Below are 55,383 nucleotides of genomic sequence, written 5' to 3' on the forward strand. Positions count from 1 at the left end.
CGCTCACTCACCGTAGCGTGCTGGGGTTCCTGTTGCAGTTGGGGCAGTTGGCCGATGCGGATGTTGGCTGTTTCCGCGCCGTAACTGACACCCGCCCACAGCAGCCCTGCAATCGCTGTTAATCTGACGAATTTGTTCATGCCTGGGTTGGCCTCCGTATCAGAACTGCAAGTGTTCTGCGCGCACAATCATCGCCAGACCGGAAGAGAGCTGCACACGTACGCCATCTTTAGCGATTTCGAGTACGGTAGCATCCATCGCGCTCTTGCCTGCTCTGACTTTGATTTCCTGGCCAATTTGCAGTTTAGAGATATCCGTGACTGGCGCATAACGCGGCTGGCTTTCCTCTTTGGCTGCACGAGGTTGGCGAGCGGGCTGTGGGCGAGTTTGTGGGCGCGGCTTGCGGTTTTCCGGCGCGGCTCCGCCTTCGCGACGTGCAGCGGGCTTTTTACCGGCTGGACGCGGACGGCGTGGCGCAGCATCGGCGGATTCGCCGGCGGCTTCACGTTTTTTGGCGTTTTGTTCGGCACGCTGTGCCTGAACGCGCGCTTTGGCTTCTTCAAGCTGCTGGCGAGCATGATCGACATGCTGCTGTTCCAGTTCACCGCACGGATTGCCGTCCAGATCGACGCGCTGCGCGCCGACTTTAACGCCGTACAGGTAACGCCAGCTTGAGGTGTACAGGCGCAGGGCAGAACGCAATTGCGTTTTGCTGAGATTATCTTCCCCCTGCACGCGCTCTACCAAATCCTGAAAAATACCGATTTTCAGCGGACGAGCTTCGCCTTCGGCGCTAAAGCAGAGCGGAAAACGCTCGGCAAGAAAAGCAATGACTTCTTTACTAGAGTTCAACTTAGGTTGATTTTCCATGAAATTTCCTGATTACAACGGTATTGCCAACAAGCCACAGGCATGAACAGGCGTCATTATAATGACGCCATCGGTAATTGCCACGTTAACCGTCGATCAACTTGCCGCCACAGTCACATATTTCGCACTGTCGCACTGTTCCAGTTGCTCACAAAGCCCCGCCACCACTGCTTTCAGGCCCGCTTCGTCCCGTTCGTCGAAGCGTTGATAAACCGTGCTATCGATATCCAAAACGCCGATCGTCCGGCCGCCAACCGCCAGCGGCAGCACGATTTCCGCGTTGCTGGCCGCGTCGCAGGCGATATGGCCCGGGAACGCATGCACGTCGCCGACGCGCTGCACGCGATTTTCCGCCACCGCCGTGCCGCACACGCCCTTGCCCACCGGGATGCGCACGCAGGCGATCTTGCCCTGGAACGGCCCCAGCACCAGCTGTTCGCCCTCCATCAGATAGAAACCGACCCAGTTCACGTCATCCAGACGCTCGTTGAGCAAGGCGCTGGCGTTGGACAGCGCCGCGATAAAGTTGGTCTCCCCGCCGAGCAACGCGCTCAGATCACGTTTTAATTCCGCGTAGAATTGTTCTTTTGTCATGTGATAACCATTGAAACAGTGAAGATGGCCAGAAGCCCAAAGCTTAGGCCCTATAAAATAAGCATTAAATGCGTATAGCCACAAGGTTAATCATCTGTTGCTTCACAAAACCCCGTCGCTCGGGGTATGTTTGCCGCTCAGAATCCCGGTTTACCTCGTTTTACCGTCCGGCGCCCGATCGCCAGTGACGCGGCCGGTTTATTTTTCAGCTACGCTGACAGTTCCGGCGGGCTCAAGGGCAGCGACTTGTCAAAAATGAAAATACACGCGATCACCGCCCCCCTTTCCAAAGCGCGCCACCAACGCTGCTGCGAGTGCGATCTGCTGTTCATGCTGCCGCCGCTCAGCGGCAATCAGGCCGCTTATTGTCCGCGCTGCAACGCCAAGGTGGTGCACGGCCGCGACTGGTCGATGACGCGTCTGACCGCCATGGCGATCACCATGCTGCTGCTGATGCCGTTCGCCTTCACCGAACCGCTGATCAGCATCCGCCTGCTCGGCACGCGCATCGACGCCAGTTTGCTGGAGGGCATCTGGCAGATGAGCCGCCAGGGCGATCCGCTCACCGCCAGCATGGTGGCGTTTTGCACCCTCGGCGCCCCGCTGACGCTGGCACTGTCGTTGCTGTACCTGCGCTTCGGCCACGCGCTCGGCATGAACCTGCGCCCGGTGCTGCTGATGCTGGAACGGCTGAAAGAGTGGGTGATGCTGGACATTTATCTGATCGGCATGGCGGTGGCGGCCATCAAGGTGCAGGATTACGCCGACATCCAGGCGGGCAGCGCGCTGCTCGCCTACCTGTCGCTCACCCTGCTCAGCATCCTGACGCTGATCCACGCTAACCTGGAGCAGCTGTGGGAGCGTTACTATCCGCAGGAACAGCCGGAAGGCCCGCCGGCGGCGCTGCATATTTGCCTGTCCTGCCACTATACCGGCTACCCTGACGCGCGCGGCCGCTGCCCGCGCTGCCATGTGCCGATGTGCCACCGCCAGCCCTACAGCCTGCAGAAAACCTGGGCGGCGCTGATCGCGGCGATGATCCTGCTGATACCGGCCAACCTGCTGCCGATTTCCATCATTTACGCCAACGGCGTGCGGCTGGAAGACACCATCTTCTCCGGCGTGGTCTCACTGGCCACCTCCGGCAACGTGCCGATCGCCGCCATCGTGTTCATCGCCAGCGTGCTGGTGCCCTTCACCAAGGTGATCGTGCTGATCACGCTGTTGCTGAGCATCCACTTCAAAACCTCGCACAGTCTGAAGACGCGCATTCGTCTGCTGCGCCTGGTCACCTGGATCGGCCGCTGGTCGATGCTCGATCTGTTCGTTATCGCCTTGATGATGTCGCTGGTAAATCGCGATCAACTGTTATCTTTTACTATGGGACCGGCCGCGTTTTACTTTGGCTCGGCGGTCATTTTGACTATTCTTGCCGTTGAATGGCTCGATAGCCGATTGATTTGGGATGCACATGCAACAGGAAACGCCGACTACACCGACTGAAGCGCGGGTCAAGAACAAACGCCGCATTTCACCGTTCTGGTTACTGCCGTTCATCGCCCTGCTGATCGCCGGGTGGCTGGTCTATAACAATGTCCAGGAGCGCGGCACCACCGTCACCATCGATTTCCAATCGGCGGCGGGCATCGTTGCCGGCCGCACGCCGGTGCGCTACCAGGGCGTTGAGGTCGGCACGGTGCAAAAAATCAGTCTGAGCAAAGATCTGCGCAGCATCGTGGTGGAGGCCAGCATCAAAAGCGATCTGGAAGACTCGCTGCGCGAAGGCACCCAGTTCTGGCTGGTGACGCCCAAGGCCTCGCTGGCCGGGGTGTCCGGCCTCGATGCGCTGGTCGGCGGCAACTATATCGGCATGATGCCCGGCAGCGGCAAGGAGCAAACCCACTTCACCGCGCTCGATACCCAGCCGAAGTACCGCCTGAACACCGGTGAACTGATGATTCACCTGCACGCCGACGATCTCGGCTCGCTCAACAGCGGCTCGCTGGTCTACTACCGTAAAATTCCGGTCGGCAAGGTGTATGACTACACCATCAGCGAAGGCAACAAGGGCGTGACCATCGACGTGCTGATCGACCGCCGCTTCGCCAACCTGGTGAAGCGCAACAGCCGCTTCTGGAACGTTTCCGGCTTCAAGGGCGATTTCAGCCTGTCCGGCGCCACGGTGCAGATGGAGAGCCTGGCGGCGCTGGTCAACGGCGCCATTGCCTTCGATTCTCCGGCCGATGGCCAGCAGGCCAAGGGCGATCAGAGCTATACCCTGTATCCTGATCTGGCCCACAGCCAGCGCGGCGTCAATATCCTGCTGGATCTGCCGAGCGGCAACAGCCTGAGCGAAAACCGCACGCCGCTGATGTACCAGGGGCTGCAGGTCGGCACCCTGACCAAGCTGACGTTGCAACAGGACAGCAAAGTGGTCGGTGAACTGACCATCGATCCTTCGGTGGTCGATCTGATGCGCAGCGGCACCCGCATCGTGATGCGCAGCCCGCGCATCAGCCTCAACGACGCCAAGCTTAGCCAGTTGCTGACCGGCACCACGCTGGAGCTGGTGCCGGGCAAAGGCGAGCCGCAGCAGCGCTTCAACGTGCTGGACAGCAGCGAAACGCTGTTGCAACAGCCTGGCGTGCTGACCGTTACGCTGAATGCGCCGCAAAGCTACGGCATCGACGTCGGGCAGCCGCTGGTGGTGCACGGCGTGAAAGTCGGCCAAATTCTGAGCCGCACGCTGACCGCCGGCGGCGTGGTATTCACCGCCGCCATCGACGCGCAGTACCGCGGCCTGCTGCACAAAGACAGTAAATTCGTGGTCAACAGCCGTCTCGACGTCAAGCTGGGCATTGACGGCATGGAAGTGCTTGGCGCCAGCGCCCAGGAATGGGTAGACGGCGGCGTGCGCATTATTCCCGGCAGCAAGGGGGAACCGGGCGGCCAATACCCGCTGTACGCCAACAGCGAAAAAGCCGAGGAAGGCATCGTCGGCAACGCCCCCGCCACCACCCTGACCCTCAGCGCCACCAGCCTGCCGGACGTGCAGGCCGGCTCGGTAGTGCTGTACCGCAAATTCCAGGTGGGCGAGATCGTCAACGTTCGGCCGAAGGCCAACGAGTTTGAGGTGGACGTCTACATCAGCCCGGAATACCGCAAGCTGCTGACGCGCGAAAGCATCTTCTGGGCCGAAGGCGGCGCCAAGGTGCAGCTCAACGGCAGCGGGCTGACGGTGCAGGCTTCGCCGCTCAACCGCGCGCTGAAAGGCGCCATCAGCTTCGATAATCTACAGGGCGTGACGCTGAACAAGGGCGCCAACCGCGTGCTGTACGCCAGCGAAACCGCCGCCCGCGCGGTGGGCAGCCAAATCACGCTGAAAACCTACGACGCCAGCAAGCTGTCGGCGGGCATGCCGCTGCGCTACCTCGGCATCGACGTCGGACAGGTAGAGTCGCTGCAGCTGGCGCCGGAGCGCAACGAAGTGTTGGCCAAAGCGGTGCTGTATCCGGAATACGTGCAGACCTTCGCGCGCCTGGGCAGCCGCTTCTCGATCGTGTCGCCGGAGATCTCCGCCGCCGGCGTCAGCAATCTCGATACCCTGCTTCAACCTTATATCAACGTGGAGCCAGGGCGCGGGCGCGAGCTGCGCACCTTCGAGCTGCAGCAGGCCAGCATCACCGACTCGCGCTATCTCGATGGCCTGAGCGTCGTGCTCGACGCGGCCGAAACCGGCTCGCTGCAGATCGGCACGCCGGTGCTGTTCCGCGGCGTGGAGGTCGGCACCATCACCGGTTTCTACCTTGGCGCCATGTCCGACCGGGTGCACGTTGCGCTGCGCATCAGCAAGAAGTATCAACATCTGGTGCGCAACAACAGCGTGTTCTGGCTGGCGTCGGGTTACAACCTGCAGTTCGGCCTGACCGGCGGCGTGATCAAGAGCGGCACCTTCCAGCAGTTCATTCGCGGCGGTATCGCCTTCGCCACCCCGCCGACTATTCCGCTGGCGCCGAAAGCGACGCCGAACAAACACTTCCTGCTGAATCCGGAAGAGCCGAAGGACTGGAAAACCTGGGGCACCGCCATTCCGCGCGATTAACTTTCGCGTTTTCCTCAGGGCCCGGCAATGCCGGGCCCTGTTTTTTTCCGCTTTGTGATAAACTCTCGCCCTTGTCTTTATTGCACCCTGAGAGTTCGCCCCGTGGCCAAATCCACCGCCGTTTTTCTGCCCCCCGCTTTCCTTGACGCCACCCGCGCCATCATGCCCGCCGAGCTGGCGATGGACGATTTTATCGCCGCCTGTCAACGCCCGCTGCGCCGCAGCCTGCGCGTCAACACGCTGAAAATCAGCGTCGCCGACTTCCTGGCGCTGGTGCAGGATTACGACTGGCGATTGGAGCCCATTCCCTGGTGCGCGGAAGGGTTCTGGATCGAGCGCGACGATGAAGAACTGCGTCTGGGCAGCGCCGCCGAACACCTGAGCGGTCTGTTCTACATTCAGGAGGCCAGTTCGATGTTGCCGGTCAGCGCGCTGTTCGCCGGCGACGCGGCGCCGAATCGGGTGCTGGACGTGGCGGCGGCGCCGGGATCCAAAACCACCCAGATCGCCGCGTTGATGGGCAACCAGGGCGGCATCGTCGCCAACGAATACTCCGCCAGCCGGGTGAAAGTGCTGCACGCCAATATCAGCCGCTGCGGCGTGAAGAACACCGCGCTGACCCACTTCGACGGCCGGGTGTTCGGCGCCGCGCTGCCGGAAAGCTTCGACGCCATTCTGCTCGACGCCCCCTGCTCCGGTGAAGGCGTGGTGCGTAAAGATCCGGACGCCATGAGCAACTGGTCGCCGGACAGCGTCGCCGAGATCGCCGCCACCCAGCGCGAGCTGATCGACAGCGCGTTTCATGCGCTGGCGCCGGGCGGCGTGATGGTTTATTCCACCTGCACGCTCAATGCGCAGGAAAATCAGCAGGTGGTGCGCTGGCTGCTGGACACCTATGGCGACGCGGTCAGCGTCGAGCCGCTGGGTGAGCTGTTCCCCGGCGCCGGCAAGGCATTGACCGCCGAAGGCTTCCTGCACGTCTTCCCGCAGATTTACGACAGCGAAGGCTTTTTCGTCGCCCGTCTGCGCAAACAGCATGCCGTAGCGCCGTTGGCGAAGCCGACCTATAAAGTCGGTAAGTTTCCGTTCAGCCCGCTGTCCGGCAAAGAGGCGGCGCTGGTCGCCCAAGCCGCCGCCGCATCCGGCTTAACCTGGGGCGATGACAGCCGGCTGTGGGAGCGCGATAAGGAAATCTGGCTGTTCCCGGCCGAGCTGGAGCCGCTGTTCGGCAAGGTGCGCTTCTCGCGTATCGGTCTCAAGCTGGCGGAACGCTTCCCGAAAGGTTTCCGTTGGCAGCACGAAGCGGCGATCGCCCTCGCAGGCGCCGGCGGCAAACAGCATTTCGAGCTGGACGCCGCGCTGGCCCAGGCGTGGTATCACGGCCGCGATCTCTACCCTGAGCAGCCACCGGCGGGCGACGAGTGCATCGTCACCTATCAGGGGCAACCGCTGGGCATCGCCAAACGCATTGGCAGCCGCATCAAAAACAATTTGCCGCGTGAACTGGTGCGGGATGGCGCGCTCGATTTCCACCTGTAAATAATACCGCGCCGGGGAATAAAACTCCCCGGCGATAAAATAACACTAATAATATTCCCATCGCCGTTCGTTATTATTCTAATCATTTCACTTTATCGGTATGCCTCGCCTACAAGCCCCGTCATACGGGGAATGAGAATAAAAAGTTTCTCGTTTTCATCAAGACAATTCCCGATTCTTATTCTATTAATTAAAGTGCAGCTAAATGAATACGTTCAACCCACCTCTGGGTGGCGTCTTTGCGGGCTTTCTCTCATACGGCAAGGAATATAAGATGAAAAAAACTCTGATGGCATTGACCTCGGTAGCAACCCTGCTGTGCGCCAACGGCGCGGCTAACGCAGCAGGCACCATTCAAGGCACGTTAGGCGTGACGCTGACCATCGGCGCCGGTTGCGTCGTGGGGGGCGGCAGCAGCAGCGGTTCCGTCAACGACTTCGGCTCCATCAGCTTCGGTACTTACTCTTCACTGGCCAACATCATCGACGCCAGCGCCACCGGCGCAGGGGGGGCCGGTACGCTGTCATTGACCTGCACTACCGGCACAGACTACACGGTGGCGCTGGACAACGGGCTCCACGTCACTTCAGGCACCCAACGCCGCATGGCCAGCACGGCAGGCGCATTCATCAGCTATAACCTGTACCAGGATGCCGCACGCACCACCGCCTGGGGCAGCGGCGCCAACGCGCGGACCGGTACCGGCACCGGCGCCGCCGTTCCGCTGATCGTGTATGGCCGCGTACCGGCGGCCGGCTCTACCCCGGCGGCGGACACCTATAACGACACCGTCACGATGACGGTCACCTGGTAACGGTGCGGCGCGCGCTCTGCTGCTGCGGATTATGGGCGTGCAGCCTGTTGGCGCAGGCCGACAGTAAAACCGCGACCCTCGGCGTCAGCGCGACCTTGCTCAGCGCCTGTGAGGCCGGCAGCAGTTCAGGCGGCAACGTCAGCTTCGGCACGCTGAATTTCGGCACGCTGTATTTTCTCAGCACCGCAACCAGCGTCGCCGGGCAGCAAAACGCCGGCGCCATTCGGGTGAAATGCACCAACGGCACCAGCTACAGCGTTCTGCTTGGCGGCGGGCAAAGCGGCAATACCGCTGCCCGCTACCTGCAAAGCGCGGCGGGCCAACGGGTGAATTACAACCTGTATACCAACGCCGCCCACAGTACCATTTGGGATAATCTGACGGGCGTGTCACAAACCGCCAACGGTGCGGACAACTGGTTGCCGGTCTATGGCATGATTCCGGCGCAGTCCACGCCCCCGACAGGCAGCTACACCGATACGGTACAGGTCACGATCAATTGGTAATGACGATGCGCGCTTCCATTTGCGGTTTGCTGTTCTGTCTGCCGCTTTCCCCGGCCCAAAGCGATACCGGCGTCAACGATTTGACCAAAAGCCAGCCGTTCACCGTCAATGCAACCGTGGTAAAAGGCTGCGTATTGGGCAGCGGCGTCAGTGACGTGACCACCTTCGGCACCCTGAACTTCGGCCAACTGTCCTCGCTGAGCAACGCAGTCAGCGTCGTCTCCAGCAGCGGCGCCGGTTCGGTGCTGTTTCGCTGCAACCCGGGGCTGAGCGTCACGCTAGCCCTCGGCGTCGGCAATCACGTGACCGGATCCATCGCCGGCGGCAGAAAATTACAAAACGCCGTCACGTCTGAAACGCTGCTGTATCAACTTTATCAAGACAGCAACTACGCCACCCTTTGGGGAGATGGCGCCAACGGCGGCGCGGCGCAGACCGTCGCCGCCACCGGCAGCACGCAAGAAATCAAGGTTTACGCCCGTCTGTTTTCGACCAGTACCCTGCCCACCAGTGGCGTTTACAGCGATACGGTCTTGTTGACGGTCACTTATTAAGTTTTTTGCAATAAGGATTGAGTTATGCGCATACCCTTCCGTCTGCCGTTAACGGCAGCCTTGCTCCTGGCAAGCCAACAGCACGCCCTGGCCGCGGCTTCCATTCTCATCTGGCCGATCGATCCGGTGATTGAAGATCAACAACAGGCCACCGCGCTGTGGCTGGAAAATCGCGACAGCAAACCGGTCTATATGCAAATTCGCGTGTTGGGTTGGCAGCAAACCGCCGGCAAAGACGATTACAGCAACCAAAGCGACGTGATCGCCAGCCCGCCGGTGGCGTCGATCGCGCCAGGCAAACGCCAGCTGATACGCCTGATCAAACAGTCGGCGCCGGCGGCGGGACAGGAGCGGGCCTACCGCATTTTGGTCGATGAAGTGCCGGTGAAAGAACCATCGTCGAGCGCCGCTCCCGGCGGTGCGGAGATGGGGTTGAAATTCCAGATGCGCTACTCGGTGCCGCTGTTCGTCAGCGGCAAGGGCATCTGGACCAAACAGGACAGCGAAAAACCGCGCGATTACGCGACCGCCAGCCAACCCCTGCTCAGCTATCGTCTACAGCAGCAAAGCAGCGAACGCTGGCTGGAGGTGCGAAATCAAGGCGCAGTGCATGCCCGTATATCGAAAGTGACGCTGCAAGGCCGCAGCCTGAATCCCGGCCTGATGGGATACGTGCTGCCCGGTTCACAGATGCGCTTCGTCTTGCCGCCCGCCGGCGGTTTCAGCAGCGGCAAGCTGATGGCCACGGTCAATGACAACAAACAGCCCGTAGCCATTCCGTCTTATTGAGGCCCAGGTGCAGCCGACAGGGAGGCTATCGACGCGGCGCTTCAGCCTTAAGCCGCTGGCGTGTGCCATGCTGAGCATGGCGGCCGGCGGCTGGCTGCCGTTTGCGCTCGGCGACGATCTGCCGCCGCCGCCCAGCGCCATCAGCATGCCGGACACCACGCTGTATCTGGAGCCGGTCGTCAACGGGCGCCAAACCGGCAACGTCGTGCCGGTCAACTACCGCGGCGGCCATTACTACATGACGCCCCAACAACTGCTCGACGCCGGGCTGCCGGTAGCGGATAAACAGGCGAAAGAAATCGCCGTCGATCGGCTGGAGAAGGTGGATGTCAGCTACAGCGGCGAGAGCCAGCAGTTGCTGATCAACGTGCCCAACGACTGGTTGCCGCAGCAAACCATCGGCGCCCGTTCACCGTTGCAGCGCTTGCCGGCGCAAAGCAGCCTCGGTCTGCTGTTCAACTACGACATCTACGCCAGCCAAAGCAACGGCAATGGCCGGCCGGGCTACCTGTCGGCGTGGAGCGAACAGCGGCTGTTCGACGGGTTCGGCGTCGTCGCCAACACCGGCATCTACCGCAGCGGGTTTAACGGCGGGCCAAACGACGATGGCGGCCGCTATATTCGGTATGACAGCTACTGGCGTTTCAACGATGACCAGCGGATGCTGAGTGTGATCGCCGGTGACCTAACCACCGGCTCGCTCCCCTGGAGCAGCGCCGTGCGCATCGGCGGCTTGCAATTGGCGCGCAATTTCGCGGTGCGCCCGGATCTTATCACCTACCCGCTGCCGCAGTTTTCCGGCCAGGCGGCATTGCCCAGCAGCGTCGATTTATACATCAACAGCTATAAAAACAGCACCACCAACATCAATCCCGGGCCGTTTACCCTCAACAGCGTGCCCTACATTAACGGCGCGGGTCAGGCCACCGTCGTCACCACCGACGCCCTCGGCCGCCAGGTCAGCACCACGGTACCGTTCTACGTGGCCAGCAACCTGCTGCAGACCGGCATGAGCGATTTCAGCATTTCCACCGGTTTGCTGCGGCGCAACTACGGGTTGAATTCTGCCGATTACGGGCAATGGGTAGGCAGCGCCAGCTTACGTTACGGCGTCACTGACTGGTTAACCCTGGAAGGGCGCGCCGAAGGCGCAGCCGAGTTGGCGGTCGGCGGCGGCGGCGCCGACATTCGCATCGGACAATGGGGGGTTTTCAACGCGTCCTACAGCGTCAGCCAGGCCGGCGACGAAGCGTTTAACGGCGGCAGGCCGATACAATCCCCCACGTATTATGACCCGCTGACCGGCAGGCCGTTGCAACAGCCGGATCCCCAGCCCGTCTATCGCTACACCGGCAACCACGGCGATCAGAGCAGTTTTGGCTACACCTACAGCAACTCACGCTTCAGCCTCAACGCGCAACGCATCCTGCGCAGCGCCGATTTTGGCGACATTTCCGTGTATAAAAGCGACTACCGTCTGAGCCGCCGCACCGATCAGTTGACCGGCAGCGTCAGCCTGGGCCGGCTCGGCAGCCTCGGCGCCGGTTATTTTGACGTTCGCGACGCCATCGCTCAACGAACCCGCCTGGTGAACCTGTCCTACAGTGTGTCGCTTTGGCGCAACAGCAGCCTGTACGCCTCGCTGAACCGGGAAATCGGCAGCAGCGGTTACAGCGCCCAACTGCAGCTCTCGATTCCGTTCGACAGTTGGGGCACGGCCAGCTTCAGCGCCGCGCGCGACAACAACAACCGCTGGAGCGAACGCGTCAGCTACAGCCGCGCCGCACCGACCGATGGCGGTTTCGGTTGGAATCTGGCCTACGCCAATAACCCGAGCGGCGGCGATTACCGCCAGGCGGATCTGACCTGGCGAACCCGCAGGCTCGAAGCCCGAGCGGGCGTATACGGCACCCGCGATGAAACCAACCACTGGGGAGAAATCAGCGGTTCGCTGGTGGCGATGAACGGCGGCGTATACGCCACCAACACCATCAACGATGCCTTTGCGCTGGTGTCCACGCAAGGATACGCCGACATTCCGGTGAGCTATGAGAACCAGCCGATCGGCAAGACCGATGCCCAGGGCTATTTATTGGTACCGACCGTCACCTCTTACTACCATGCGAAATTCCAGATTGATCCGCTCAGCCTGCCCGCCGACGTCGCGCTGCCGACGGTGGAAAAAACCGTCGCCATTCGCGATCACAGCGGTTTTCTGGTCGAGTTCCCCATCCAACCCATCTCCGCCGCCGACGTCGAACTGGTTGACGAGCAAGGCAAACCGCTGGCCAACGGCAGCCAGGTGGCGGTGGTTGGCGGCCGTCAGCAGAGCTATGTCGGTTGGGATGGCATGACCTATATCGACCCGGTGCAACAACACAATCGCCTGAGCGTGATCCCAGCCGACGGCGGCCCGCCATGCCAGGCGGAATTCAGTCTGGCGAAGCCTCAGGGCATCCAGCGCGTCGGCCCGGTTGTCTGCCGCTAATTCAACGACGGAGAGTCACTATGTTTCGGGGATTGAAAGCCTTATTGTTGACCCTTTCGCTGCTGCTCTGTCAGCGCGCATTCGCCGACTGCGCCACCACCAACGGCACCGTCACCTTACCGGGGAGCAGCTCTTTCGTGGTCTACAATGGGCAGATCAACGCCCAGGGCACCGCCGGCCTCAACTGCACCGGCCTCGGCCTCAATTTGCTCACGCAAAACACCGTCACGGTCAAGATCGCCTCCACCACCAACAATATGGCGGTTGCCAACACCGACGGCTCCGGCGATAAAATCGCTTACCTGATCTACCCCGACGCCAACTACCAATATCCTTACAGCATCGGCCAAACCATCGACTACAGCTCGCTGAACCTGCTGTCGCTGATCCTGATTTCCTCCAACGTCAACTTTCCGCTGTATATCAAAACCACCGCCGGCGCCAACGTGCGCGCAGGAACCTATACCGACAGCATCAACCTGATCTGGAATTACCATATTTGCGGTCTGGGCGTGCTCGGCCTGTGCGTTTGGTGGGATGGCGTCGACAAACCCAGCACGGTCAGCGTCAGCGTCACCATCACCAAAGATTGCCTGATCGGCACCGCGCCCAACGTCAACTTCGGCAGCATGGCGTTGGTCGGACAGTTCAATCCCGTCAATCAGAGCATTACCCTGACCTGCACCAAAACCGAGGGATACAACACCTATTTCACCAACGGCAATAACCCGGTCACCGGTTGGCGGCGCATGAAAAGCGGCACCAGCAATTTCATGCAGTATCAGATTTACCTGCCTAATACGACGACCGTTTGGGATAGCACCAACAAACAGAGCGGCGCCGGCACCGGCCTGGCGCAAAGCATCCCGTATAAGGCGGCGGTCAATGCGGCGCAGACGGAAGTGGCGGTCGGCAGCTATCAGGACAACCTCAGTTTTGTGGTGGAGTACTAGGCGTTGTGTTTTGCCGGCGTGGAAATTGTTTCCAAAATGTAATTTTTATGTGGCATTTTTTGCTCATTTGGCTATGCTCTTACCGATGACCACACTGGTCTAACCTCCTACCACACCATTGAGCAAGGAGTTCCCATGAGCAAAACCGTCGTAAAAATTGGCAGCTTCGAGGTCGATGACGCGCATCTTCACGCCGGCGCCGACCGCGCCGGCACCCTGAGCATTCCCTGCAAGTCCGATCCGGATCTGTGCATGCAGCTGGACGGCTGGGATGAACACACCAGCATCCCGGCGATCCTCGACGGCAAACAGTCGCTGCTGTACAAGCAACACTACGATCGGCAGGCGGACGCCTGGGTGATGCGGCTGGCATGAAAATGCCTCAGAACTGCTGACGACGCGCTGTTTTCATCGGAAACAGCGCGTTTTTTATGCGATGGCGATGCCGCGGCCGGCAAAGAAAGGGGCGAAGCGGTTGAGTGACAGCTGTACGTGCTCACGCGTCGCCGGGCTGTCGCCCGAAGGATTATGGAAGGTCACGCTTTGCGCATCGGCGGCGGTGATCAGCACCAGATGCCCGCCCCTGTGCGGCGGTGCGCTCTCCGGCCGGCGAATGGCGGGATGCACCGAGGCGATAAAGTAACGGTATTCGCTAAGCAGCGCCGGCACGTCGGCAGCCGCCAGCCCCACCTTCACCTCCGCTTGCAACGCGAACTGCTCTCGCACGTACTCGACGAACGGCGCGTAAATCAGGCCCTTGATCCGCTCACCCTCGCGCACATAGGCGCCATAGGGCAGGCTGCGCCGCGCTAGCTCCAGCAGCGGCGGCGCTGCGCCGTCGCGATGGCCCAGCACCATTTTCAGGCAGGCCATGCCGCACACGTGGTTGGCCCACTCGATGTACTCGGCCCGATCGCGGGCGCCGCTGCGCGCCCAATTTTCGTCTTGCGCCAGCGTCGCGCGGCCGGCTATCAGATCGGCGGCCAACGCCGGGCTCGCCCACTGGCACTCGTAGGGAACGGCGCGCATAAGATTAGAATTTGTCGACGACTTTGAAATTCATCAGCACCAGCGTCATGTCCGGCGAGAACAGATCGTACTCTTCGAAGAAGCGCTGCAGCTCTTTGCGCCAATGCGCCAGCGAGCGATCGCCCTCGCCTTCGGCAAAGGCGTGCGCTTCATCGACCTGATCGTAAGTTTTCATTTCCACCGAGGTCAGCTCGACCGCGCAGACCGGCTCCCCCTTGCCATCCACCACCAGGAACAGATCGCCGACCTGCGGGATCCCTTCACCGTCCAGGTTGGAACAGGTGGCCGTTTTGGTGCCATTGAGGATCAATTGCACCACTTCATCGGCCTGCTGCTCGGTATCGCCGAATGCCCAACGCTCAAGGTGTTCGTATTTCTGTGGAATTGCCGTCGCCATGATTATACCTTTTGGAAAAATGCCTCAATGCAGACAGGATAGTACAACGTATTGCCGGCCGTCTGCACCCGTCGCAGGCGCGACTGCGCATTCCGCCACCGCCGTCTTTACGCGTTTTTACCGTTCTTCGCTGTGCCTGTCGCGCTGCGGGGCGCATACTGTGAACATTATTCACCCAATGGCGTCCGCCAGGCGGTAACATGCGGCAAAATGACATCGATGCTGACGATACGTTCAGCGACTTACTCAACGGCGTCGCGTTAGTGACGCTTTTCCTCATCCTCCTCGCCGGCGGGTGGTATTTCAGCTAAAAAGGAAGGCGACGTGGCGACAAAACGCATGGGCAACAAGCTCAGTAAAATGGTCGTGGTGCTGCTGCTGATCTGCCTGGCGCTGCTGCTGTTGCGTTGGGCGGCGATCGCCTTCGGTTAATCCCGCGAAACGACGCCGGCAACGCCGGCGCCCTGTTCACCGCCGCCGTGGCGCAGTCGGCTCCAGCAACTCCCGCAAATAGGCCAAACGCGCCTCCTCCTGAAGCAACCAGCGGCGACACAGCCAATGCTGCGTTTCACCCGTGCGGCTCAGGCGGTAGTACTCCGCCAAGGTTTCGACCCAGTTCATGATGTTTTCTCCTGCTTTTCGACAACGCAAGTATTGAGCGTAAAAACCAGAAGAAATACTGATGGCTTGTTTTTTATGCTTCCTGTTTTAGGCGGCGGGTAGCGAAGCCGCAGCTCAGCTGCTACATTGGGCAAAAATCAATCCACCGAGGTGTAGGCCATGACGTTCTCGGAACAGGAGATTAAACCCGTATGGGATGAGGTCGCACGCCTGATCGGCGATGGCGTGATGCAACTGCGTCATCGCGGCGAAGCGCTGTCGGTAGAGACGCTGGAAAAACATCTGACGCGGCAGTTGGCCGAGAGCAACGACATCGAACGGCGTATCCTGCTCGGCGCCGCCATCAACATGCTGAAAGGCGGAAAATGAATCGCCAACCGAAGAAGGTTGGCGATCCGACAGAAGCCCGAGGTATGCAAGCCCGGCCTTCTGCGCGCTACTATGTCACGCTAATATGACGTAATTAATAGGAATTGTCGGGTTTTTGCCCAAAATGCCCTATTTTTGTTGCCTGCATCAGGCCAGCACGAAATCCCCCGCATCCAGCGGCTGTCCCACCACTTTCACCAGGAAATCACTGCCGTCAAAGCCGCCGCCCAGGTTGATCGCCACGTCACTGACGTGATTTTGCGCATCGTAGCTCAGCGTCGCCTCGCCTGCCTTGCCGCTGAACTGATCGACGAAGCGGATGCCGTCGGCGCTGCCGGTGTTGAACAGCGTCAGATCGATCTTGTCCTCGCCGCGCACGAAGTCGCGGATCCAATCCGGCGCCGCCGCCGTCGACTCATCCGCCGCAAAGTAGACGAAGGTGTCCTTGCCGGCGCCGCCCCACAGCTGATCCGCCCCTTTGCCGCCGTACAGCACGTCATCGCCCGCGCCGCCCTTGAGCACGTTATCGGCGGCGTTCCCTACCAGCACATCGTTACCCGACCCGCCGATGGCGTTTTCAATCGTTACGCCTGCGGCGATAGACACGTTGCCTTTCAGGCCGCCGACGTCCGAGAACGCCTTTTCATTCAGATTGATGCGCTGATTCTGGCCGAAGCCGGAGAAGTCGAAGGTGTCGTTGCCGCCGGCGTCCCAGGCGGTGAAGATTATCTTGTCCTGCGCGCCGGTGGCGGTGAGGAAGTCGCGATCGGTGTTGGAATTGAAACCGTAAACCGTGTCGCCGGTGCGGGTGTTCATGTTGGCGCCGTAGAAATGCTGGATCGCCGTGATGTCGTTGAGCAACGGCCCGGAAGAGTACGCGCCTTTAAAATCCTGCCCGGTGTTGCTTTCGCTGAAATAGCTCATCAGGCTGTGCGCGCGGCTGTCCTCAAAGTAGGTCGCGTCTTTAGCGTAGGTGATGCTGACGCCCGGCGCGGCGTTATAGTCGCCCGGATGCTGCAACCCCAACGCATGGCCGATTTCATGGGTGAAGGTCTGGCGACCGTACTCGTTCTCATGGATCTGGTTGTTGACGAAGGTAGGGTTCTTGGCGTTATACCAGGTTTGCCCGGCGACCGAAGGCGAGGAGTCCGGGTTATACGCGAAGGCATAAGAGCCGCGCGAGCTGTAGTCGAACAGGCCGAATTTGATGTTGGCGGCGGCGGTGTTGCTGGTTTCGGTGAAGGTGATGTTAGCCACGTCTGACCATGACTGCAGCGACAGTTTAGCCTGCTCGCGCTGTTCGGCGTTAAAGCTGCTGAAGCCGCTGATGCTCATGCTCGACATGTTGCCCGGCGCCTTTTCCCAGAAGCTGTAGGTCAGGGAGACCGGCGTGTCGGTCACGCCCTTGTCGTGCCAACTGCGATCGCCGCGCACCAGCTCCAGGCCGGCGTTTTCGAACGTTTTCGACGGATGAAGCACGGTAATGGTGTCGTCTTCATCGGGTTTATAAGCGCCCAGCAGGGCTAATACGCCTTCGGCCTTAACGGAAGCATTGCTTGATGACATAACCTTATCTCCATATTCGTCAATTCAATCGGGGGGATGCCCCAACTGGCAGATTGCCTGAACGGCAGCGGCCCGGTGTTGAATCAATACGGGGATATCGGTAATGCGCTGGCGCCTTCCCTCGGCACTCTGAATGAGAACGATAATCCCTTAAGAGAAAAGAATAGACACATTTTCACCGATTACAGAATTTTCTTAGATAAAGTACGGCTATGCATTTGCGCCACACGAATGATTTTCAAGGCAATAATCAGCACTATCACGATAAGCGAATAAAAACGCATAAAAAAACCGGGGCAATCCAACCCCGGTTATCCATAAGATACTCTGGACTCAGACTAACCAACCAAGCAGCAGCGTCGCGCCGATGACCGTGGAAGCGCCGCCGATGCGCGTGGCGATTTGGGCGAACGGCATCAGCCCCATGCGGTTCGACGCCGACAGGATCGCCACGTCACCGGTGCCGCCCAGGCCACTGTGACAACAGGTGACAATCGCCGCCTCCACCGGAAACATCTTCAGGTAAGGCGCAATCAAGAAACTGACCAGTCCCATCGACAGCACCACCGAGCCACAGACCACCACATAACCGACCGAGAACACCGCCACCACGCTTTCCAGCGGCACGTACAGCATGCCCAGACCAATCATCAGCGGCCACACCAGCGCGGTGGAGACGAACTTGTAGAAACTGTGCGCGCCGGTCTCCATCGAAGCCGGGATCACCCGGCAGTACTTGCACAGCACCGCGAACAGGATCATCAGCACCGGCCCGGGAATATGCACGATGTGTTCGAACAGGCCGCCGACGATAAAGAAGGCGCAGATCACCAGCAGCCCGCCGCCCATCAGTTGGAAATCGACGTTACCGCTTTGCTCCTTGATGGCGAACATCGCGTTCTCCTGCGCCGAACGGATCAGCATGCCGTCGCCGCTCAGCGCCTTGCGCTGCATACCGATGCGCGCCAGCACCCCGGCGGTCACGATGGCGAAGATGTTACCCAGCACCGCCGCCGGCGCCAGCTGCGCGACATAGACATCCGGCGTCGAGCCCAGGATCGCCGAATAGGCCAGCGACAGCGGTAAAATTCCCTCGCCGATGCCGCCGCCGATGATCGGCACGATGATGAAGAAGAAGGTGTGATAGAAGGTAAAGCCGAACAGCTTGCCCACCAGCAGCCCGGTGATCACCGCCGTGATCGTGCCCACCACCAGCGGCACGAACATGCGAATCATCCCCTGGATCAGGATCACCCGGTTCATGCCGAGAATGCTGCCGACCACCAGACTGGCGATGACGAAATAAAGCAGGTTCGCGTCTTTCATCAGCAAATGGACGGTGCCCATGACGTTGGGCTGGAAGACATCGAAATAGACCAGCACCGACGGCACCATCAAACACAGAATGGCCGGCCCGCCGATATCGCGCAGCACGGGAATGCTTTTTCCCAACTGCGCCAGCGCAAAGCCCAGCGTCATTATCACCGCCAGGCCGCCGATCATATTCTTCGGCAGGAAGTTGGCGTAGGCGGAAATCGCTACGATCGCGCAAATCGTGATAAACAAGGCGATCGGTACCGCGCCGATATCTATTTGACGAAGTTGATTAATTAATCCTGAGGATTCGGACGATGCCGTATTTTTATCACAGGCCAGTTCTGCATTTATCTGTTTCATTATTCACCCTGCTGACAAGCGTACAGTACGGTTAGATTCACCTGGCGCAAAAATTTGCCATAGCCAAGCAAAAACAAATGATTACGAAAAATCCTATTGTGGATTTCGCTTTTTCTAATAAGAAATAAAACAGTAGACAGCCCTGACGATATGATAAAAAATAAAAATGCAAAACTAAATTACGCCGGCGGAATTCAATATTGTGACCCTCCGCCAAGGTTAGTTTTAATTAATTATCGTCAGCATTTTGTAATTAAAGTAAGCAGGCTTAAATTCGCTGCTATGCTATAGGAGGGCGAAAAAACCCCCTGTTTTATTAATAAAGAACCGGAAATGCATTAGCTGAATCCGGTCAGCTTGATCCGAATCTCAATCCTGCGCGCGGCACCGCACGGGAAAGAGGCATAATATGACTCATAAGGAAGTAGAATATGTCTTCACGCGCTGTTACCCCACAAACCCTCGCTCGCTACGGCATCCATCAGGCCGCCGACATCGTCTATAACCCCAGCTATGAATTGCTGTTCGCCGAAGAGACTCGCGCCGATCTGCCGCCGCTGGAGCGCGGCACGCTCACCCAACTGGGCGCGGTCAACGTCGCGACCGGTGAATTTACCGGCCGTTCGCCGAAGGACAAATACATCGTGCGCGACGACACCACGCGCGATACCGTCTGGTGGTCGGACAACGGCACCGGCAAGAACGACAACCAGCCGCTCTCGCCGGAAGTCTGGCAGCATCTGAAGACGCTGGTGGGCAATCAGCTCTCCGGCAAGCGTCTGTTCGTGGTGGACGCGTTCTGCGGCGCCAACGCCGACACGCGTCTGAAAGTGCGCTTCATCACCGAGGTGGCCTGGCAGGCGCACTTCGTGAAAAACATGTTCATCCGCCCGAGCGACGCCGAGCTGGCGGACTTTGAACCGGACTTCGTGGTGATGAACGGCGCTAAATGCACCAACCCGGACTGGCAGCAGCAAGGGCTGCACTCGGAGAACTTCGTCGCCTTCAATCTGACCGAGCGCATGCAGTTGATCGGCGGCACCTGGTACGGCGGCGAAATGAAGAAAGGCCTGTTCTCGATCATGAACTATCTGCTGCCGCTGAAGGGCATCGCGTCGATGCACTGCTCGGCCAACGTCGGCGAGCAAGGCGACGTGGCGGTATTCTTCGGCCTGTCCGGCACCGGCAAAACCACCCTCTCTACCGACCCGAAACGCCAGCTGATCGGCGATGACGAGCACGGTTGGGACGACGACGGCGTGTTCAACTTCGAAGGCGGCTGCTACGCCAAAACCATCAAGCTGTCGCCGCAGGCGGAGCCGGAAATCTATCAGGCGATCCGTCGCGATGCGCTGCTGGAAAACGTCACCGTGCTGGCCGACGGCAGCATCGACTTCGACGACGCCAGCAAAACCGAGAACACCCGCGTCTCTTACCCGATTTATCACATCGAGAACATCGTCAAGCCGGTGTCCAAAGCCGGCCACGCGCGCAAGATCATCTTCCTGACCGCCGACGCCTTCGGCGTGCTGCCGCCGGTGTCGCGCCTGACGCCGGAGCAGACCCAATACCACTTCCTGTCCGGCTTCACCGCCAAGCTGGCCGGCACCGAGCGCGGCATCACCGCGCCGACGCCGACCTTCTCCGCCTGCTTCGGCGCCGCGTTCCTGACGCTGCACCCGACGCAGTACGCCGAAGTGCTGGTGAAACGCATGGAGGCCGCCGGCGCCCAGGCTTACCTGGTCAACACCGGCTGGAACGGCAGCGGCAAGCGTATCTCGATCAAAGATACTCGCGGCATCATCGACGCCATTCTGAATGGCGACATTGAGCAGGCCGAGACCTTCACGCTGCCGATCTTCGGGCTGGCAGTGCCGACCGCGCTGCCGGGCGTCGATCCGTCTATCCTCGATCCGCGCAAAACCTATGCCGACGAATCGCTGTGGCAGGAGAAAGCGCAGGATCTGGCGCAGCGCTTTATCGATAACTTCGCCAAATATACCGTCACTCCGGCGGGCGAAAAACTGGTGAACGCCGGGCCGAAGCTGTAACGCAGACGTTTTGCATTCTGCTGTTTAAGGGCCGAACTCTCGGCCCTTTCTTGTTTTCATCCTTCCGCCAGCAAACCCGGCATCACCAGCGCCACCGCCGCCGCGATGCGCTCGTCGATCGCGCTGCCCGGCGGCAACAGTCCCAGCGTCATCTGCCGTAGCGGTTCGGCGATGGTCATCGCCAACATCAGGTCGCTGGTTTGCGCCCAGTCGCGCTCACGCAGCCACCCGCACTGCTGCTGGCGCTGCAGCCAGTCCGCCACCGTCGTCCGGCCACGCTGAATGCCGTTGCGCTGATAGCTGCCCAGCAGCGCCTCGCGCCCCGGAAACTCGCTTTGCAACAGCCGAAACATCCCCACCGCCTCGGCGCTCAATACCTGCTGCGCGATGGCCTGCAGCCCTTTTTCCAACAGCGGCGCCACCGCCGCCCGTTGCCCGGCATCCTGGGCGAAGGCCGACTGAAACGCCTCGGTCCAGCCGCTCACCGCCTGCGCGACCAGTTCGTCGCGATTAGCGGCAAACCGATACAGGGTTTTTTTCGCCACCCCGGCGCGTTTCGCTACCGCGTCCACCGTTGCTGCGGCATAGCCGCCGTCGAGCAGCAACGCCAGCGTCGCCTGCGCCAGCGCGGCGCGCAGCGCCGTTTCCGGCGTGGCCGGCCGACCGCGAGCGCGCGGCGGTTCTTCATTCGGGTTCGCCATCTTTATTCCTCATAAGCATTGACAGACTCAGCATAGCAGCATAGCTTTATTTTGGAAACGACATTAGTTTCCAAAATAAAACAGGAACCCATTATGACACACCCTTCCCTGCTGGCGCCGTGGGGCGTCAACGATATCAACGAGTTGCTCAGGCCCGAACCGCTGCGGCTGGAGATGGGGCTGAGTCGCAGCGCCGACGGCCTGCTCACCGTCGCGATTCGTACCGATCTGCACGGCTGCAAAGGGCGCATGCTGGACTGGTGGTTCACCTTCTTCGAGAACACGCAGCACATCAACTGGTGGCACCCTCACGATCACGTCGAACATCGCGGCTGGGATCGCCACTGGAAAAAAGGGGAAAGCTACATCGGCGCCAGCATCGAAGCGGTCGAATGGCTGGCGGAGCTGCCGCCGGTCGCGGCGCGCCTCAAGTTCCACGCCGCCGATGACTTCTTCGCGCCGCAACCGCTGCGCCAGGCGCGTGACGCGCAGGCGCTCTCCGCCGCGGTTTGCGCGCGTATCGGCTTCGGCGATCAGGTGGCGTTGGATGACAACGGCGATCCCTGCGACGGCGAGATGCTGCATTTGGTGCGCGATACGCCTTACGGGTGCGTGCTGCGCAGCCGCTTCCTGCTGGGTAAAGCCTGCGCCAACGCCCACGACGAACTGTCGGATGACATCGGGTTTAACCTGATGCGCCACTGCTACAACGAGTTCAGCTATCTGGCGCAGTTCCTGCCGTCGCTGTACTACGCCGAAAACGGCCGCGAGCCGGCGCCGTTGCTCTGGTAAGCCGCCGGCGGGGCCTGTTATTTTCTCACGATGCCGCTATAGTGATTTTCATCGCCATTCCCGCGTTTCTGACGGAGAACTCATGGAAAATCCAGGCTATAGCGGCGGCTGCCTGTGCGGGCATATTCGCTTTCAGGCGCACGGCCTGCCCGGTAACCCACACAGCTGTTCCTGCGAATTTTGCCGGCGCCACTCGGGCGCGCCGACGCTCTGCTGGGTCGAATTTCCGCGTCAGGCCGTCAAGTGGAATGGTCCGGGCGGCCTGCCGGCCTTGTACCGCTCCTCGCCTTATTCCAGCCGCGCCTTTTGTCCGCGCTGCGGCAGCACGCTGGGGGCGCTCGACGACGAGCCGACGGTGGCGCTGGTCACCGGCAGCTTCGATCGCGCCGATCTGCCGGAGCTGCGCCCGACCTCGCACGCTTTCGCCGATGTATGCCCCTCATGGTGGCGCATCGACGGCATGCGCTGAGCGCTTCACAGTTCCCGCTGAAATCAATTGATTGTTTTGTCGTATAAATTTAGAACTAACGAACAATAATTCAAAATATGGGAACGGGGATGAATCAACAGACTCTCGACGCGCGCCGCTCGCGTCAGGCGTTGCTGGCCGGCTCGGTCGGCAACTTTATCGAATGGTATGAGTTCGGCGTATACGGGTTCCTGGCCACCGTTATCGCCGCCAATTTTTTCACGCTGCAGGGTGAAAATGAAATCACCAGCCTGATCCTCACCTACGCCGCTTTCGCGCTGGCGTTTTTCTGTCGGCCGATCGGCGCGGTGATCTTCGGCCGCATCGGCGATCGCATCGGCCGTCGCCCGACGCTGATTGCGGTCCTGCTGTTGATGACGCTGGCCACCGCGCTGATCGGCGTCATGCCGACCTATGCCTCGATCGGCGTCGCCGCCCCGCTGCTGCTGACGCTGCTGCGCATGTTTCAGGGGCTGTTCGCCGGCGGCGAATTCGGCGGCGCCGTGTCGCTGATGACCGAGTTCGCCCCGAAGGGCAAGCGCGGGCTGTTCGGCGCCTGGCAGTCGCTGACCGTCGCGCTCGGCCTGTTGGCCGGCGCCGGATTGGTGGCGCTGTTGGCCGCGCTGCTCAGCGCGCAGCAGCTGCATGACTGGGGCTGGCGCATTCCGTTCCTGCTGGCGCTGCCGATGGGCGCCGTGGCGCTGTGGCTGCGGCTCAAGCTCGAAGAGACGCCCACGTTTACCCAGGCGCAACAGGCCGCGGAACACAGCGCCCCACCGCCGGAAGCGAGCTTGGGCGGCGTAGCGAAAACCATACTGATCGGCATCGGCCGCATGATGGGCTGGTCGGCCGCCGGCTATACCTTTCTGGTGGTGATGCCTTCCTATTTGCAAACCTCGCTGCACGCCACCTTCCAGCAGGCGCTGGTGGCGACGGTGCTGGCCAACGTCGGCTTCGCCCTGACCATTCTGCCGGCGGGCATCATCAGCGACAAACTGGGACGTAAAACGGTGATGCTGACGGCGGTGGCGGCGGTGATCCTGTTCACCTTTCCCTTACTGCACCTGCTGCAGGATGCGCAGAGTTCACTATGGGCCAAAGGGCTGGCGGTGATGGTCGCCGGCGCCGTGGTCGGCCTGCTGGCCGGTCCCGGCCCGGCGATGCTGGCTGAGATGTTCCCGACCCGGGTGCGCTATACCGGTTTGGGGCTGGCTTACTCGCTATCCAATGCGGTGTTTTCCGGCTCGGCCGGGCTGATTATCACCGGCCTCATCAAACAGACCGGCAATATCGACATTCCCGCCTACTACGTGGTCGCCACCTCGGTGGTGAGCCTGTTTGCGCTGATGACGCTGCGCCGCGACGATCATCTGCGCTCGCTGAACGAACGTTAATCCTGCGGGGGCACATCGCCCCCTTGCCAACTCGTGACCTCGATCACAAGGCAAAAATGTTAACGTTAACTTTTGTGATTAACATCTCATGCGTGATATCTGGCCGCTTCATCCCTCCGCGAGTTAACGTTAACAATAGAGCTAACTTCACTCACCGGGGCCCTACCCATGAACCGCGAAACGAAAAAATATTACGTGCTGCTCAGCGGCCTGCTGTTCTTCTTTTTCTTCACCTGGTCTTCCAGCTTTTCGTTGATCTCGCTGTGGCTGAATCAAAAGATCGGGCTGAAAGGCGCCGAGACCGGCCTGATCTTCTCCGCTATCTCGCTGGTGGCGCTGTGCGCACAGCCGCTGTACGGGTTTATTCAGGATAAACTTGGGCTGCGCAAACACCTGCTGCAGTTTCTCGGCGTGATGCTGCTGCTGACCGGCCCGTTCTTTATCTACGTTTACGCCCCGCTGCTGGCGAGCAGCCTGCCGCTCGGCGCTTTGGTCGGCGGGGTGTTCATCGGCGCGACCTTCTTCGCCGGTATCGGCGCGCTGGAATCTTATACCGAGCGAGTCAGCCGCATCAGCGGTTTCGAATTCGGCCGCGCCCGCATGTGGGGCTCGCTTGGCTGGGCCAGCGCCACCTTTGTGGCCGGTTTTATCTTCAATATCAATCCGAACATCAATTTCTGGCTGGCCTCCGCCGCCGCCGTGGTGTTCCTGGTGCTGCTTAGCCAGGTACGCGAGCTGAAGCCGAATGCCATGGCCGGCCTGGCGTTCGGCAAACCGGAAAACCTGCGGCTGCAGGACGCGCTGGCGCTGCTGCGCATGCCCGGCTTCTGGGCGCTGGTGGTGTTTGTGCTGGGGATCAGCGTATACAACGTTTTCGATCAGCAATTTTCGGTCTACTTCGCTTCACAGTTCGCTTCTCGCGCACAGGGCAACGAGATGTACGGTTTTCTCAACTCGCTGCAGGTCTTCCTCGAGGCAGGCGGCATGTTCCTGGCCCCGCTACTGGTGAACCGCATCGGCGCCAAACAGGGGCTGTTGCTGGCCGGTGGCGTAATGGCGCTGCGCATGTTCGGCTCCGGCTTGGTCAGCGGCGCCTTGATGATCTCCGCCATGAAACTGCTGCACGCCGTAGAGTTGCCAATCCTGCTGATCGCTATTTTCAAATACATCGCGAGCCGCTTTGACAGCCGACTCTCCTCCACGCTGTACCTGGTCGGTTTCCAGTTCATCACCCAGGTGATGGCCAGCTTCCTGTCACCGCTGGCGGGCTACGGTTATGACCGCATCGGCTTTGCCGACACCTATCTGCTGATGGGCTGCGCGGTCGCCGCCACCACGCTTGTCTCCTGTTTCCTGCTGCGCGGCGAACGCTCCGCCACGGCAACGCCCTTTCCATCCGCCATTAAATCAAGTGAGTCTGTCCAATGAATACTGCCTTAGCTCAAGCCGACCATGCGGTCGAAGCCCTGCGCGCAGAACGCCGAGACGATTATTATCCGCAGTTCCATCTCGCGCCGCCCGCCGGCTGGATCAACGATCCCAACGGCCTGATCTGTATTGACGGCGTCTATCATGCCTTCTTCCAGCATCACCCCTATAGCGAGCACTGGGGCCCCATGCACTGGGGGCACGCGACCAGCCGCGACCTGATACGCTGGCAGCATCAGCCCATCGCCCTGGCGCCCGATGCGCCCTATGACCAAGACGGTTGCTTTTCCGGCTGCGCCGTGGATGACAACGGCGTGCTGACGCTGATTTACACCGGCCACGTGTGGCTGGGCGAACCCGGTGACGACAGTCAGGTGCGGGAAGTGCAATGTCTGGCCACCAGCGAAGACGGCATACGCTTCGTCAAGCACGGGCCGGTGCTGGCCCCGCCGGACGGCATTCAGCATTTTCGCGATCCGAAAGTCTGGCGCGAAAACGGCGAATGGTGGCTGGTGGTCGGCGCCAAAGAAAACGGCCTGGGCCAGGTGCGCCTGTACCGCTCTGCCGACCTGCGCGCCTGGCGCTTCGATCGGGTGCTGGCCGGCGCGCAAACGGCGCATCAGGGCTATATGTGGGAATGCCCGGATTTCTTCCCGCTGGGCGAGCAACACCTGCTGCTGTTCTCGCCGCAAGGACTTGCGGCGCAGGGCTACCGCTACCGCAATCGCTTCCAGAGCGGCTATCTGCTTGGCCACTGGCGGCCTGATAGCGACTTTACGGTGACCCAGCCCTTCTGTGAGCTGGATGCCGGCCACGATTTCTATGCGCCGCAGACCTTCACCGCCGCCGACGGCCGTCGGCTGCTGTTTGCCTGGATGGATATGTGGGAATCACCGATGCCCAGCAAAGCGCACCGCTGGGCCGGCGCCCTCACCCTGCCGCGCGAGCTGACGCTGGCCGCCGACGGCAGCGTCCGCATGAACCCGGCGCGTGAACTGGCGGCGCTGCGCCGAGAATCACACACGTTGTCGGCGCAGACGCTGACCAATCGGCAACTGCCACTGGCGAACGATATGCAGGAGCTCATCCTGACGTTGAGACAGGCCGACAGCGACGCCGAGCGTTACGGGCTGGCCATTGGGAGTGCGGCGCGGCTGTACGTCGACAATCAGTCACACCGACTGGTGCTGGAGCGTTTTAATGAGCACCCGGCGCTGTGCGCCTGCCGCAGTGTGCCGCTGCCGGAAGGTGACACCGTGTCGCTGCGGATCTTTATTGACCGCTCCTCGCTGGAAATCTTCGTTAATCAGGGAGAGGCCTGCCTGACCAGCCGCTTCTATCCGACGGCGGGCGATCGCCGCCTCAGCCTGTTCGCCGAAGGCGGCCGGGCGCAGTTCGAGCCCATCACGGGGTGGCAGTTGGCGAGCATCTGGGGGTAATGGGAATGAGCACCGGGCGCGCAGCGACGCTCCCGGTGCGGTTACAGCGAACCACGCGCCAACAGCGGGCAAGGCACTTTCACCGTATCACGCTGTTCCCGCTGCTCGATCACATGCAGCGCCGCAAGGCGACCCAGCGCATAGTGCGGCAATTGCACCGTCGTCAACGCCGGCAGGAACAGCTCGCCGATGCCAACCATGTTGTCGTAGCCCAGCACCGCCACCTGTTGCGGTATCCGCCATCCTTGCGCCAGCAATACCTGATACACCAGAAACGCTATCCGATCGTTCCCGCATACCACGACATCGCAATCGCGCCGGCCGGCAGAGAAATGCCGCGCCAGCACCGCGACGCAGTCGCGATAGCCTTGATCGCCGCCGCTCAGATCGAGATGATACTGCCGCAGTTGTTCAACATCGCGCCCCGCTTCGCGCCAGGCGCGCTCCAGACCGCGACGGCGCAGCCCCGCCGCCAGCGTATCCGCCGGTAAATGTATGCACAGCGGCGAACGATAGCCTTTGGCGATCAGCGTGCGCGTGGCGTCATACTGCCCTTGCTCATCATCAGGAATGTAGCTGGCGATCGCGTGCGCCGGGCTGACGCAGTTGGCCAGCACCAGCCTTTTGTCCAACAGTTTGGCCGGCACATCCACCTGACGCAGCCCCATGGTGGTGAAGATCACGCCGTCCGGTCGATGCGCCAACAGCAGATCGACGGTCTGTTCAGCGTTGTCGTCGGCAAACAGGTTGACGACGAAGCTGTTCCAGCCGCGCTCACGCGCGGTTTTTTCAATCGACAGGATCATGTCCACCGAGAACGGCGTCGTGGCGGTGTCCAGCGCCAGCACGCCGAGCGTCTGTACGCGATTTCCGTCACCGCGAATACGCCGCGCCGACAGATCCGGCACATAGTCCAACTGGTCGATCGCCTGTTTGACGCGGTGATAGGTTTCTGGCCGCAGCTTGCCGGGTTCATTGATGGCGCGGGACACCGTCATCAACGAGACTCCGGCAAGTTTTGCGACGTCTTTCAGCGAAGCCATGCGCCCTTCTTTATGATTAATGGGGAAAAGTGAATAATCCCATAACCGGGCGCAGGACTCTACTCTGCGTTAGCAGGCTGTGATGTTCGCCCACAGGATCGCGCCGTCGGCCGTCAGCGGCGTCACTTCGCCACCCGCCGCCGTCCACCAGACACCCTCGCGCGCCCGCAGTTCGCCGCCATCCGGCAGCGACCAAACGCCGCCCAGCACATACAGCACGCCCGCCCGGTTGGGTGACAGGGTGACGGGCACCGTACTGCGCCGCACCTCGGCCGCCTGCCGGCCGCGGCGTGTCATGATGTTGAAATCCTGACTGGCGCCGCCCAGCAGCGTCGCTTCCAGCGCCACGTCGCCGGAAAACGCGAACGGCTCCCCGACGCGCGCCAACTGATGGTCGATATGCCCGGCGCTGAACAGCCGCACGCCGTCGCCTTCCAGCAGGGTGATCGAACGATCGATGCCCGCAAAGGCGGAAAACGGCCCGTCCTGCGCGATGGTGGCGATGCTGGCGCGCCAGTCAAAATCCTGCGCGCCCGGCGGCCAGCTGACGATTTCACGGGTTTCCCCACCGCCGTTGCGCCACGGGCTGACCGGCAGCGCGGCGAAGTTAAAACGGTTCAGGCTCATTACGCCTCCTGCTGAAAGGTTTTCAGCACCTGCAGGAACTCGGCGCTGCTCTGCTGCTGCAGCGCGTGCCGCCCCTGCTCGATCACCTGCCGGCCGCCGACGAACACGTCGCGAATTTGCTCCTTGCCGCCGGCGAACAGCCAGCGATTGAGGATCGAGGCGTCCGGCGCCGCCGCCAGATACGGATCGTCGCCGTCCAGTACCAGCCAGTCGGCGCGATAGCCGCTCTGCAGCCGACCGATCGGCGCGCCGCACGCCTGCGCGCCGCCCTGCAGCGCCTGCAGGTACAGCACATCGCCTACCGCCGACTGTTCCGGTGTCGTCAGGCGATTGCGACGCTGATCGCGCAGCCGCTGGCCGTATTCAAACCAGCGCAGCTCTTCCACCACGTTGAGCGAAACGTGGCTGTCGGAACCGATGCCCCAGCGCCCCTGCTGCTGCAGGTAAGCGTCGCCGGGGAAAATGCCGTCGCCGAGGTTGGCTTCGGTGGTCAGACACAGGCCGGCCACCGCGCGGCTGCGCGCCAGCGCTTCCAGCTCGTCGCGATCCAGATGGGTGGCGTGCACCAGGCACCAGCGCTGATCCACCGGCAGATGGTCATACAGCCAGGCCACCGGGCGCTGCCCGCTCCACGCCAGACAGTCGTTCACCTCTTTTTGCTGCTCGGCGATATGAATATGCACCGGCAAGGTGCGATCCGACGCGGCCAAAATCTGCTGCATCTGCCCCAGCTCCACCGCACGCAGTGAGTGGAAACACAGCCCCTGATTCTGCAACGGGCGATCCGCCAGCTGACGGGCAATCACCTGCTGCTGATGCAGATAGCTTTCGGTGTCCTGGATAAACCGTTTCTGCCCCGGCTGGGCCGGCTGGGCGCCGAAACCGGCGTAGCTGTAAAGCACCGGCAGCATCGTCATGCCAATGCCGGCCTGATGCGCGGCCTCGCTGAGGCGGCCGGTCATCTCACCGCGATCGGCGTAAGGCTTGCCGTCGGCGTCGTGATGCAGGTAGTGGAATTCGGCCACCTGGGTGTATCCGCCCTTGAGCATTTCGATATACAGTTGACGGGCGACCACCTCCACCTGCTCCGGCGTCAGACGCTGCACCAGGCGGTACATCAGATCGCGCCAGGTCCAGAAGCTGTCCTGCGGGTTGCCCGCCACTTCCGCCAGCCCGGCCATCGCGCGCTGGAAAGCGTGGGAGTGCAGGTTCGGCATGCCCGGCACCGCGTCGCCGTGCAGCCGAATGCAGCCTTGCGGCTCAGCGTTGGCGGTAACTTGAGTCAGATAACCTTGCGCATCGACGTCCAGCCGGACGTTATGCGCCCAGCCCTCTGGGAGCAAAGCGCGTGGGGCAAAATAAGCAGGCATGGCAGTATTCCACGGTTAATGTAACGGCGAATAAGGCGCGGCGGTGGCGCGTCTTAAGGAATTTTTGGCGGTCGCCGGCAAGTTTCTGGCGCGACGGCCACTAGTTGTATATACATATACATACGCCGACATCAACAGTAAACTGGTGTTATTATTTTTTTATTTGACGAGGTTAACGTCGTGGCTGAACAACAGACCGTGTTACAACTGGCGGCTGCAATGAGCGATGCCCCCGCCCCGATCTACCAACGGGTCAAACAGGCGATCGTGAATCAAATCCGTGCGGGGCATTGGCAACCGCACCAGCGCGTGCCCTCCGAAAGTGAACTGGTGGCGGAACTGGGCGTCAGCCGCATGACCATCAACCGCGCGCTGCGCGAGCTGACCAGCGAAGGTTTTTTGATTCGCATGCAGGGCGTCGGCACCTTCGTCGCCGAAGCCAAGGCGCATACCGCACTGCTGGAAGTGCACAACATCGCCGATGAGATCGCCGCGCGAGGTCATCACCACAGCAGTAAAATCCTCGAGCTGAAGGCCCGCCCGGCCAGCGAGGAAGAAGCGACGGCGCTGGGCATTCAGCCCGGCCAACGGCTGTTCTACTCCCAGATCGTGCATTACGAAAACGACGTGCCGGTGCAGGTGGAAGACCGCTGCGTCAACCCACTGGTGGCGCCGGATTACCTGAAGCAGGATTTCGACCGCGTCACGCCCTATACCTATCTGACGCAGGCCGCGCCGCTGACCGCCGGCGAACACATCGTCGAAGCGGTGATCCCCACCCGGCGCGAGCGCGAGCTGCTGCAGCTGGAGGACCACGAACCCGGCCTGCTGATCCATCGCCGCACCTGGTCCGGCAAAACCGTGGTCACCTCGGCCCGGCTGCTGTACCCCGGCAGCCGTTATCAACTGTTCGGCCGCTTCACCAGCGAAGTCTGATCCCCGGCGGGCGCCCCTGCGCCCGCATCTCCGCGGTCGATCACATCCTGATAACAAAATCTCTCCCGCCTCTTGTGACATCCCGGTGAATGCGTTAGGTTGTTTTTAATTGTATATACAACCATGTGGGAGCTGCGGCTCCGGCGGAGGAAAGCAATGACGTCTGAGATTCACTGTGACAGCCTGTGGCACGGCGCCGATATCGTCACCATGCGCGACGGCAAATATCACACCCTGACCGACGGCGCGATCGCCGTGCGCGACGGCAAGATCGTCTGGATTGGCGAACATGCGGCGTTGCCGCCCGGCCTGATCGCGGACGAAACGGTGAAATTCGACGGCGGCATCGTCACCCCCGGCTTTGTTGACTGCCACACGCACCTGGTGTTCGGCGGCAACCGCAGCGGCGAGTTCGAACAGCGGCTGAACGGCGTAAGCTACGCCGACATCGCCGCACAGGGCGGCGGCATTATCTCCACCGTGAAAGCCACCCGCGAGGCCGACGAAGCGCTGCTGCTGGAGCAGGCGCTGTTCCGCCTGCGGCCGCTGCTGGCGGAAGGCGTCACCTGCGTGGAGATCAAGTCCGGCTATGGCCTCAGCCCGGAGAGCGAACTGAAAATGTTGCGGGTGGCGCGCAAGTTGGGCGAGCTGCTGCCAGTCGAGGTGAAAACCACCTGTCTGGCGGCCCATGCGCTGCCGCCGGAATACGCCAACCGCGCCGACGACTACATCAATCTGGTCTGCGACACCATCATCCCGCAGGCGGCGGCCGCCGGCCTGGCGGATGCGGTCGACGCCTTCTGCGAGCATCTGGCGTTCTCACCGGCGCAGGTGGAGCGAGTCTTCGCCGCCGCCGAAGCCGCCGGTTTGCCGGTCAAGCTGCACGCCGAGCAGCTCTCCGCCCTCGGCGGCAGCACGCTGGCGGCGCGCCACCACGCGCTCTCCGCCGACCACCTCGAATACGCCACCGAGCAAGACGCCCGCGCCATGGGCGACGCCGGCACCGTGGCGGTGCTGCTGCCGGGCGCCTACTACCTGCTGCGTGAAACTCAGTGCCCGCCGGTAGCGCTGTTCCGCAAGCACCACGTGGCGATGGCGATCGCCAGCGACGCCAACCCCGGCACCTCGCCGGCGCTGTCGCTGCGCCTGATGATCAACATGGCCTGCACGCTGTTCCGCCTGACGCCGGAAGAGGCGCTGGCGGGCGTCACCACCCACGCCGCCAAAGCGCTGGGGCTGCAGCACAGCCACGGCACGCTGGAAACCGGCAAGGTGGCGGACTTCGTTCACTGGCCGCTGTCGCGGCCGGCGGAACTGGCTTATTGGTTGGGCGGTCAACTGCCCTGTACGGTGATTTTCCGAGGAGAAGTACGTCAATGACCATTCGCGATCCTTTTAGCTTCCAGACCGGCAGCCTGCCGCTGCTGATCAGCATTCCGCACGCCGGCACGCAACTGACGCCGGCGGTCGAGGCCGGGCTGACCGACGACGCTCGCCCGCTGCCCGATACCGACTGGCACATTCCGCAGCTGTACGACTTCGCCCGGGCGATGGGCGCCAGCGTGCTGGTCGGCAACTATTCGCGCTTCGTCATCGATTTGAACCGCCCGGCGGACGACAAGCCGCTGTACACCACCGCCACCACCGGCCTGTATCCCGACGTGCTGTTCGACGGCCGCCCAAGCTTCCTGCCGGGCAAAACGCCGACGGACGAAGAACGCGCCGCCTACCTGCAGCAAATTTGGCAACCTTATCATCAGCAGCTGCAGAACGAACTGGCGCGCCTCAAAGCGCGCCATGGCTATGCGCTGCTGTTCGACGCGCACTCCATCGCCTCAGTGATCCCGCGGCTGTTCGACGGCCAACTGCCGGATCTCAATCTCGGCACCAACGGCGGTGAAAGCTGCGCCCAGGCGCTGAGCGATCGGCTGGTCGCCTGCTGCGAGCAGCAACAGCAGTACACCCACGTGCTGAACGGTCGCTTTAAGGGCGGTTATATCACCCGCGCCTATGGTCAGCCACAGCAACAACAGCATGCGATCCAGCTCGAACTGGCGCAGGTCAACTACATGTCCGAACAGTATCCTTTCGCGTTCGAGCCCCAGCGCGCCGCCTCGCTGCAGCGCCTACTCAAGCAGATGATTGAAAGCCTGTTGGACGGCGCCGCCAGACTGAATTGATTCCCCTTTACAGGCGCCGTCGCGCGCCTGTTTTTCTCCCGCCTCTAACCGCAACGCCAGCAGCAATCTGCGCGCTATATCAAAGTTTCGCGTGATTCCCCGCTAACTGGTCTAAACAGCGCACAAAACAGCGGCCGACGAAAAACGCACTGCGCCACAATCAGCCCAAAAGCCCGCGCTCAGCGCCGGGCGGCGTGTGGCCAGCTGGCCCGTTTCGAATACTCTCTGGAGGCCCTATGTCTGTAACACCGTTAAACTGGCGCGCTGCCGGCGCCTTGGCCGAACAACTGCTGGCCGGCTGGCAACGGCATGGCGAACCCGGCGGCGCCATCACCCTGTTTGACGCCCAACAACGCCGCGCCACCGCCTGCGCCGGCCTGGCCGATCTGGCGCAGAACACCCCCTTCACCGCCGACAGCGTGGTGCGTTATGCTTCAGTGACCAAGCATATCTTCGCCGCGCTGGCGCTGAACGCCACCGATCGCGCCATTCGGCTGGAGCAACGTCTGGGTGAACTGCTCCCCGCCCTGCAGCCCGCGTTGGCGGACGTTACCGTCGGCCAGGCGCTGGACATGACCGGCGGCCTGCCCGACGTGCGCGAGACGCTCGGCCTGCTGGGCATCTCGCTGCACGCCGTCAGCGAGGCGCAGCCGGTGATGCGGTTTGTCGAGGGGCTGGAGAAATTGAACTACGAAGCCGGCAGCGAGATCGCCTACAGCAATACCGGCTATCGGCTGCTGGAGGCCGCGCTGCGCAGCAAAGGGTATGATTTCGACCAACTGGTGCAACAGCACATCGCCCAGCCGCTGCAGGTGCAGATGCGGGCGCCGGAAAGCTGGTTCGACGTGGTGCCGGGATTGGTGCCGGGTTACTGGCGTGCGCCGCAGGGCTGGCAACACGCCAGCGCCGGCCTGCACCTTTCCGCCTCCGGCAGCCTGACCGGCAGCCTCAACGCCCTCACCCGCTGGCTGCAGACGCTGCTGGCCGACCAGGGCCCCGGCCAGGGCGTGCTGGCGCAACTCGGCGCACCGCGCCGTCTCAATCAGGGCCAGCTCAGCGCTTATGGCCTGGGTCTGGCGCAAACCCCGCTGGGCCGCCGCCGCTTGCTCGGCCACGGCGGTTCCCACGCCGGTTACAAAACCTATTTCCTGCTGGCGCCCGACCGTCAGGCCGGCGTCGCGCTGGTGGCCAATCGCGAAGACTGCGACAGTTTCGGGATGGCTTTGCAGGTGATGGCGGCGCTGCTCGGCGAGCCGCTGCCGCAGCGCAGCACGGCGATCCCCGACGGCCTCTACGCCACGCTGGCGGAGCCGCACTGGCTGGAGGTCAAAGACGGCAACCTGGCCTATCTGGGCAGCGATGAACCGCTGTATCAGGGCGAGGACGGGTACGCCGTGTCGCTATCCGCCCATATGCCGCTCAAATTGAAATGGACCGGTGAAGCGATCGAGGGCGAAGTCGGGCATGTGGCGCGCCGTTTTCTGCCGGTCACGGCTAACGGCGACTGCCTGAAGCATGTGCAGGGGCTGTGGTATCACCCGCACTATCGCACCGCCTTTGAAATTCGCGGCGATCGGGTGCATATTGGCGTCGGTCCGGCGGCGCAGACCGGCACGCTCAGCCCGCTCGGCCAGGGCCGCATGCTGGTGGAGTGCCAGGACGGCCCGTGGTTAAAACGCTTTTGCCTCTATTTCCGCGGTTACAACGTGGATCTCATCGCCAACCGCAGCCGGATGCTGACCTTCCGCCGCAGCACCGTCGGCCGCGACTGACGCTCAGCGTGCGCTGCCGGTTTTGACCGCCAGCAGCGCATCCGCCAGCCGCCGCTTGTCGGCGGCGCTGAGATTCACCTGATCCACCGACGCCATAAACGCCGCCCGATCCGCCTCGCCGAGCGGGCCGGCACGCAGCCGCTCCGCCAGGCGTTGCAATATCTGGCTGCTCAGTTGCGCGATCTGCGGGCGCACCTGCGCCAACGGCCGCGGCTGCCAGCCGGGCTCCGGGCTCGCCAGCCAGTCGGCGCGATAGCGGTACTGAATCGCCTTGGCGGCGTCCATCTGCGCGGCGATAAAAGGCCGCACCGACGCCGGCTCCAGCCCCAAATGCCCCGCCTCCGCCTGCGCGCTGGCCAACACCTTCGCCTCCTGCGCCAGGTCTTCGATCGGTAAATGCTGCTGCGCCTTGTAACCGGCAACGTCTTTCATCAACGACAGCCGTTGGTTCACCAGCTCGCCGATGGCGGCGGCGCCGTCTGCCAACGCCGGAAAACTGGTCAAACAGCAGGCTATCAATAACGCCCTGAACATGGCGCCTCCCTTATGATGCAGTGAAAATGTCAGGCCCAAAGTTCACCACGTCCGCCCCGCGCTGGCAAATAAAAAGGCCCCGCCGCAGCGAGGCCCGATAACGCTCGACAAACGTTAGTCGAAAACGCCATTGATCACGGAGGCCACAATCGCGGTGCTGAGTGCGACCAGCACCAGGTCGTCGCCGGCGATACGCCACTCATAACCCGGGTACTGCGGCAACTCACGCAGCATCGAGTAAGGCACCACTTTTTTGGCGATACCCGGCGGCAGCGGTTTACCGCGCGCCAGATTTTTGGCGATGCCCGGTGGCAGCGAGCTGTAGCCGGTCAGGCCATAGTTGTGCGCCAGCGAACGGGCGCGGTCGCGCGAGAGGCTGACGGAGACCAGATTATCGTCGTTCCTATAGCCGCCTTTATCTTTATTGCCTTTGTTGCCGTGATTACCGTTGTTGCCATGGTTACCGTGATTGCCGCTGTTACCATGGCCGTTCCCGTTCCCGTTGCCGTTACCATTGCCGCCTTTGTCGGCCAAGGCCGGGGCGGATGACAACCCCAGCGATGCAATCAGCGCCAACACCGTGAGAGTCGTACGACGTTTGTTCATGTTGTGTATTCCTGCGTGGGTGACTCTGTTGACTATAGCCAGCCTTTTCCAGACAAAGTATAAGGAAAACTCCGAGATAACGGTGCGCTTTTACGGCATTCGCTTTCAAACCTTGTCTCAACGCAAAATGCCTCGAAAATGCCGATGCTTGTCTCAGATTTTTCTTGAAGAAAAATAAGCCTTACGCTAGCGTGGGAAGGTAACAAAAAAGAGTTAGCGTGCTCTTTTTCGTCGCACCTCAAATCTTATTCTTATCATCCATAATGATAATAGCGAACATTTCCCGCCTCTCCGTGCGGGATTCTTTTTCACACCGCTGTCGCCCCAATCTGGTGCTTTATGTTGAGATTTGGTTGCCGATAATTTACATTCGCTGTCTGAGAAACCTCAACCTCCCGCGGTGGCCAGGCTGGCAACGGGTGGGCGTTCAGGAGCAAAAGACGTGCAAATGACCCTCATGGAATACATCACTCGGCACTTTAATGGCGATCTTCATCGGTACGCGCAGTCGGAAGGCGTCAGCCGTGAACAAATCATTAGTTGGATAAATAATGAATGTCACGTGATCAAAGGCAGACTGTTTATGCCGGTGAAGCATCTCCCGGTTGAACAAGCCCAGTGATGACGAAAAAAAACCCCGCCAGGCGGGGTTTTCTGTTTCTGATAGCACGGAAAATCAGAAGTTATAGCCGACCACAAGGTAATAACCCCAACCGGTAGACTTGATCGGGCCCTGCGGGGTGCCGATATCCGCGCCATCCTGCCACTGACCGCCGTTGTGGAAATAACGCGCCACGAAAGAATAGTGCCAGTGATCGTAGTTCAGCGCCAAAATATGGCTGGAGGCGATCGAGTTGCTGGTGCGCACCTGTTTGCCGGTGCCGTCAACCCAATGGCTGTCCTTGCCCAGATCGGAACCGAAGTCGAAGTTGGTGAAGCCGATGTAGCTCAGGTTGCCGCCCCACACCTGGGTCAGCGGCACGAAGTATTTCACCTTAAAGCGGTAACCGTCCCAGCTGTTCTCGTTGGCGGCCTGGTAGTTTTCCCACTGGTATTTGGCATAGATGTTCATCGACAGGCTCATCGGCAGACCGGTGTCGATATCGGTGCCCAGACCCATGTACCAGGTGTTTTGACGGCCATCGGCGTTGTGGCCCAGATCATAGATGTAGTTGTTGGCGAAGTACCACTCTTTGAACGGACCGAAGCTCAGATCGGTGCCGGTGAGTTTGTCGATGGAGAAACGCGGTTCAATCTCCATAAACATCGGGGAGCCTTTGTCCCAGATGCCGCGATCCGGGGTATTGCCCACGCCGAAGAATTTCGGCACGTCAACGTAACCGTAGAAATCGAACCAGTCTTTCTTGGCGAAGGCTTCGTATTCGAGATACACGTCGTTATTCAGCTGCGGCCCGAAGCGGGTGTGGTAGCTGCCCACCACGTTGACGCTCTGGTGCCACCAGTCGGAGACATATTGACTGTCTTTGCTATCAGCCATTGATGATGCACTGTAAGACGCTGCGAGCAGTACACCTGCTGCGAGAGCTATTTTTTTCATTTTATTACCACATGCTTAAAGGGCCATTTCCTGCCCGTTTAGAAAAGATGACAATGAGTCTGCCGACACCTGGCGTTGTCTTCACACAGAAACTCGGATGACGCGCGCATTATAGAAACCACTGACTGTAAGAATCTGTGATCCAGTTACGCATTTCGCGAATAGGTAATCGATTGCGTTCACATTTGTCAAATTATGTTTCATGCAAATTCACATTCGCTGTGATTTTTGTCATGCAAAGCATTTTTCAGCCGAAAATTGCAGCAAATGTAACCCGCTGGTAGACGGCGGGGAAACCCGCTGAAAGTCATAAAAGATGGGCCGCGGCGATTAACGCCACAGCCCGCAGAATAGTGAACGCAAAAAACACCCTCAGGCGCCAGCGCGCGACAAACTCCCAGGGAGGGAAAGATCGACTAATCCAGCAAACCGCTCAAGACGCGGCGCAAAAAAGGTTGTTTCTTGCGCGTAATCGGATTGCCGTCATATTTTTTCTGAGATTGCTTATTGAAACCGCCGAATAACTGCACATTCCGGTACCGTTCCAGGGTATAACCGGCCTGCAGCGCTTCGCGATAGTATTGTTCGAACAGCTCGCGCAGATCATCGCGATAATGGCTGCGGATCTTGCCATCAAACCAATGCTTGCGGCTTTCAGCCCGCAGTCTGGGAAGCGAATAACGGTGGGAAAATTGGCTGCTCATATCCGAGTAATGCAACGCCTTCAATGCTTCCAACGGCAAATCGTCACCATCCAGATTGCTGTATTCCGGTTTCAACGGCTCGACGAACTCGGGATGTTCTTCAAAGAACCGCTGCATTTTTTTATGCCCCAATGGATCACGGCGCAACTCATCCAGCGGCGGCAAGAATCGCGCCGCTGCCTCGCAATCCCACAGCATTTCCCCCAAGCGCAGATCGTTGCCGGAACCCGCGGCCAAAATGGCAGTGCCCTCCTTCATCGGATGATGCCAAATCTCTGCGATATCACAGAGATACAGCACGTCCGCATCGGAGTAAAATGCCCGACCCTGGAAGTTACAGAAAGCGGGAATGCCCCAGCGAAATGCAGAGAACGGCGTTGCCCAACGCTCGGTGGTCCAACCTTCGCCGCCACTTTGAGAATACCAGGGACTGGCAGGGTCTCGCGACAAACGCATCCACTCAATTTGAACAGGTATTGAAGCATGCTTACGCAAGCTGTACTCCAAAACCATCATCTGTTCCAAATCGCAATCATTTGGATCACACCCGATAAAAACTCGCGCAACATCCGCAGGTGGAGTCATAAAATATATCCCTATAACACGCTATATAACCCGCATATGTTACCAATAATTTCAAAGGTCTCCTAATGGCAAATAAAACGCTTTCTCATCTTCAAAAAGCGCAGCCAGTGGAAACAATAAATTGATTTCTTTAATTTATTCAGCGTAATCGCGCCATAATCGCTGCGCGTCAGTTCACCGCCGGCACCGCCTTGGCGATGTTTTCCTGGCGGAACGCCACCTCTTCGCCGTTTTTCACCTCCCAACTGGCGACCGGAATATCGGTTTTGGGCGCCGCCGCGACGACCGAGCCGTAAATCAGCTTATCGTCGCGGCGCAAAATATAAACGTCGAGCTGATATTCATGTCGCAAATTCGCCGTGGTCAGGCGAACGGTATCGCCGCGCTCATAGTGATGCACGTCGATTTCAGGCTGTTGAATAAATTGAATGTCGCTTCTCATCGTCGTCGTTCCTTCAGGCAACATGGCTAGTTAAATTCTAGTTCAACATTGCGACGACAGCGGATAATTTCCGTTAATTTCCGCGAGTTGCCCGCCAACAGATCAGCGAGCCGAGTGTGACCATCGCTACGCCCTGCCAGAAACTGGCGGTCAGCGAGGTGTGCAGCACCAGCGCGGCGAACACCGCCGAGAGCACCGGGGTAAAATAGGAGACGGTCGCCAGCAGCGTCATGTTGCCGTGCAGAATGCCGACGTTCCAGGCGGCATACCCCGCCCCCATCGCCACCCCGGCGCACAGCAGCGTCACGGTCACGCCGACGCTGAACTGCATGCCGCTTTCCGCGCTGAAGGCGTACTTCAGCCACAGCGCCAGCGCGGTCAGCACGATAAACAGCACCACGCCGTTGCTGCCCCGGGCAATCTTCTTGGTCAGGTTGCAATACAGCGCCCAAATCACCGCGCCGCTGAAGGCCAGCGCGTAGCTGAGCGGGTTGCTGCGCACGTTGGCCAGCATCTGCGCCGGTGACCAGCCGCCCTCGCCGCTCATGATCCAGCCGATGCCGAACAGCGACAGCAGCAGCCCCGGCAGCAGCCACCATTTCGCCTTTTGGCCGTTGATCGCCAGCGCCATCAGCACGGTGAAACAGGGCCACAGGTAGTTGATCATGCCCACTTCTATCGCCTGCAGGCGGGTATTGGCGTAGCCGAGCGACAGCGACAGACAGATCTCGTAACTGACGAACAGCAGGCTGCCGACGATGAGATAAGGCCGCGGAAAGCTGCGCCATTTCGGCACGCCGAGCGCCACCAGCAAAAACACCGCGCTGACGCTGTAGATCATCGCCGCACCGCCGATCGGCCCCAGCCCTTCGCTGACGCTGCGAATCAGGCCGACCACGCTGCTCCACAGCACAATGGCCAATAAACCGAACAACGTGGCGCGGGTACGCGAGGGCAAAGCGGGCATAAGGCAGATCCAATAGGTTATTTTTTATCAGGTTTTTCACTCTACTGCCGCACGTGCCAAAAAGAAAGGCGGGAAACTCCCGCCTGTAAATTTATTGCTGCGGTTGCCGCTCCAGCTGCGGCGGCGGCTGGCGAAAGCGTCGGGTCAGCCAGGCCAAATAGCCGAAGCCCAGCGTCGCCCAGATAAGCCCCATGGTCAGCGAGCTTTTCTCCAGGTTCAGCCACAGCACCCCCACCGTCAGCGCCCCCACCAACGGCAGGAACAGGAAGTTGAAGCGATCCTTCCAGCTTTTGTTGCGCCCTTCGCGAATAAAGAAGTGGCTGATCACCGACAGGTTAACGAAGGTAAAGGCCACCAGCGCGCCGAAGTTGATCAGCGCCGTGGCGGTCACCAGATCGAATGACAGCGCCGACAACGCCACCAGCCCGACCATCAGTACGTTCAGCGCCGGCGTACGCCATTTGGGGTGGATATAGCCGAAGAATTTCTCCGGGAACACGTTGTCACGCCCCATCACGTACAGCAGGCGCGACACGCTGGCGTGCGACGCCAGGCCGGAGGCCAACGTATTGATAAAGGTCACGCACAGGAAGATCGACTGGAACAGCTTGCCGCCGACGTACAGCGCGATCTCCGGCAACGCGGCGTCGGGCTGGTGAAAGCGTTGAATGGTCGGGAAAAACAGCTGGATAAAGAACGACACGCTGATAAAGATCACCCCGCCGTACAGCGCAGTCAGGAAGATGGCGCGCGGGATCACCTTGGCGGCGTCGGGCGTCTCCTCGCACAGCGTGGTGACCGCGTCAAAACCGAGGAACGAGAAGCACAGGATGGTCGCGCCGGTAATGATCGGCAGCAGGTGCGCATTCTCGCTGAGGAACGGCCGCAGGCTCCACACCGTGCCCATCCCCTCGCCGTTGTGCAGGCCGCGCACCACCAGGTAGATAAATACCAGAATGATCGCCACCTGCGCCAGCACGAACAGGGTATTGAAGTTGGCCACCAGATTGACGCTTTTCAGGTTGATGGCGGTGATCAGGATCACGAAGCCCACCACCCACACCCAGGGCGGCACTTCCGGAAACAGCGCGGTCAGGTAAATCTTCGCCAGCAGCGTATTGATCATCGGCAGGAACAGATAATCCAGCAGCGACGACCACCCCACCAGAAAACCGACGTGCGGGTTAATCGCCTTCTGCGCATAGGTGTAGGCGGAACCGGCGGTGGGAAACTGGCGCACCAGTTTGCCGTAGCTGATGGCGGTGAACAACACGCCGGCCAGCGCCAGCAGATAGGAGGTCGGCACATGGCCGTCGGTAAGGCCGGAGACGATGCCGAAGGTGTCGAACACCGTCATCGGCGTCAGATAGGCCAGGCCCATCATCACCACCTGCCACAGCTTGAGGGATTTGCGCAGTTGCGGTTTGCCCGCCGGACCGCCGTCGATGGTTTTAATCGTCATGGCGTTTCCCCTTTTGGTCCTCTGCTGTCAACCGTGCAACGTCATTCAGAGAGGCCGCGGGGAAACTGCTGCTCAGGCGGCGGAAAAAGCGGGTTGGGGTCACTGTCGGGCGGCCGGCGACCGGCCCGTAGGCACTGCGGCACAGGCAAACGTCTGCGCATGGGAATGGCTGAGTCATGGTTATTTCCTCGTCGGCGTCCTGTACGCCGTGATAGAAGAAATGCTGTACCGCAGCGCGCAGCCTCACGGGCTACAGGAGAGCCGATGAAATGCGCCGGGCGCGCGCGGTAGTCGTTGGGTGAGCGGGATCAGGCGTTTTTCAGCATCCACTCGATTTCGGTTTCGGTGATCAGGCGCTCGAACTGCACCAGTTCGTCGGTTTTGCAGGCCAGGTAGACATGGCTGAAGCGTTCGCCCAGCAACGCATTGAGCACCGGCTGATGTTCAAACTCGTACAGCGCGTCGCTCTGGCGGATCGGGAACGGCAGCCCGTCCTGCTCCAGCCCGTTGCCGGTCACCGGCTCAGGCAGCGGCAATGCGGTTTCCAGGCCGTAGACGATGCCCGCCAGAATGGTCGCCATCACCAGATAAGGGTTGGCGTCGGCGCCCGCCACGCGATACTCCACGCGGTGATTGTCGCGATCGCCGCAGGGAATGCGCAGCGCCACGGTGCGGTTGTTATGCCCCCAGGAAGCCTGGGTCGGCACATACATGCCGGGCTGGAAACGGCGATAGGCGTTGACGTTCGGCGCCAGCAGCGCCATCGAGGACGGCATCAGGGCGATCATGCCCGCCAGCGCCTGTTTCAGCAGCGCCGAATCCTCGCCGTCGTCGTCGGCGAACACATTGTCGCCTTGCGCATTCAGCATGCTGATGTGCACGTGCATGCCGCTGCCGGCGTGCTCTTCATACGGCTTGGCCATAAAGGTGGCCTGCATGTTGTGGTTCTCGGCCACCATGCGCACCAGCCGTTTCAGCGCCAGCGCATGGTCGCAGGCCTGCAGCACATCATCGGTATGGTGCAGGTTGACTTCGAACTGCCCCGGCGACGCCTCCGCCACCGCGCCGTCCGCCGGAATGCCCTGCAAACGCGCCAGCTCGTCGATTTCGCTCAGCACATCGGCGAAATGGTTCAGGTTATCAACGGAGTACACCTGGCTTTGGGTGTTGCGCTCCTGGGTTCCCGGCGCGCACGGCGGCTGCAGATAACCTTCCGCGTCGCGTTGACGATCGATGAGATAGAACTCCAACTCTACCGCTACCACGGGGGAAAGCCCGCGCTGACGCAAACGCTGCCATACTCGGTTCAGCACATTGCGCGGTTCAACGTCAAAGGGAGTGCCATCTTCATCCAGCATGGTGAGCAGCACCTGCGCGATATATTGCGGGTCCGCCGCCGACGGCGTCAGCGTGCCCGGCACCGGCACGCACACGTGATCCGGCTCGCCCAACTCCTGCCCCAGCCCGGCCTCTTCCACCACGTTGCCGAGAATATCCATCGCAAATACCGACGCCGGGAAGTAACAACCCTTCTCCAGTTTGTTCAGGCCGCCGACCGGGATGCGTTTGCCGCGGAAGCTGCCGTTCAGATCGGTCAACAGTACGTCGACATGTTGGGTTAACGGATAACGTTCCAAATACTTCTTCACTTCGCGCTGGAACGCGCTACTTCGTCTCTCTTCACTGTGCTGAACAAAGTTTTCCACTTCTACGATGTTGGTCTGCATGGTTCACCCGCCGTTTGTGTTTTGCTGTCGTCGATGTTTATTGACCGTCTTGTTCAATATAATGCCCACAAATGAAACGTAGATGAAACAAATTTGTTTTGCAAGTGTTACTTTTGGTTTGAATATTGCCCAATCGACTGCTAGATTTATAGAATATTGAACGAAATCGGCGGTGGAGAAGCTTATCGTTCATAATTTCGAACGTACCAAGGGGATAGCATGGACAATATATTTAACAGACCAGTCATTGGCGTCGTCATGTGCAGGTATAGGTTAAACGGGCACCTCACACAGACCTTGCAAGAAAAGTACCTGAATGCCGTTATCACCGCCGGCGGCTTGCCGATCGCCCTGCCGCACGCGCTGGCGGAGCCGGAAATGCTGGCGGAACTGCTGCCGCGCCTCGACGGCATTTTGCTGCCGGGCAGCCCCAGTAATGTGCAGCCGCACCTTTATGGTGAAAACGGCGATGAGCCTGACGCCGATCCTGGCCGAGACGCGTTGAGCCTGGCGCTGATCCGCCAGGCATTCGACAGGCGCATTCCCCTTTTCGCCATTTGCCGCGGCATGCAGGAAATGGTGGTCGCCACTCAAGGCACCCTGCATCGCCGCCTGTATGAACTGCCCGAGCTGCTGGAGCATCGTGAAGATCACGACCTGCCGCTGGAACAGCAATACGCCCCCGCCCACGAGGTCATCGTTCAGGAAGGGGGGCTGCTTTCGCAACTGATACCGGATTGCAACAGATTCTGGGTGAACTCGCTGCACGGCCAGGGCGCCAAAACCCTGGGCGCGAGCGTTCGCATCGAGGCGCACGCCGCTGACGGGCTGGTGGAGGCGATCAGCGTGCGCGATCAGCCCTTCGCGCTCGGCGTGCAGTGGCACCCGGAGTGGAACAGCGACGAGTACGCCCTGTCGCGCCTGTTGTTTGATGGTTTCATCACCGCCTGTCGGAACTATCAAAAGGAAAAACGCCCATGAGCGACGTCAGCTTGGCACCGGGAAAACGTCTGTCGCAGATCCGTCAACAATTAGGGTTGTCGCAGCGCCGGGTCGCCGAACTGTCTGGGTTAACCCACAGCGCCATCAGTACTATCGAGCAAGACAAGGTCAGCCCGGCCATCAGCACGCTGCAAAAGCTGCTGACGGTGTACGGTCTGTCGCTGTCGGCGTTTTTCGCCGAGCCGGAAAAACCGGCTGAGCCGCAGATCGTGATAGACAGCGACGACCTGATCGAAATCGGCAGCCAGGGCGTTTCGATGAAGCTGATCCACAACGGCGACCCGAACCGCACGCTGGCGATGATGATCGAGACCTACGAACCGGGCACCACCACCGGCGAGCGCATCAAACACCAAGGGGAAGAGATCGGCACGCTGCTGGAGGGTGAAGTGGTGCTGCAGGTCAACGGCCAGAGCTATCACCTGCTGGCCGGGCAGAGCTACGCCATCAATACCGGCATCCCCCACAGTTTCAGCAACACGTCGGCGCGCATTTGCCGGATTATCAGCGCCCATACGCCGACGACATTCTGATCAACGGAGCCAGGCATGAACTTTCACCATTTGCAGTATTGGCAACAACGGGCGCAGGCCCTGAAGATTGAGCACCAGCTGTTTATCGACGGCCGCTACCAGCCGGCCGCCGCGGGGAAACGTTTCGCCGTGGAAGATCCCGCCGGCCGCCGCGAGCTGGCGCAGGTCGCGCGCGGCGAAGCCGCCGACATCGATCGGGCGGTCAGCGCGGCGCGCGCCGCCTTTGAACGCGGCGACTGGGCCCAGGCCGCCCCGGCGCAGCGCAAAACCACGCTGCTGCGCTTCGCCGATCTGATGGAACAGCATCATGAAGAGCTGGCGCTGCTGGAAACGCTGGACACCGGCAAACCCATTCGTCACAGCCTGCGCGACGACGTGCCGGGCGCCATCCGCTGCATCCGCTGGTACGCCGAAGCGATCGATAAGGTGTACGGCGAAATCGCCCCCACCGGTCGCGAGGCGCTGGCGCTGATCGAGCGCGAGCCGATCGGCGTAGTCGGCGCCATCGTGCCCTGGAACTTCCCGCTGCTGCTGGCCTGCTGGAAACTCGGCCCGGCGCTGGCCGCCGGCAACAGCGTGGTGCTTAAACCCTCCGAAAAATCGCCGCTGAGCGCCATCCTGCTCGGCAAATTGGCTCAGCAGGCCGGACTGCCGGACGGCGTGCTGAACGTGGTGCCCGGCTATGGCCACGACGCCGGCAAGGCGCTGGCGCTGCACCGCGACGTCGACGCCCTCACCTTTACCGGCTCCACCCTGGTGGCGAAACAGCTGATGATTTACGCCGGCGAATCGAACATGAAGCGCGTCTGGCTGGAGGCCGGCGGCAAAAGCGCCAACATCGTCTTCGCCGACTGCCCGGATCTGGATCAGGCCGCCCGCAGCGCCGCCGCCGGCATCTTCTATAATCAGGGGCAGGTATGCATCGCCGGCACTCGCCTGCTGGTCGAAGCGAGCATTGAGCAAGCGTTCCTGCAGGCGCTGCGCAAACACGCGGCGACCTTCATGCCCGGCGATCCGCTCGATCCCGGCACGGTGATGGGCACGCTGATCGACAGCGGCCACTGCGAGAAAGTGGCCGGCTATATCGATCGGGGGCTGAGCCAGGGCGCCGCGCTGTTCCTCGACGGGCGCGACCATCCGCAGGGCGACCACGCCGGCTATCTGGGGCCGACCATCCTCACCCAGGTGGACAATGCCATGAGCGTGGCGCGCGATGAAATCTTCGGCCCGGTGTTGGCGGTGACCGCCTTCGACGACGAGCAACAGGCTCTGCAGCTGGCCAACGACAGCGACTACGGCCTCGGCGCCGCGGTCTGGACCCGCGATCTGGCGCGCGCGCACCGCATGGCGCGCCAACTGAAGGCCGGCACGGTGTTCGTCAACAACTACAACGACGGCGACATGACCGTGCCGTTCGGCGGCTACAAGCAGAGCGGCAACGGCCGCGACAAATCGCTGCATGCGCTGGACAAGTTCACCGAATTGAAAACCACCTGGATCTCGCTGGAATAAGGGCTTATCTCATGACTGAACACGTAAAAAGCTACTATGCGGCCACGGCCAACGCACATCAGCCCTATCCGCAACTGAATGAATCGATCGAATGCGACGTCTGCGTGATCGGCGGCGGCTATACCGGCCTCTCCTCCGCGCTGTTCCTGGTGGAAGCCGGTTACGACGTGGTGGTGCTGGAAGCGGCGCGCATCGGTTTCGGCGCCAGCGGCCGCAACGGCGGCCAGTTGGTCAACTCTTACAGCCGCGACATCGATGTGATTGAAGAGCGTTACGGCGCGGAAAGCGCCCGCCTGCTCGGCAGCATGATGTTCGAAGGCGCGGAGATCATTCGCAGCCGCATCAGCCGCTACGCCATCGACTGCGACTACCGCCCCGGCGGCATCTTCGCCGCCCTGAACAACAAGCAGTTCCATGCGCTGATCGAGCAAAAACGCAACTGGGAGCGCTACGGCAATACCCAGCTTGAGCTGCTCGACGCAGACCGGGTGCGCCAGGAGATCGCCAGCGATCGTTACGTCGGCGCGCTGCTCGATCACAGCGGCGGCCACATCCATCCGCTCAATCTGGCGCTGGGCGAAGCCGAGGCGATCCGCCTGCAGGGCGGGCGCATCTTCGAGCAATCGGCGGTGACGAACATCCGCCACGGCGAACCGGCGCTCATCAGCACCGCCAACGGCCAGGTGAAGGCGCGTTTCGTCATCGTCGCCGGCAACGCCTATCTGGGCGATAAGCTGGAGCCGCGGCTGGCCAAGCGCAGCATGCCGTGCGGCACTCAGGTGGTGACCACTGAACCGCTGGCGCCAGAGATCGCGCAGGCGCTGATCCCGCAGAACTACTGCGTGGAGGACTGCAACTACCTGCTGGATTACTACCGCATCACCGCCGATCATCGCCTGCTGTACGGCGGCGGCGTGGTGTACGGCGCGCGCGATCCGGACGACATCGATAACCTGATCCGGCCGAAGCTGCTGAAGACCTTCCCGCAGCTGAAAGGGGTGCGTATCGACTATCGCTGGACCGGCAACTTCCTGCTGACGCTGTCGCGCATGCCGCAGTTCGGCCGGCTGGAGAATAACGTGTACTACATGCAGGGCTACAGCGGCCACGGCGTGACCTGCACCCATCTGGCGGGCAAGCTGATCGCCGAGCTGATGCGCGGCGACGCCGAACGCTTCGACGCCTTCGCTAAGCTGCCGCACCTGCCGTTCTTCGGCGGACGCAATCTGCAGATCCCGTTCACCGCCATCGGCGCGGCCTACTACACGCTGCGCGACCGCATCGGCGTCTAAAAACAACAGGCCCGGTCATCCTGGCCGGGCCTGTGCGTTAACGCTTAGACGATCTTCGGTTGGCCGTCCGAGGCGGTCGCCCCGCCATCGACCGGAATGTTGGCGCCATTGATAAAGCTGGCGTCGTCGCTGGCCAGGAACGCCATCACCGCCGCCACCTCTTCCGGCTCTGCCGCACGCCCCAGCGCGATGCGCTCATTGAACTTGTCGCGGATCTCCTGCGGCCAGCCGTTGGTCATGTTGGTTTTGACCAGGCTCGGGCAGACCGAGTTGATGCGCACGCCGTCACCGCCGTGATCGAGCGCCATAGCGCGCGTCAGGTTGACCACCGCGCCTTTCGCCGCGCAGTAATAGGCCGCGCCCCAGTCGCCGCCCAGGCCGGACACCGACGCGGTATTAACGATGCAGCCCTTGGTCTTCAGCAGGTGCGGCAAGGCGAATTTGGAGCAGAACACCACGCCGTCAATATCAACCCCGGCGATGCGACGCCAGTCGTCGATGCTGGTTTCCAGCACGCTGCCCGCCACATGCACGCCGGCATTGTTCAGCAAGACGTCGATGCGGCCCAGTTTTTCCGCCACCTCGTTCATCATTTTTTCAACCGCGACGTGATCGGACACATCGATATGCACCGCCATCGCTCGGCCCTTCGGCAGCGAAGCGGCGACCTTGTCTACCGCTTCCTTGGCCCAGTCGGCCAGCACCACGATCGCGCCCTCGGCTGAGAAACGCCGCGCCGCCGCTTCCCCCATGCCATTGCCTGCACCGGTGATAACCACGACTTTATTGTCAAAACGCATGAGACCTCCTCCATGTGAACGTATTTATATAAGTCATACAAATCTCATTACCCCGAGGATAAGGCGCCCCTCCGCGGAGAGCCAGTCAAAACGTGCGGTTTATTAACCCAAATGAGGTATGGCAGTGATTTCAATGCGCTGGATTAACCTTTATCGGATTTTGGCCAACATATTGATGGAGAAAATAAAATTGCGGTCAGTCACTATTTTTCGGGCGGATTGTCAGCAAGCGGGATTATTGCAGGTATGCGGTTATCTTCACCCAGAGAAAAGCGATGCGAATGGAAAACGGCAGCCGCCCGCAGGCGGCCGCGACTATTTTTTCTCGATGGGGACAACCAGCAGATCGACCTTCAGTTCGTTGATCGCCTGGCGCGCCGAAGAAACCAGCCGGCTCCAGACATCGTGGTGGTGGCCGAAGATCACCAGGTCGAACCCTTTTTCCTTCGCCACCCGGTTCAACTCTTCCGTCAACGCGCCGCGGCTGACGATCACCTCTTCGACCGGATAGGACGACTGCCCTTTGATCGCATTGAGCATATTCTTCACCCGCTCCGAAAATGTGCGATCGGTGTAGTTGTAATCTCCCACGCCCAGATCGACGTAATAACCGGCTCGATGAATGTCGATATAGATCAGGGAAAGTTTGGCATTGAGCGCGGCGGCCAGTCTGGCGCCCTTGCCCAGCAGGAACTCGGCGTCTTCGCTGAGATCCGTGGCGACAACGATATGCCGATAAGCCATGATGGCGGCCCTCCTCGTCAGATCCGTAAACAGGATGGCGCTCCTTGCCGCATGTTTCTCATGCACCTTAAGTTTAGCCCAGCGCCGGCCCCCTCGCCTGCTGCAGTGTCGTTCCATTTATGGAACGATGTATCCCGACTTCAGGCTCTACCGGATTTCTCTCTCGGCTCTACACTGTATGCAAGTGCTGAGTTTCAGCCTTATCAATCAAAGAAGATACCTACTGACCTCACGACGAGAAAAGGAAAACACCATGAGCACTCCAGCCAACTTCAACGGCCAGCGTCCTGTTATTGATGCTAATGACGCAGTCATGCTCCTGATTGACCACCAGAGCGGCCTGTTCCAGACCGTCGCCGATATGCCGATGACCGAACTGCGCGCCCGCGCCGCCGCCCTGGCCAGCATCGCCACCCTCAGCAAACTGCCGGTGATCACCACCGCCTCGGTGCCGCAGGGCCCCAACGGCCCGCTGATCCCGGAAATTCACCAGAATGCGCCGCACGCGCAATACGTCGCCCGTAAAGGGGAAATCAACGCCTGGGACAACCCGGACTTTGTGGCGGCGGTCAAGGCCACCGGCCGCAAGACCCTGATCATCGCCGGCACCATCACCAGCGTCTGCATGGCCTTCCCGTCCATCAGCGCAGTGGCCGAAGGCTATAAAGTTTTCGCGGTGATCGACGCCTCCGGCACCTACTCAAAAATGGCGCAGGAAATCACCCTGGCGCGCGTGGTGCAGGCCGGCGTGGTGCCGATCGACACCGCCGGCGTGGCCTCGGAGCTGCAGGGCAGCTGGAACCGCGCCGACGCTCAGCAATGGGCCGAGGTTTACACCAAAATCTTCCCAGCCTATCAGTTGCTGATCGAGAGCTACCTCAAGGCGCAGGACGTGGTGAAAAACAACGAACTGCTGGACTCGCAGCGTTAAGATCGCGGGCATAAAAAACCCCGGCCAAGGCCGGGGCTATTAATCGTGTGCCGGTGACTTTCCCGGCTGTCATGTTATGGCGTAAGCGTCCATCCCACACTCCAACATTACGCAGCCTAAGCGCGACTTTTTCACAACAGAAAAATAGACTGAAACGCGGCGTTATTAATTCTGCGGCAATCTGCTTTTCTGTTGCCAATAATCATTAATTATTGGAACGTCATCGAGGAATCGAACCCCAGTCCGCCAACGAATAATTTCGCTGCCGCTCTTCCTGCTGAGCTAATGACGTATCGAGAAAGACTCCGGGCGAACCCGGAGTTTATTCAGGCTGAGGATTTCATTGCTTAACTGCTCCGGCTTAAACCATCATCGCTGTCGTAAGAAATTGCACCTCGGCCGAAAATTATAACGCGACCACGTTGCCGGCAGAAGGCCCCTTCATGCCATTTTCGATAGTGAACTCAACCTGTTGGCCTTCGCCCAGCGTTTTGAAATCGTTGCTCTGGATAGCGGAGAAGTGTACAAACACGTCTTTGCCACCGTCTGCCGGGGTGATAAAGCCAAAGCCTTTACCTGCATCAAACCATTTTACCAAACCCGTCATTTTATTGGTCATAGAGATATTTCCTTTATATTTTTGCGACGCCATAGGGCGATAGAGGTCTGTTTTTATTGGAAACTTATGGGGCACTAAAGAAGAGAATTCGCGGAAGAAGAGGTATCTGAGGGATATCGCTAATACTGAGAACTGCTTTACTAAAACTGCTTTCATAAGGTCTGAACTACAAACCGATGACGCTATTTACACACAGCTAAATTATTTAAGCAAGATATATTTTAAATTATATTCATATGGCTCATAAATTTATTACCGCAAAGGACCGCCTGCATCTGCCGCCAGCTCAGGGTTATCTGCGCGGCGTTCGGGGTGAAAAATAACGAACGATTGGACTCGCCGCGCCGGGGCCGATCATGAACGCGCAAACAGCCGCCGATTCCGCGTTCTGCTCTTCCCTTCACGCGAAACCACTCCCTGCTATAACACTGAAGAAAACCGCTTAATCGTCATGAAAGAGAAACAAAATCTTAATAAATCAATCTGTTCTCGACACTGGTGCATTATCGTTGTTAGGATAATTATTTTACTTTACAGGAAATGACCTCAAGGATGGCTATGATGGGCAAAAGAACACTGACGCTAGCTGCACTGACGCTCAGTTTGGCAGGCTGCCAGCCGGCACCACCAAGCTATGTGGAAAACGCGAATGCCTTGATTGCCAAACAAATCAGCGCAATTAGCCCGCAAACGGCGCAGTGCAAATTTGCCCAAGACGGGCACTATTGGATTTCGGCTTGCTCATTGGGTAACGCGCGCGACACGCCGGTGTTCGCCCTGTTCGAACAGGAAGGCGTCATGCAGGCCAACGACAATCTGGCGATCGCCGTCGTGCCGCTCAACGAGCAGGCTCGCCACCTCTCACAGGATCCCCGCTTCACGATCCCGGTAATGCAACGCCGTATTCCCGTGGACGCAGAGAAAGCCTCCAATCGCTTATTTGCCCAACCGTCGCGTTAGCCATTCTATTAGCCGATGATTGCGATCCCCAGCCGCTCCAGCAGCTGCGCGGCCTGGTGGCTGTCCATTTTGACGCCCTGCAGATCGGTGGTACGCAAATCCAACTCGCCCAGTTCCGCGTTGCTCAAATCACACTGGGTGACATCGGCGGCACGCCAGTCGAAACCGGAGAATTCGCCGCCGGACAGATCGGAACCGCTGAAACTGGCGCCGAGCACCTGCGCGCCGTGCCAGCGGTTTTCCCACAGCTCGCATTTCTCCAGCACCACCTTGGCGAAGTTGGCATAGCTCAGGTTGCTTTTGGTGATATAGGCGCTGCAAAACCAGGTGCGGCTGGTGATCATGTTCATAAAGCTGGTGCCGCGAAAATCGGCACCCTGCGCGCGGCATTCGCGGATCTCCACCCCCAGCGCGCTGGCATGGCGGAAGTCGGCCATCGACAAATCGCAGCTTCTGAAGCTGGCGTCTTTCAGTATCGCGCGGCTGAAATTGCCGCCCTGTCGGCTGTCGCGATCGTAAAACTGGCAGCCGATAAACTCGGTACCGGTCAGATCGGCGCCCGAAAAATCGCACAGCATAAAGCTGCCGTTTTCAATCTTCTCGCCGGTAAAGCGGTTACGGTCAATCTTTTCACCCTTCAACATCAGACTCATCGCAGCACACCTGTTTATTTATACAGTCAGTGCGCATTTAATCCTATTCCGGCGCGGTTGGCAATCGCCGTCGATCAGCGGCCATCCGCCGCGGCCGGTTTGAACGCCACCTTGACGATACTGAACGTCTTGGCACTTTCCGCCTGAGCGACGTCGGCAAACAGCCGGGGGTAACGGGAGTTAACGACCCACACCTCGCCATCCCGCAGCGCGGCGCCGGTCGGCCCATCCAATCCCGGCGGCGCGGCGACCGCGGCGATACGCGCGCTGGCCCAGCCGTCGGCCGAGGAGAGCAGTGACACGTCGCCGGACATGCTCCCCTTTTCATCCGGAAAAGACTGTACGATCACCAATTCATGGGCGTTTTTGAGCCGCAGCCCGTCCGGCCCTTTCAGCCGCTGCGGCAGCCTGATTTCACTGACCGCCGGCGCGTTCTCCAACGTCACCTTCCACAGCAGCCCGCGGGTGTAGTCCGCGGCAATCAGGTAGCCATCCGGGTGATACACCACGCCATTGAGATAAGGCCGCGTGCCCTGCGCAGCGGCGGGTGCGTCGGCCGGCATCAAGCGCGCTGAGCGCACCAAAATCGACGCCTGGCGCGTTGTCTGGTCGATCTTGTAAATCTGCGGCTGGAAGCTGTCGGTCACGTAGATATTGCCCTGCGCGTCGAGCGTCAGATCGTTGCGCAGCGTCGGCCCATGGCTTAGCGATGAAAGATCGTACGTCTGCTGCAGCGCGCCGGTATCGAGATTGAACTCCAGCACCTGCGCCACGCGATTGCGCGTGCCAGCGGCAGAGTTGCGGGACACGCCCACGTCTTCGTTGCACACCAGCACCCGGTTGCGCTCGGCGTCCACCAGCATGCCGGAGGTGGTGATAAGCCCCTTGCCGGTGGAAAACCGCCGATAGCGGCCATCCGGGTAGACCAGGCCAAGCTGCCCGCCGCGCAGAGAGGAAATCAGGAACGCACCGGCGCGTGCATTCCAGGCGATGCCCTCAGGGTAGGCGCCGGCGGGGTCCGGCGAAAACTCGATGCGTTGCGTGGCCTGCGCCTGCATAACGCCGCTGAACAACAGCGCTGCGCCGGCCAACTGGGTGACGCGTCGGCGGCGCGGCAATAAGAAAGAAAAGAAGCTGAAGCGGAACATGAGCATGACCCTGATGAGGACTCGGATCGCTAGAGTAGGATCGCGCCGCTCACGGCACCAGCCGGGAAAAAGGCAATGCGCCACTAAAAAAATCGCAGCAATCAGCGCAAAAAAAACCGCCCGAGACGGGCGGTTGACGTGACGGCGAACCGTTACTTCAGGGCTTCCTGAATGGCGTCGGCCATCGGGCCGATGTGCTTTTCCGCCGCCTTCAGCTGGAAGTCCACGCCGTTGCCGTCGTTGGTATCCGACAGCGTGGCCTTGATCAGTTCCAGCGCCGCCTGCACCGCCACCAGCCGTTTGTGCTGTTCGTCCGTGACCGGTTCGGCGCCCATATTGGCCGGATAGTAATGTTCTAACATCGCGATCTCCTTTTGATGACGTTAACCTCTAACCTACCAGAAAACCGTGCATTTACTAAGGAAACCAGGCCGGGCGCGGCCGAGTGACGATAAATTGCACTATACTGGGCAAACACTCTCCCCTGTTACAGGATCATCGCCATGTCATTCCAGGGAAGCTGCCACTGCGGCGCCGTCACCTTTACCGTGGACGCCGAACTGCCGACCGAAGCCCTCAGCTGCAACTGTTCGATTTGCCGCCGCAAAGGGCTGCTGCTGTCGTTCTTCCCCATCAGCGCTTTCACGCTCAACAGCGGTCAGGACCAGCTCAGCACCTACACTTTCAATCACCACAGGATCCGCCATCAGTTCTGCCGAGTCTGCGGAGCCCAGCCCTTCGCCTACGGCACCGCGCCAGACGGCGCCGCGATGTGCGCCGTTAACCTGCGTTGCGTGCCGGACGTCGCGCTGGATGCGTTACAGATCCACAGCTACGACGGGGCCAGCGTCTGAGCGAATCGCTCGCTCAGTCGAAGGTGACCCAGCCGGCGTCGGTTTCGGCGGATTGCACGCAGCGCGCCACCCACTTCACGCCCAGCGCGCCGGCCTGCACGTCCGGGTACCAGAAGTCGGCCAGGAAGGCTGCGTCGCGCCGATCGGTGGCGTCCATCGCCAGCGCGAAGCGGCGGTAGAGATTCGACCAGGCTTCAAACAGCCCCTCCGCATGGCCGCCGCCGATGCGATCGTCCGCCAGCGCCGACGCGGCGAGATACGGCATGCCGCGCTCCAGGATCCGCACCGGCTCGCCCTGCACTTCGAAGCGCAGCTGATTGGGTTGTTCATCCCACCACTCCAGGCTGGCCTTTTCACCGACAATGCGCACCTTTTGGCCGTGCATCGAACCGCAGTTGACCGCCGAAGCCCACACGGAGCCGACGGCGCCGTTGTGATACTCCATCAGCACATAGGCATTGTCCTCCAACGGCGCGCGCGACGGCACAAAGCTTTGCCGGCTGCAGATCAGCCGCCGGATCTTCAACTGCGGCGCCATGGTTTCCGCCAGGAACAGCGTGTGGGTTGCCAGATCGCCCAGCACATAGCTGGGGCCGACAAAGCGCGGATCGACCCGCCAGCGAGTGCTGGGATTATCCTGCTCCACCGGCGCGGCGTGAAAGCCGTGGGCGAACTGCATA

57 protein-coding genes and 1 pseudogene (2 of these 58 running past the window's edge) are annotated in these 55,383 nt (G+C 60.6%); 30 read left to right on the top strand and 28 right to left on the bottom strand.

The annotated features are described in order from the left end of the window. The 3 genes from prc to ACJ8KE_RS07625 all read right to left on the bottom strand — a co-directional run. Positions 1–140, bottom strand: the beginning of a protein-coding gene (gene prc / locus ACJ8KE_RS07615; protein ID WP_442517194.1) for a carboxy terminal-processing peptidase. It extends 1,909 nt beyond the left edge of the window; only the first 140 of its 2,049 coding nucleotides appear in the window; it begins with the start codon at positions 138–140; its stop codon lies off the left edge, out of view. A 19-nt stretch (positions 141–159) separates the two neighbouring features. Then, positions 160–870 (bottom strand): RNA chaperone ProQ, encoded by a 711-nt coding sequence (proQ, locus tag ACJ8KE_RS07620; protein ID WP_442517195.1) that lies wholly within the window; start codon positions 868–870, stop codon positions 160–162. Positions 871–966: 96 nt separating this feature from the next. Then, entirely contained in the window at positions 967–1,464 is a 498-nt protein-coding gene (locus tag ACJ8KE_RS07625; protein ID WP_097102273.1) for a GAF domain-containing protein, read from the bottom strand. A gap of 255 nt (positions 1,465–1,719) precedes the next feature. On the opposite strand from ACJ8KE_RS07625, the gene yebS reads away from it, so the two are divergent. The 10 genes from yebS (at position 1,720) to ACJ8KE_RS07675 (ending at position 13,584) form a co-directional block, all read left to right on the top strand. Then, positions 1,720–2,967: a membrane integrity lipid transport subunit YebS gene (gene yebS, locus ACJ8KE_RS07630; RefSeq protein WP_442517196.1), complete on the top strand. Its 1,248-nt coding sequence runs from the start codon at positions 1,720–1,722 to the stop codon at positions 2,965–2,967. Then, the gene (locus tag ACJ8KE_RS07635; RefSeq protein ID WP_442517197.1) at positions 2,936–5,566 is read left to right on the top strand and encodes an MlaD family protein; all 2,631 of its coding nucleotides are present in this window, start codon (positions 2,936–2,938) and stop codon (positions 5,564–5,566) included. Before yebS ends, ACJ8KE_RS07635 begins: the two co-directional genes overlap by 32 nt. A gap of 102 nt (positions 5,567–5,668) precedes the next feature. Then, complete coding sequence (rsmF, locus tag ACJ8KE_RS07640; protein WP_110146929.1) at positions 5,669–7,105, top strand: 16S rRNA (cytosine(1407)-C(5))-methyltransferase RsmF; 1,437 nt, start codon at positions 5,669–5,671, stop codon at positions 7,103–7,105. A 274-nt stretch (positions 7,106–7,379) separates the two neighbouring features. Continuing rightward, positions 7,380–7,919, top strand: coding sequence for a Csu type fimbrial protein (locus ACJ8KE_RS07645; protein ID WP_016928005.1), 540 nt, complete (start codon positions 7,380–7,382; stop codon positions 7,917–7,919). A 2-nt stretch (positions 7,920–7,921) separates the two neighbouring features. Further along, a complete protein-coding gene (locus tag ACJ8KE_RS07650; protein ID WP_033634200.1) occupies positions 7,922–8,425 on the top strand; it encodes a Csu type fimbrial protein in 504 nt (167 codons plus the stop codon). Positions 8,426–8,430: 5 nt separating this feature from the next. Continuing rightward, entirely contained in the window at positions 8,431–8,979 is a 549-nt protein-coding gene (locus ACJ8KE_RS07655) for a Csu type fimbrial protein (RefSeq protein WP_086013591.1), read from the top strand. 24 nt (positions 8,980–9,003) lie between these two features. Further along, on the top strand, positions 9,004–9,768 hold the full coding sequence (locus ACJ8KE_RS07660; RefSeq protein WP_442517198.1) for a fimbrial biogenesis chaperone: 765 nt from the start codon (positions 9,004–9,006) through the stop codon (positions 9,766–9,768). Positions 9,769–9,835: 67 nt separating this feature from the next. Beyond that, the gene (locus tag ACJ8KE_RS07665) at positions 9,836–12,256 is read left to right on the top strand and encodes a fimbria/pilus outer membrane usher protein (RefSeq protein ID WP_197787863.1); all 2,421 of its coding nucleotides are present in this window, start codon (positions 9,836–9,838) and stop codon (positions 12,254–12,256) included. Between the two features lie 20 nt (positions 12,257–12,276). Beyond that, complete coding sequence (locus ACJ8KE_RS07670; protein WP_079449321.1) at positions 12,277–13,209, top strand: Csu type fimbrial protein; 933 nt, start codon at positions 12,277–12,279, stop codon at positions 13,207–13,209. A 135-nt stretch (positions 13,210–13,344) separates the two neighbouring features. After that, positions 13,345–13,584 carry a DUF1480 family protein gene (locus tag ACJ8KE_RS07675; protein WP_004931517.1) on the top strand — a complete coding sequence of 80 codons (240 nt, stop codon included), beginning with the start codon at positions 13,345–13,347 and terminating at the stop codon, positions 13,582–13,584. 54 nt (positions 13,585–13,638) lie between these two features. Here the strand turns inward: ACJ8KE_RS07675 and ACJ8KE_RS07680 are convergent, their stop codons facing one another. Next, entirely contained in the window at positions 13,639–14,238 is a 600-nt protein-coding gene (locus ACJ8KE_RS07680; protein WP_079449322.1) for a papain-like cysteine protease family protein, read from the bottom strand. 4 nt (positions 14,239–14,242) lie between these two features. Then, positions 14,243–14,635, bottom strand: a complete 393-nt coding sequence (locus ACJ8KE_RS07685) for an ASCH domain-containing protein (RefSeq protein WP_442517199.1) — start codon at positions 14,633–14,635, stop codon at positions 14,243–14,245. Positions 14,636–14,974: 339 nt separating this feature from the next. On the opposite strand from ACJ8KE_RS07685, the gene yniD reads away from it, so the two are divergent. After that, the gene (gene yniD, locus ACJ8KE_RS07690) at positions 14,975–15,067 is read left to right on the top strand and encodes a small membrane protein YniD (protein ID WP_016928013.1); all 93 of its coding nucleotides are present in this window, start codon (positions 14,975–14,977) and stop codon (positions 15,065–15,067) included. Between the two features lie 36 nt (positions 15,068–15,103). Here the strand turns inward: yniD and ACJ8KE_RS07695 are convergent, their stop codons facing one another. Further along, positions 15,104–15,256, bottom strand: a complete 153-nt coding sequence (locus tag ACJ8KE_RS07695) for a hypothetical protein (RefSeq protein ID WP_162835083.1) — start codon at positions 15,254–15,256, stop codon at positions 15,104–15,106. A gap of 159 nt (positions 15,257–15,415) precedes the next feature. Between ACJ8KE_RS07695 and ACJ8KE_RS07700 the strand changes: the two genes are divergently transcribed. Then, positions 15,416–15,625 carry a hypothetical protein gene (locus ACJ8KE_RS07700; RefSeq protein WP_016928015.1) on the top strand — a complete coding sequence of 70 codons (210 nt, stop codon included), beginning with the start codon at positions 15,416–15,418 and terminating at the stop codon, positions 15,623–15,625. A gap of 147 nt (positions 15,626–15,772) precedes the next feature. Here ACJ8KE_RS07700 and ACJ8KE_RS07705 read toward each other — a convergent pair whose 3' ends face one another. Together ACJ8KE_RS07705 and ACJ8KE_RS07710 are read right to left on the bottom strand one after the other, a co-directional pair. Then, a complete protein-coding gene (locus tag ACJ8KE_RS07705; RefSeq protein WP_016928016.1) occupies positions 15,773–17,191 on the bottom strand; it encodes a serralysin family metalloprotease in 1,419 nt (472 codons plus the stop codon). 333 nt (positions 17,192–17,524) lie between these two features. Next, complete coding sequence (locus ACJ8KE_RS07710; protein WP_048795674.1) at positions 17,525–18,868, bottom strand: 2-hydroxycarboxylate transporter family protein; 1,344 nt, start codon at positions 18,866–18,868, stop codon at positions 17,525–17,527. Between the two features lie 431 nt (positions 18,869–19,299). Between ACJ8KE_RS07710 and pckA the strand changes: the two genes are divergently transcribed. Beyond that, positions 19,300–20,919 (top strand): phosphoenolpyruvate carboxykinase (ATP), encoded by a 1,620-nt coding sequence (gene pckA / locus ACJ8KE_RS07715; RefSeq protein ID WP_016928019.1) that lies wholly within the window; start codon positions 19,300–19,302, stop codon positions 20,917–20,919. A gap of 56 nt (positions 20,920–20,975) precedes the next feature. Here pckA and ACJ8KE_RS07720 read toward each other — a convergent pair whose 3' ends face one another. Further along, entirely contained in the window at positions 20,976–21,620 is a 645-nt protein-coding gene (locus tag ACJ8KE_RS07720) for a TetR/AcrR family transcriptional regulator (RefSeq protein ID WP_016928020.1), read from the bottom strand. Positions 21,621–21,713: 93 nt separating this feature from the next. Here ACJ8KE_RS07720 and ACJ8KE_RS07725 point away from each other — a divergent pair, with 93 nt between their 5' ends. From ACJ8KE_RS07725 to ACJ8KE_RS07745, 5 genes are all read left to right on the top strand, one after another. Then, a complete protein-coding gene (locus tag ACJ8KE_RS07725; protein ID WP_016928021.1) occupies positions 21,714–22,412 on the top strand; it encodes a DAPG hydrolase family protein in 699 nt (232 codons plus the stop codon). 82 nt (positions 22,413–22,494) lie between these two features. Further along, the gene (locus ACJ8KE_RS07730; RefSeq protein WP_016928022.1) at positions 22,495–22,881 is read left to right on the top strand and encodes a GFA family protein; all 387 of its coding nucleotides are present in this window, start codon (positions 22,495–22,497) and stop codon (positions 22,879–22,881) included. An 89-nt stretch (positions 22,882–22,970) separates the two neighbouring features. After that, on the top strand, positions 22,971–24,275 hold the full coding sequence (locus ACJ8KE_RS07735; RefSeq protein ID WP_079449325.1) for an MFS transporter: 1,305 nt from the start codon (positions 22,971–22,973) through the stop codon (positions 24,273–24,275). A 168-nt stretch (positions 24,276–24,443) separates the two neighbouring features. Further along, positions 24,444–25,703, top strand: coding sequence for an MFS transporter (locus ACJ8KE_RS07740; protein ID WP_033640564.1), 1,260 nt, complete (start codon positions 24,444–24,446; stop codon positions 25,701–25,703). Next, the gene (locus ACJ8KE_RS07745; RefSeq protein ID WP_261465405.1) at positions 25,700–27,142 is read left to right on the top strand and encodes a glycoside hydrolase family 32 protein; all 1,443 of its coding nucleotides are present in this window, start codon (positions 25,700–25,702) and stop codon (positions 27,140–27,142) included. Before ACJ8KE_RS07740 ends, ACJ8KE_RS07745 begins: the two co-directional genes overlap by 4 nt. Positions 27,143–27,183: 41 nt before the next feature. Here the strand turns inward: ACJ8KE_RS07745 and ACJ8KE_RS07750 are convergent, their stop codons facing one another. The 3 genes from ACJ8KE_RS07750 to ACJ8KE_RS07760 form a co-directional block, all read right to left on the bottom strand. Continuing rightward, positions 27,184–28,185: a LacI family DNA-binding transcriptional regulator gene (locus tag ACJ8KE_RS07750; RefSeq protein WP_028127390.1), complete on the bottom strand. Its 1,002-nt coding sequence runs from the start codon at positions 28,183–28,185 to the stop codon at positions 27,184–27,186. Between the two features lie 69 nt (positions 28,186–28,254). Then, the gene (locus ACJ8KE_RS07755; RefSeq protein ID WP_239441787.1) at positions 28,255–28,812 is read right to left on the bottom strand and encodes a HutD/Ves family protein; all 558 of its coding nucleotides are present in this window, start codon (positions 28,810–28,812) and stop codon (positions 28,255–28,257) included. Beyond that, a complete protein-coding gene (locus ACJ8KE_RS07760) occupies positions 28,812–30,182 on the bottom strand; it encodes a formimidoylglutamate deiminase (RefSeq protein ID WP_049300630.1) in 1,371 nt (456 codons plus the stop codon). The genes ACJ8KE_RS07755 and ACJ8KE_RS07760 overlap by 1 nt, the downstream gene beginning before the upstream one ends. Positions 30,183–30,362: 180 nt before the next feature. Between ACJ8KE_RS07760 and hutC the strand changes: the two genes are divergently transcribed. From hutC to ACJ8KE_RS07780, 4 genes are all read left to right on the top strand, one after another. After that, positions 30,363–31,118 carry a histidine utilization repressor gene (gene hutC, locus ACJ8KE_RS07765; protein ID WP_028128056.1) on the top strand — a complete coding sequence of 252 codons (756 nt, stop codon included), beginning with the start codon at positions 30,363–30,365 and terminating at the stop codon, positions 31,116–31,118. Between the two features lie 156 nt (positions 31,119–31,274). Continuing rightward, the gene (hutI, locus tag ACJ8KE_RS07770) at positions 31,275–32,498 is read left to right on the top strand and encodes an imidazolonepropionase (RefSeq protein ID WP_016928030.1); all 1,224 of its coding nucleotides are present in this window, start codon (positions 31,275–31,277) and stop codon (positions 32,496–32,498) included. Beyond that, the gene (gene hutG / locus ACJ8KE_RS07775; protein ID WP_097102285.1) at positions 32,495–33,298 is read left to right on the top strand and encodes an N-formylglutamate deformylase; all 804 of its coding nucleotides are present in this window, start codon (positions 32,495–32,497) and stop codon (positions 33,296–33,298) included. Before hutI ends, hutG begins: the two co-directional genes overlap by 4 nt. Before the next feature lie 236 nt (positions 33,299–33,534). Further along, the gene (locus ACJ8KE_RS07780; protein ID WP_234214194.1) at positions 33,535–35,070 is read left to right on the top strand and encodes a serine hydrolase domain-containing protein; all 1,536 of its coding nucleotides are present in this window, start codon (positions 33,535–33,537) and stop codon (positions 35,068–35,070) included. Between the two features lie 3 nt (positions 35,071–35,073). On the opposite strand, the gene ACJ8KE_RS07785 is transcribed toward ACJ8KE_RS07780, so the two are convergent. Next, positions 35,074–35,604, bottom strand: coding sequence for a chorismate mutase (locus ACJ8KE_RS07785; RefSeq protein WP_028128276.1), 531 nt, complete (start codon positions 35,602–35,604; stop codon positions 35,074–35,076). Positions 35,605–35,718: 114 nt separating this feature from the next. After that, entirely contained in the window at positions 35,719–36,210 is a 492-nt protein-coding gene (locus ACJ8KE_RS07790) for an anti-virulence regulator CigR family protein (protein WP_079451327.1), read from the bottom strand. A 442-nt stretch (positions 36,211–36,652) separates the two neighbouring features. Here ACJ8KE_RS07790 and ACJ8KE_RS07795 point away from each other — a divergent pair, with 442 nt between their 5' ends. Continuing rightward, positions 36,653–36,832 (top strand): hypothetical protein, encoded by a 180-nt coding sequence (locus tag ACJ8KE_RS07795; RefSeq protein WP_025160261.1) that lies wholly within the window; start codon positions 36,653–36,655, stop codon positions 36,830–36,832. A gap of 54 nt (positions 36,833–36,886) precedes the next feature. Here the strand turns inward: ACJ8KE_RS07795 and ACJ8KE_RS07800 are convergent, their stop codons facing one another. From ACJ8KE_RS07800 to ACJ8KE_RS07825, 6 genes are all read right to left on the bottom strand, one after another. Continuing rightward, positions 36,887–37,768 carry a nucleoside-specific channel-forming protein Tsx gene (locus ACJ8KE_RS07800; protein ID WP_028128054.1) on the bottom strand — a complete coding sequence of 294 codons (882 nt, stop codon included), beginning with the start codon at positions 37,766–37,768 and terminating at the stop codon, positions 36,887–36,889. Between the two features lie 416 nt (positions 37,769–38,184). Further along, positions 38,185–39,057 carry a glycosyl transferase gene (locus tag ACJ8KE_RS07805; protein WP_028128053.1) on the bottom strand — a complete coding sequence of 291 codons (873 nt, stop codon included), beginning with the start codon at positions 39,055–39,057 and terminating at the stop codon, positions 38,185–38,187. Between the two features lie 169 nt (positions 39,058–39,226). Then, positions 39,227–39,499: a hypothetical protein gene (locus ACJ8KE_RS07810; protein ID WP_004941292.1), complete on the bottom strand. Its 273-nt coding sequence runs from the start codon at positions 39,497–39,499 to the stop codon at positions 39,227–39,229. A 73-nt stretch (positions 39,500–39,572) separates the two neighbouring features. After that, positions 39,573–40,466 (bottom strand): aromatic amino acid DMT transporter YddG, encoded by an 894-nt coding sequence (yddG, locus tag ACJ8KE_RS07815; protein WP_016928038.1) that lies wholly within the window; start codon positions 40,464–40,466, stop codon positions 39,573–39,575. A 91-nt stretch (positions 40,467–40,557) separates the two neighbouring features. Then, positions 40,558–41,928 carry an APC family permease gene (locus ACJ8KE_RS07820; protein WP_016928039.1) on the bottom strand — a complete coding sequence of 457 codons (1,371 nt, stop codon included), beginning with the start codon at positions 41,926–41,928 and terminating at the stop codon, positions 40,558–40,560. A 308-nt stretch (positions 41,929–42,236) separates the two neighbouring features. Further along, positions 42,237–43,655 (bottom strand): glutamine synthetase family protein, encoded by a 1,419-nt coding sequence (locus ACJ8KE_RS07825; protein WP_015377637.1) that lies wholly within the window; start codon positions 43,653–43,655, stop codon positions 42,237–42,239. A 219-nt stretch (positions 43,656–43,874) separates the two neighbouring features. Here ACJ8KE_RS07825 and puuD point away from each other — a divergent pair, with 219 nt between their 5' ends. From puuD to ACJ8KE_RS07845, 4 genes are read left to right on the top strand one after another with little or no spacing between them, the layout of a single operon-like run. Then, a complete protein-coding gene (gene puuD / locus ACJ8KE_RS07830; protein WP_025302552.1) occupies positions 43,875–44,636 on the top strand; it encodes a gamma-glutamyl-gamma-aminobutyrate hydrolase in 762 nt (253 codons plus the stop codon). Then, positions 44,633–45,190 (top strand): HTH-type transcriptional regulator PuuR, encoded by a 558-nt coding sequence (gene puuR / locus ACJ8KE_RS07835; protein ID WP_016928041.1) that lies wholly within the window; start codon positions 44,633–44,635, stop codon positions 45,188–45,190. Before puuD ends, puuR begins: the two co-directional genes overlap by 4 nt. 15 nt (positions 45,191–45,205) lie before the next feature. Further along, positions 45,206–46,702, top strand: coding sequence for an aldehyde dehydrogenase PuuC (puuC, locus tag ACJ8KE_RS07840; protein WP_442517200.1), 1,497 nt, complete (start codon positions 45,206–45,208; stop codon positions 46,700–46,702). 11 nt (positions 46,703–46,713) lie between these two features. Next, positions 46,714–47,994, top strand: coding sequence for an NAD(P)/FAD-dependent oxidoreductase (locus ACJ8KE_RS07845; protein WP_016928043.1), 1,281 nt, complete (start codon positions 46,714–46,716; stop codon positions 47,992–47,994). A gap of 44 nt (positions 47,995–48,038) precedes the next feature. On the opposite strand, the gene ACJ8KE_RS07850 is transcribed toward ACJ8KE_RS07845, so the two are convergent. Further along, entirely contained in the window at positions 48,039–48,794 is a 756-nt protein-coding gene (locus ACJ8KE_RS07850; RefSeq protein WP_016928044.1) for an SDR family NAD(P)-dependent oxidoreductase, read from the bottom strand. 315 nt (positions 48,795–49,109) lie between these two features. Continuing rightward, on the bottom strand, positions 49,110–49,538 hold the full coding sequence (locus ACJ8KE_RS07855) for a universal stress protein (RefSeq protein WP_016928045.1): 429 nt from the start codon (positions 49,536–49,538) through the stop codon (positions 49,110–49,112). 253 nt (positions 49,539–49,791) lie between these two features. Here ACJ8KE_RS07855 and ACJ8KE_RS07860 point away from each other — a divergent pair, with 253 nt between their 5' ends. After that, positions 49,792–50,469, top strand: coding sequence for an isochorismatase family protein (locus ACJ8KE_RS07860; protein ID WP_016928046.1), 678 nt, complete (start codon positions 49,792–49,794; stop codon positions 50,467–50,469). 213 nt (positions 50,470–50,682) lie between these two features. Here ACJ8KE_RS07860 and ACJ8KE_RS07865 read toward each other — a convergent pair. After that, a pseudogene (locus tag ACJ8KE_RS07865) lies at positions 50,683–50,761 on the bottom strand. Positions 50,762–50,875: 114 nt separating this feature from the next. After that, positions 50,876–51,088, bottom strand: coding sequence for a transcription antiterminator/RNA stability regulator CspE (cspE, locus tag ACJ8KE_RS07870; RefSeq protein ID WP_442517201.1), 213 nt, complete (start codon positions 51,086–51,088; stop codon positions 50,876–50,878). A 558-nt stretch (positions 51,089–51,646) separates the two neighbouring features. Between cspE and ACJ8KE_RS07875 the strand changes: the two genes are divergently transcribed. After that, positions 51,647–52,048: a hypothetical protein gene (locus ACJ8KE_RS07875; RefSeq protein ID WP_033641431.1), complete on the top strand. Its 402-nt coding sequence runs from the start codon at positions 51,647–51,649 to the stop codon at positions 52,046–52,048. A gap of 8 nt (positions 52,049–52,056) precedes the next feature. Here the strand turns inward: ACJ8KE_RS07875 and ACJ8KE_RS07880 are convergent, their stop codons facing one another. From ACJ8KE_RS07880 to ACJ8KE_RS07890, 3 genes are all read right to left on the bottom strand, one after another. After that, positions 52,057–52,701 (bottom strand): Qnr family pentapeptide repeat protein, encoded by a 645-nt coding sequence (locus ACJ8KE_RS07880; RefSeq protein WP_442517202.1) that lies wholly within the window; start codon positions 52,699–52,701, stop codon positions 52,057–52,059. A 74-nt stretch (positions 52,702–52,775) separates the two neighbouring features. Further along, complete coding sequence (locus ACJ8KE_RS07885) at positions 52,776–53,849, bottom strand: SMP-30/gluconolactonase/LRE family protein (RefSeq protein ID WP_442517203.1); 1,074 nt, start codon at positions 53,847–53,849, stop codon at positions 52,776–52,778. Between the two features lie 152 nt (positions 53,850–54,001). Continuing rightward, the gene (locus tag ACJ8KE_RS07890; protein WP_004941260.1) at positions 54,002–54,211 is read right to left on the bottom strand and encodes a hypothetical protein; all 210 of its coding nucleotides are present in this window, start codon (positions 54,209–54,211) and stop codon (positions 54,002–54,004) included. Positions 54,212–54,352: 141 nt separating this feature from the next. On the opposite strand from ACJ8KE_RS07890, the gene ACJ8KE_RS07895 reads away from it, so the two are divergent. After that, positions 54,353–54,703, top strand: coding sequence for a GFA family protein (locus tag ACJ8KE_RS07895; RefSeq protein WP_016928050.1), 351 nt, complete (start codon positions 54,353–54,355; stop codon positions 54,701–54,703). A gap of 13 nt (positions 54,704–54,716) precedes the next feature. On the opposite strand, the gene ACJ8KE_RS07900 is transcribed toward ACJ8KE_RS07895, so the two are convergent. Further along, positions 54,717–55,383, bottom strand: the 3' portion of a protein-coding gene (locus tag ACJ8KE_RS07900; protein WP_097102289.1) for a Gfo/Idh/MocA family protein. It continues 506 nt past the right edge of the window; the window shows 667 of its 1,173 coding nt (coding positions 507–1,173); its start codon lies beyond the right edge, outside the window — the gene reads right to left on this strand; it ends in the stop codon at positions 54,717–54,719.

Source organism: Serratia sp. CY56464 (assembly GCF_052168435.1).
In the GTDB taxonomy this organism is placed as follows: Bacteria; Pseudomonadota; Gammaproteobacteria; order Enterobacterales; family Enterobacteriaceae; genus Serratia; species Serratia marcescens.

Excerpts from the sequence above, each read along its gene's own strand:
- proQ (WP_442517195.1), bottom strand. The coding sequence starts at position 870 with ATGGAAAATCAACCTAAGTTGAACTCTAGTAAAGAAGTCATTGCTTTT.
- ACJ8KE_RS07625 (WP_097102273.1), bottom strand. The coding sequence starts at position 1,464 with ATGACAAAAGAACAATTCTACGCGGAATTAAAACGTGATCTGAGCGCG.
- yebS (WP_442517196.1), top strand. The coding sequence starts at position 1,720 with ATGAAAATACACGCGATCACCGCCCCCCTTTCCAAAGCGCGCCACCAA.
- ACJ8KE_RS07635 (WP_442517197.1), top strand. The coding sequence starts at position 2,936 with ATGCAACAGGAAACGCCGACTACACCGACTGAAGCGCGGGTCAAGAAC.
- ACJ8KE_RS07645 (WP_016928005.1), top strand. The coding sequence starts at position 7,380 with ATGAAAAAAACTCTGATGGCATTGACCTCGGTAGCAACCCTGCTGTGC.
- ACJ8KE_RS07655 (WP_086013591.1), top strand. The coding sequence starts at position 8,431 with ATGCGCGCTTCCATTTGCGGTTTGCTGTTCTGTCTGCCGCTTTCCCCG.
- ACJ8KE_RS07660 (WP_442517198.1), top strand. The coding sequence starts at position 9,004 with ATGCGCATACCCTTCCGTCTGCCGTTAACGGCAGCCTTGCTCCTGGCA.
- ACJ8KE_RS07665 (WP_197787863.1), top strand. The coding sequence starts at position 9,836 with ATGCTGAGCATGGCGGCCGGCGGCTGGCTGCCGTTTGCGCTCGGCGAC.
- ACJ8KE_RS07670 (WP_079449321.1), top strand. The coding sequence starts at position 12,277 with ATGTTTCGGGGATTGAAAGCCTTATTGTTGACCCTTTCGCTGCTGCTC.
- ACJ8KE_RS07675 (WP_004931517.1), top strand. The coding sequence starts at position 13,345 with ATGAGCAAAACCGTCGTAAAAATTGGCAGCTTCGAGGTCGATGACGCG.
- ACJ8KE_RS07680 (WP_079449322.1), bottom strand. The coding sequence starts at position 14,238 with ATGCGCGCCGTTCCCTACGAGTGCCAGTGGGCGAGCCCGGCGTTGGCC.
- ACJ8KE_RS07685 (WP_442517199.1), bottom strand. The coding sequence starts at position 14,635 with ATGGCGACGGCAATTCCACAGAAATACGAACACCTTGAGCGTTGGGCA.
- yniD (WP_016928013.1), top strand. The coding sequence starts at position 14,975 with ATGGGCAACAAGCTCAGTAAAATGGTCGTGGTGCTGCTGCTGATCTGC.
- ACJ8KE_RS07695 (WP_162835083.1), bottom strand. The coding sequence starts at position 15,256 with ATGAACTGGGTCGAAACCTTGGCGGAGTACTACCGCCTGAGCCGCACG.
- ACJ8KE_RS07700 (WP_016928015.1), top strand. The coding sequence starts at position 15,416 with ATGACGTTCTCGGAACAGGAGATTAAACCCGTATGGGATGAGGTCGCA.
- ACJ8KE_RS07705 (WP_016928016.1), bottom strand. The coding sequence starts at position 17,191 with ATGTCATCAAGCAATGCTTCCGTTAAGGCCGAAGGCGTATTAGCCCTG.
- ACJ8KE_RS07710 (WP_048795674.1), bottom strand. The coding sequence starts at position 18,868 with ATGAAACAGATAAATGCAGAACTGGCCTGTGATAAAAATACGGCATCG.
- pckA (WP_016928019.1), top strand. The coding sequence starts at position 19,300 with ATGTCTTCACGCGCTGTTACCCCACAAACCCTCGCTCGCTACGGCATC.
- ACJ8KE_RS07720 (WP_016928020.1), bottom strand. The coding sequence starts at position 21,620 with ATGGCGAACCCGAATGAAGAACCGCCGCGCGCTCGCGGTCGGCCGGCC.
- ACJ8KE_RS07725 (WP_016928021.1), top strand. The coding sequence starts at position 21,714 with ATGACACACCCTTCCCTGCTGGCGCCGTGGGGCGTCAACGATATCAAC.
- ACJ8KE_RS07730 (WP_016928022.1), top strand. The coding sequence starts at position 22,495 with ATGGAAAATCCAGGCTATAGCGGCGGCTGCCTGTGCGGGCATATTCGC.
- ACJ8KE_RS07735 (WP_079449325.1), top strand. The coding sequence starts at position 22,971 with ATGAATCAACAGACTCTCGACGCGCGCCGCTCGCGTCAGGCGTTGCTG.
- ACJ8KE_RS07740 (WP_033640564.1), top strand. The coding sequence starts at position 24,444 with ATGAACCGCGAAACGAAAAAATATTACGTGCTGCTCAGCGGCCTGCTG.
- ACJ8KE_RS07745 (WP_261465405.1), top strand. The coding sequence starts at position 25,700 with ATGAATACTGCCTTAGCTCAAGCCGACCATGCGGTCGAAGCCCTGCGC.
- ACJ8KE_RS07750 (WP_028127390.1), bottom strand. The coding sequence starts at position 28,185 with ATGGCTTCGCTGAAAGACGTCGCAAAACTTGCCGGAGTCTCGTTGATG.
- ACJ8KE_RS07755 (WP_239441787.1), bottom strand. The coding sequence starts at position 28,812 with ATGAGCCTGAACCGTTTTAACTTCGCCGCGCTGCCGGTCAGCCCGTGG.
- ACJ8KE_RS07760 (WP_049300630.1), bottom strand. The coding sequence starts at position 30,182 with ATGCCTGCTTATTTTGCCCCACGCGCTTTGCTCCCAGAGGGCTGGGCG.
- hutI (WP_016928030.1), top strand. The coding sequence starts at position 31,275 with ATGACGTCTGAGATTCACTGTGACAGCCTGTGGCACGGCGCCGATATC.
- hutG (WP_097102285.1), top strand. The coding sequence starts at position 32,495 with ATGACCATTCGCGATCCTTTTAGCTTCCAGACCGGCAGCCTGCCGCTG.
- ACJ8KE_RS07780 (WP_234214194.1), top strand. The coding sequence starts at position 33,535 with ATGTCTGTAACACCGTTAAACTGGCGCGCTGCCGGCGCCTTGGCCGAA.
- ACJ8KE_RS07785 (WP_028128276.1), bottom strand. The coding sequence starts at position 35,604 with ATGTTCAGGGCGTTATTGATAGCCTGCTGTTTGACCAGTTTTCCGGCG.
- ACJ8KE_RS07790 (WP_079451327.1), bottom strand. The coding sequence starts at position 36,210 with ATGAACAAACGTCGTACGACTCTCACGGTGTTGGCGCTGATTGCATCG.
- ACJ8KE_RS07800 (WP_028128054.1), bottom strand. The coding sequence starts at position 37,768 with ATGAAAAAAATAGCTCTCGCAGCAGGTGTACTGCTCGCAGCGTCTTAC.
- ACJ8KE_RS07805 (WP_028128053.1), bottom strand. The coding sequence starts at position 39,057 with ATGACTCCACCTGCGGATGTTGCGCGAGTTTTTATCGGGTGTGATCCA.
- ACJ8KE_RS07810 (WP_004941292.1), bottom strand. The coding sequence starts at position 39,499 with ATGAGAAGCGACATTCAATTTATTCAACAGCCTGAAATCGACGTGCAT.
- yddG (WP_016928038.1), bottom strand. The coding sequence starts at position 40,466 with ATGCCCGCTTTGCCCTCGCGTACCCGCGCCACGTTGTTCGGTTTATTG.
- ACJ8KE_RS07820 (WP_016928039.1), bottom strand. The coding sequence starts at position 41,928 with ATGACGATTAAAACCATCGACGGCGGTCCGGCGGGCAAACCGCAACTG.
- ACJ8KE_RS07825 (WP_015377637.1), bottom strand. The coding sequence starts at position 43,655 with ATGCAGACCAACATCGTAGAAGTGGAAAACTTTGTTCAGCACAGTGAA.
- puuD (WP_025302552.1), top strand. The coding sequence starts at position 43,875 with ATGGACAATATATTTAACAGACCAGTCATTGGCGTCGTCATGTGCAGG.
- puuR (WP_016928041.1), top strand. The coding sequence starts at position 44,633 with ATGAGCGACGTCAGCTTGGCACCGGGAAAACGTCTGTCGCAGATCCGT.
- puuC (WP_442517200.1), top strand. The coding sequence starts at position 45,206 with ATGAACTTTCACCATTTGCAGTATTGGCAACAACGGGCGCAGGCCCTG.
- ACJ8KE_RS07845 (WP_016928043.1), top strand. The coding sequence starts at position 46,714 with ATGACTGAACACGTAAAAAGCTACTATGCGGCCACGGCCAACGCACAT.
- ACJ8KE_RS07850 (WP_016928044.1), bottom strand. The coding sequence starts at position 48,794 with ATGCGTTTTGACAATAAAGTCGTGGTTATCACCGGTGCAGGCAATGGC.
- ACJ8KE_RS07855 (WP_016928045.1), bottom strand. The coding sequence starts at position 49,538 with ATGGCTTATCGGCATATCGTTGTCGCCACGGATCTCAGCGAAGACGCC.
- ACJ8KE_RS07860 (WP_016928046.1), top strand. The coding sequence starts at position 49,792 with ATGAGCACTCCAGCCAACTTCAACGGCCAGCGTCCTGTTATTGATGCT.
- cspE (WP_442517201.1), bottom strand. The coding sequence starts at position 51,088 with ATGACCAATAAAATGACGGGTTTGGTAAAATGGTTTGATGCAGGTAAA.
- ACJ8KE_RS07875 (WP_033641431.1), top strand. The coding sequence starts at position 51,647 with ATGATGGGCAAAAGAACACTGACGCTAGCTGCACTGACGCTCAGTTTG.
- ACJ8KE_RS07880 (WP_442517202.1), bottom strand. The coding sequence starts at position 52,701 with ATGAGTCTGATGTTGAAGGGTGAAAAGATTGACCGTAACCGCTTTACC.
- ACJ8KE_RS07885 (WP_442517203.1), bottom strand. The coding sequence starts at position 53,849 with ATGTTCCGCTTCAGCTTCTTTTCTTTCTTATTGCCGCGCCGCCGACGC.
- ACJ8KE_RS07890 (WP_004941260.1), bottom strand. The coding sequence starts at position 54,211 with ATGTTAGAACATTACTATCCGGCCAATATGGGCGCCGAACCGGTCACG.
- ACJ8KE_RS07895 (WP_016928050.1), top strand. The coding sequence starts at position 54,353 with ATGTCATTCCAGGGAAGCTGCCACTGCGGCGCCGTCACCTTTACCGTG.